This window comes from Catellatospora bangladeshensis (assembly GCF_016862575.1).
In the GTDB taxonomy this organism is placed as follows: Bacteria; Actinomycetota; Actinomycetes; order Mycobacteriales; family Micromonosporaceae; genus Catellatospora; species Catellatospora bangladeshensis.
The window spans coordinates 1-57671 of the sequence record NZ_BONF01000008.1; the positions used below are offsets into that span (position 1 = coordinate 1).

Sequence of the window (57671 nt, forward strand, 5' to 3'; positions counted from 1 at the left end):
CCCCCGGTTAGGGCGTGTCGTCCCCACAGTTCACGCAAGATCGGCGCAGCAGAAGGGGCGGGGCGGGGGGCGCTACGCGAGGTTGGCGGAGCGGGGGTAGGCGTCGGTGGGGTCGGTGATGACGTTGACGAGGTAGGGGACTCCGGCGGAGAAGGCGCGGGTCAGGGCGGCGGGGAGGTCTGTGGCGGTGGTGACGGTTTCGCCGCCGCCGCCGAGGGCCTTGACGACGTCGTCGTAGCGGAGGCCGGGTTGGAGGTCGGCGGCTACGTCGTAGCCGTACATGGCGCGCATGGGGTGCTTCTCCAGGCCCCAGATGCCGTTGTTGCCGACGATCATGACGACGGGCAGGTTCTGGCGGACCAGGGACTCGACGTCCATGAGGGAGAAGCCGGCCGCGCCGTCGCCCATGAGCACGCAGATCTGGCGGTCGGGGTAGGTGACGCGGGCGCCCATGGCGTAGCCCATGCCGGTGCCGAGGCAGCCGTACGGGCCGGGGTCGAGCCAGCTGCCGGGCACGGACGGCTCCAGGTAGCGCCCGGCGTAGGAGACGAAGTCGCCGCCGTCGCCGATGGTGACGGCGTCGGGTGCAAGCACCTTGCGCAGCTCGCCGTACACCCGGGCCGGTTTGATCAGCTCGCTGTCGGCCTGCATCTCCAGCTCGTGCTTGGCGGCCTGGGCCTGCTCGGCGGCGCGCAGCGTGGCGACCCAGTCGCTGTGGTCCCTGCGCTCGCCGGTGTGGTCGGCGAACGCGGTCAGGATGGTGCGCAGGTCGCCCGCGGGCGAGGCAGCGACGGTGACGTGTGCGGCGCGCTGGCTGGGCGCGTCGACCACGTGCACGACCTGGGCGGAGCCGAAGTCGCCGAAGCCGAGGCGGAAGTCCAGCGGGGTGCCGATCACGACGACCACGTCGGCGGCGTCGAGGGCCTTGCGGCGGGCCTTGGCGAAGGCGAGCGGGTGGCTCGGCGGCAGCGACCCGCGGCCCATGCCGTTGGCGAAGACGGGCACGGTGAGCGCCTCGGCGGCGGCGCGCAGGGCCGCGGTGGCGTCCCCGCCGTACACGTCGGACCCGGCGATGATGACGGGGCGCTCGGCGCCCGCGACGAGCCGGACGGCTCGCGCGACCTCGTCGGGGTCGGGCTCCAGCAGCGGCACCTGCGGGGCGGCGGCCTTGCTCTCGCCCGTACTGAACACGACCTCCAGCGGCAGGTCCAGGAAGGACGGGCCGCGGTGCGGGGTCAGCGCGTGCTCCAGGGCGGTGGTGACCGCGCCCGCGATGTCGTCGGTGGACCCGACGGTGGCGGCGTGCTTGGTGACCGGGGCGACGATCGGCAGGTGGTCGATCTCCTGCAGCGAGCCGGCGCCCCAGCGGAACTGCGGGGCCCGCCCGCCGAGCACCAGCACCGGCGCCGCGTTGAAGAAGGCGCTGGTCAGGCCGGATACGCCGTTGGTGACGCCGGGTCCGGCGGTGAGCACCGCGACGCCGGGGCGGCGCTGCAGCTTGGCCACCGCCTCGGCCGCGAACACCGCGGTCTGCTCGTGCCGCACGTCGTAGAGCGGGAATCCGTCCTGGTGTGCCGCGTCGTAGAGCGGGAAGACGTGTCCACCCGAGAGGGTGAACATCTCCTTCACTCCGGCGGCACGCAGTGCGGCCAGCGCGAGCTGGCCTCCGTGCCCCGCGACGACGTTGTCAGAGGTCTCAGCCATGCGCATTGTCCCTTCGTGTGCGGGGAGCGTACCCAGCACGCGCGGAAATATGAAGAGGACTCACAAACTCGGGACCCGGCCCGCCGCCGGGCCCCGAGCCGTCATACCGCTACCCGCCTCAGCGGCCGATGAACTTGGGCTTGCGCCGCTCCACGAACGCGGTCATGCCCTCGCGCCGGTCCTCGGTGGCGAACAGCGCCGCGAACAGCTGCGACTCCCAGGCCAGGCCGGACGCCAGGTCCTGGTCCAGGCCGCCGTCGATCGCCAGCTTGGCCGCGCGCAGCGCCTGCGCCGGGCCGTTCACGTACTCCGCGACCAGCGCCTTGGCCTGGTCGTACACCACGTCGGCGGCGCACACCCGGTCGGCCAGGCCGATCGTCAGCGCCTCGGCGGCGTCGACCATGCGCCCGGAGAAGATGATGTCCTTGGCCTTGGCCGGGCCGACCAGCCGCGCCAGCCGCTGCGTGCCGCCCGCGCCGGGGATGATGCCCAGCTTGATCTCGGGCTGGCCCAGCTTCGCGTCGTCGGCGACCACCCGCCAGTCACAGGCCAGCGCCAGCTCGCAGCCGCCGCCCAGGGCGTACCCGGTGATGGCCGCGACGACCGGCTTCGGGATGCGCGCGACGGCGTCGAAGGCGCTGCTCAGCGCACCGGCGCGGGCTGACATGTCCACGTACGACATGTCCGCCATCTCCTTGATGTCGGCGCCGGCCGCGAAGACCTTCGGCCCGCCGTAGACGACCACGGCGGCGATCCGGCTGTCGGCGGTCACCGCGTGCGCGGCGGCCCGCAGCTCCTCCTGGACCTGCACGTTGAGCGCGTTCATGGGCGGCCGTTCCAGCCGGATCGTGCCGATGCCGCCGTCCACTTCCACATTGACGAACTCGCCCACGCTGCCTCCTCGTCGAGTGCCTGATATGACGAGCTTATGCGGCTTGCGCCCATCGCCTACGGTGAGGGCCGGAGGCTGCGATGATCGTCTATTACCGCGATCCAGCGGTGGAGGTGACCTCCACCGCGATCCACATCCACGACCGCGTGTTCCGCCTCGACGATCTGGAATACGTCTGGCATCGCGAGATCACGGCGGACCCCCGGGCGATGCGCCGCCTCGCCGGGCGCGGCGCGCTGAACGCCGGGGTCGTGGTCGGCGCGGTGCTCGCGCTGCTCGGCGTGGTGTACCTGATCGCGGGCGCGGTCGGCGATCCCGATGCGGCCGGCAAGGTGCTGGTGCCGCTGGCCGTCGTGGTGGTGCTGGTGGGCCTGGCCGGGCCGGCGCTGGAATGGACCCTGCACCGGCTCGACCACAGCTACGACCAGGGCATCGCCATGCACGAGATCTGGGCGGTATGGCGCGGCCGCGAGGTGCTCCTGCTCCGCGTCACCGACGAGTCGCGCTTCGGCCGCATCTACCGCTCCATCCAGCGGGCCATGGAGGCACCGCGCTGACTCAGGGCCGCTCGACGATCTCGCGCCCCAGCGGCCACAGCGCCGCCGGCACCAGCTTGAAGTTCGCGATGCCGAACGGGATGCCGATCAGCGTGATGCACAGCGCGATGCCCGCGGTGATGTGGATCAGCGCCAGCCACCAGCCCGCCACGATCAGCCACACCACGTTCGCCAGCGTCGAGGCCAGGCCCGCGCTCGGCTTCTCCACGATGGTGTACCCGAACGGCCAGAGCGCGTAGCGGGCCAGCCGGAACGACGCCACCCCGAACGGGATCGTCACGATCAGGATGAAGCAGATGATCCCGGCCAGGCCGTACGCCAGGGCGAGCAGGAACCCGCTGCCGAAGATGAACCAGAGGATGTTCAGGATCGTGCGCATACCTACGATCCTGACCGGTCCCGGCAACCTCGGCAGCCGACCTGGCGATGAAATGTTGAAGTCAGCGGGCGCGGGCGGTGAAGCGGCCCTCGGTCGCGGTTACCTCCAGCGGCAGGCCGAACGTCGCCGAGAGGTTGTCCGAGGTGATCGTCTGCGGGATGGGGCCGGCCGCGACGATGCCGCCCTCGCGCAGCAGCAGCGCGTGCGTGAAGCTGGGCGGGATCTCCTCGACGTGGTGGGTGACCAGCACCAGCGCGGGCGCGTCGGGGTCGGCGGCCAGCTCGGAGAGCCGGGCCACCAGGTCCTCCCGGCCGCCCAGGTCCAGCCCGGCGGCCGGCTCGTCGAGCAGCAGCAGCTCCGGATCGGTCATCAGGGCGCGGGCGATCTGCGTGCGCTTGCGCTCGCCCTCGGACAGGGTGCCGTAGCGGCGCTCGGCCAGCCCGGCCATGCCCCACTCCTCCAGCAGCTCCTTGGCGCGGGCCTCGTCCATCGCGTCGTACGACTCCCGGAACCGGCCCACCACCGACCACGACGCGGTGACCACCACGTCGCGCACCAGCTCCTCGGCGGGCACCCGCTCGGCCAGCGCCGCCGTGGACAGGCCGATCCGGGTGCGCAGCTCCTGCATGTCGACCCGGCCGATACGCTCGCCGAGCACGTACACCGTGCCGCTGGTGGGGTGCGCCCGGCCCGCGGCCAGGTGCAGCAGGGTGGTCTTGCCGGCGCCGTTGGGGCCGAGCACCACCCAGCGCTCGTCCAGCTCCACCCGCCACGAGATGTCGCGCAGCAGGTGCTTGCCGTCGCGTACGACGTTGACGCCTTCGGCGGCGATCACCAGGTCGGGGTCGTCCGGCGCGACGGCCTGGTTGACCTCGGAAGCGGCATGGGCGGCACGGTGCAGTCCTGACACGCCGCTATCCAATCACGGCCGCCCCCGCGCGGGGGCGACCTGCCAGCCAGATCACATCGCGCGCGATCGGCGCCCCCACGCGTCCGCCCGGATCGCATAGGTTGGGCGGACACTGACCGACGGGGAGGCGCGGTGACCGCGGCGATCGAGATCAGCGGGCTGCACAAGACGTTCCGCACCATGCGGCGCGGCGAGCGGACCGCGCTCGACGGGTTCGACATGCTGGTCGAGAAGGGCCAGGTGCACGGCTTCCTCGGCCCCAACGGCTCGGGCAAGACGACCACCCTGCGCACGCTGCTCGGCCTGCTGCGCGCCGACGCGGGGCGGATGTCCATCCTCGGCGTGCCGAGCAGCCGGTTCGCCGACGTGGCGCACCGGGTCGGTGCGATCGTGGAGAGCCCGGCCTTCTTCAGCCCGTTCACCGGCCGCAAGACGCTGCGGCTGCTGGCCACCGCGGGCGGGATCCCGATGACCCGGGTCGACGAGGTGCTGACCACGGTGGGCCTGCGCGACCGTGCCGACGAGCCGGTCAAGGCGTACTCCCTCGGCATGCGCCAGCGGCTGGCCGTGGCGTCCGCCCTGCTCAAGCACCCGGAGCTGCTCATCCTGGACGAGCCCGCGAACGGGCTGGACCCCTCCGGCATCCACGCCATGCGCACGCTCATGAGCGACCTGGCCGCCAGTGGGGTCACCGTGCTGCTCTCCAGCCACCTGCTGTCCGAGATCGAGCAGGTGTGCGACTCGGTCACCATCATCGACCGGGGCCGCCGGGTCGCGCACGGCCCGGTCTCGGTGGTGCTGGCCGGCCACGACACCGGCGAGCACCTGGTGCGGGTGGCCGAGCCCGCCCGCGCGGCCTCGCTGCTGCGGGCCGCGGGCGCGACGGTACGCGACGCCGACGGCGCGCTCGTCGTGTCCGGCCTGGCCGGCCCGGCCGCGATCAGCGAGACGCTGGGCCGCGACGGGCTCTGGCTCACCGAGCTGACCCCGCTCACCCCCGACCTGGAGAGCGTGTTCCTCGACCTGACCGGCACCCGGCCGCACCCGGCCGACCCGCCGCAGATCGGCGTGCCCGCCGTACGCGACCCGCAGGACGGCGGCGTCATCGACCTCGACGTGAAGGAGGCGGTGTGAACCTGTTCCGCGCCGAGCTGAGCCGCCTGCTGGCCCGCCGGTTCAGCCACATCATGCTGATCGTGCTGGTGGCCGTCTTCGGGGTCACCGTCGCGACGGTGCTGTCCTCCACCCACTCCCCCGACGCGGGCACCTGGGCCGCGGCCGAGGACACCGCCTCCTCCCAGCGCAACAGCCTCATCCAGTGGCAGGCCAACTGCGAGACGGCCAAGATCAGAGGCACGGAGGAGGCGTCCGCGTTCCCCGAGGACTGCCGCACCCGCGACCCGAACGAGATCAAGGCGGGCGACTTCCTCTGGGGTGTCTTCGTGTTCACCCACGAGATCCGCGGCCTGACCGTTTTCCTCGCCGTCTACCTCAGCTTCTTCGGGTTCGTGCTCGCCGCGTCGTTCGTCGGGGCCGAGCTGAGCAGCGGCGGCATCACCAACCTGCTGCTGTGGCGGCCGCAGCGCTCGGCCGTGCTCGGCGCGAAGCTGGCCGCGGTGCTGACCTGCGTCACCGCGTTCGCAACCGGGTTCACCGTGCTCTATGTGGGCACGTTCTATCTGATAGCGGCGGGTGCGGGCTGGGTCGGCGAGACGCCCGCGACGTTCTGGGGCGAGCTGGTGACCATGTGCCTGCGCGGCGTCGCGCTGTCCGTCGCCGCGGCCGCGTGCGCGTTCGCGCTGGCCACCCTGGCCCGGCACACCGCGGCCGCGCTCGGCATCGTCGTCGGGTACTTCCTCATCTGGGAGGCCGGCGCGCGCATCGTCTTCGAGATCGTCGGCGCGCTGCCGTACGACCCGTACTTCCTGTCCACGTACCTGTCCGCGTTCGTGAACGGCGACGTGGAGTACTGGTCGGGCTACGACGGCTCCGGCGACCTGGTCATCACGCAGCTCAGCGGCGGCCTGGTCGTCGCCGGCCTGACCGCCGCCCTGATCGCGGCGGCCTTCGCCAACTTCCGCCGCCGCGACCTGGTCTGACCACCCCGCGCCCGGCTGACCGGGCGCCTCGGGCGGGATCGGACGGGTCAGTCGACCGTGGAGCCGAAGACCTCGTCGCGGACCGCGTCGAGGGCGGTGAGCAGGGCGCCCTGCAGGACGGGCTCGTCGGCGACGCCGGTGACGACGACGCGGGGGGCCACCGGGCTGATCGCGGCGACCTCGTGCTGCACCCGCTCGGCCAGCGGCGTGCCGCCCGCCGCGCCGACCTCGCCCGCGAGCACGACCAGCGGCGGGTCGAGCACGATGCAGGACGCGGCCACGCCCAGCGCGAGCCGCCGGGCGACCTCGTCGAGCACCGGGCCGCCCTTGGTGCCCGCGGCGATGGCGGCCTTGACGGCCTCGGCCGCGCTGGCGGCGCGGAAGCCGTGGTCGCGGGCCACCGCACGGACCGCGTCGGCCCCGGCGACCTGCTGGAACGCACCCTTGCCGCGGCGGCTGACCTCGCGCGGGATGTCCGCGCCGGGCACCGGCAGGTAGCCGATCTCACCGGCGGCGCCCGCGGTGCCCCGGTGCAGGCGGCCGCCGAGCATGACCGCGAGGCCGACGCCCTGCCCGATCCAGACCAGCAGGAAGTCGCCCACCTCGCGGGCGGCGCCGGCGTGCGCCTCGGCGACGGCGGCCAGGTTCACGTCGTTCTCGAACAGGATGGTGGTGTGCAGGTCGTCGCGCAGGGCGGCGGCGAGGCCGCGCTGCCAGCGGGGCAGGTTGAAGGCGAACACGATGTCGCCGGTGCTCGGGTCGACCAGGCCGGGCGTGCCCAGCACGATGCGGCGTACGTCCCGCAGGTCGGCCCCGGCCTGCTCGACCGCCTGGACCACGGCGTTGTGCACGACCCGCACCGGGTCGTCGCCGCCGCCGTTGAGGTCGGGCGTGGTGGACACCTCGACCCGGCCCACCACGGCCCCGGTGATGTCGGCGCAGGCGGCGATGACGTGCTCCGCGCCGACCTCGACCCCGACCACGTACGCGCTGTTCGGCGCGACGTTGTAGAGCTGCGCGTTCGGCCCGCGGCCACCGGCCTGCTCACCGACCCGGCGCACCAGGCCGCGCTCCTCCAGGCGCTCGACCAGCTGCGAGGCGGTGACCTTGGACAGGCCGGTCAGCTCGCCGAGCTGGGAGCGGGTGAGCGGGCCCCGGGCGAGCAGGAGTTCGAGCGCGGCCCGGTCGTTCAGCGCGCGGAGCAGCCGAGGCGTGCCGGGTTGGGAAACTGCGGCCATGGTGCGTCATCCTAGAGCTCGACATCCGCACAACCGGGTTCCGGCGCGCGCTGGTTTTTAGTAAAGTTTCTTATTAGATTGCTCTGGTCGAACAGTACGGCCGTAGCCTACGGCCTACACGCACAAAACCACTATGGATGGCAAGACCCGACACACTGGCCGAAGGGCCCATCACCATGTCGGCGCCGATCGGCGCCGAGGGGGAGGACACCGTGAGCACTGATCCCGGACTGCGCAGGCTGGCCCTGCGTACGCTGCTGGCCGCCTTCCCCGGCCACACCGCGCCCGGGTGGGCCGAAGACCTGCTGGGTGAGGGCCTGGCGGGATACACGCTGTTCGGGTTCAACATCGCCGACACCGAGCAGGTCGCCACGCTGACCGCGCAGCTGCGGGCCGCCCGCCGCGACACGATCATCGCCATCGACGAGGAGGGCGGCGACGTCACCCGGCTCGCCCACCGCACCGGCAGCCCGTACCCGGGCAACGCCGCACTGGGCGCGATCGGCGATCTCGACCTGACCCGGCGGGTGTACCACGCGATCGGCCGCGAGCTGGCCGATGTGGGCATCAACCTGGACCTCGCCCCCACCGTGGACGTCAACACCGCCACCGACAACCCGGTCATCGGCACCCGCTCGTTCGGCGCCGACCCGGTCCGGGTGGCCGCGCACGCCGCCGCGGCCGTGGTGGGCCTGCAGCAGGCCGGCGTGGCCGCCTGCGCCAAGCACTTCCCCGGGCACGGCGCCACCATCGCCGACTCCCACCTGGAGCTGCCCACCGTCGACGTGACGCCGCAGCTGCTGCGGGACCGCGAGCTGCCCCCGTTCGCGGCCGTGATCGCGGCCGGCACCAAGGCCATCATGACGGCGCACATCCGGGTGCCCGCGATCACCGGCGACGACCCGGCCACCTTCACCGAGGCGCTGCTCGTCGACGTGCTGCGCGGCGAGTACGGCTTCACCGGCACCGTCGTCACCGACGCGCTGGAGATGAAGGGCGCCTCGCGCAGCGCGGGCGGCATCGGCCCGGCCGCGGTCCGTGCCCTGCGCGCCGGGGCCGACCTGCTCTGCCTGGGCGCCGACATCGAGCTGGAGATCGTCGAGGAGGCCGCCGCGGCGATCGCGGGCGCGCTGGCCGACGGCACCCTATCCCTCGCCCGCGTCGAGCAGGCCGTCGCCCGCAACGAGGCGCTGGCCGCGTGGACCCACGGCATCGAGGACGTCGAGCTGAGCCCGCGCCTCGGGTACGACGCCGCGCGCCGGGCGGTGAGCGTCGAGGGCAGCCTGTCCGGGTTCGAGCACCCGTTCGTGGTACAGCTGCGGGCCGGGCACACCATCGCCGAGGGCGCCGTGCCGTGGGGCCTGTCCCCCCACCTGGACGGCACCCCGCAGCTGGCCGTCGCCGCCGACGAGACCAGCGCGAACGCCCTGATCGACGCCGCCGCCGGCCGCCCGATCGTGCTGGTCGGCCGCCACACCCACCGCAACCCGGCCGCCCGCTCGCTCGCCGAGCAGCTCGCCGCCGTGCACCCCCTCGCCGTCGTCGAGATGGGCTGGCCCGCCGGCTGGCGCCCCAACGGCGTCAAAGCCTTCGTCACCACCTACGGCGCCTCCCACGCCAACGGCCGCGCCGCCGCCGAAATCCTCGGCCTCGTCGCCTAACCCCCCAGGCCCCACCGCACTGCCCCGCGCCACGCCACCCAAGATCGCGTCGATCTTGCGCGAACTGTTAGGGATATGCCCGGAAGGGGCGTGTCGTCCCCACAGTTCGCGCAAGATCGGCGCGGGAGAGCGGGCGCGGCCCGGCGTGGACAGCCGGGCCGCGGGGTTGGTCAGGCTGCGGCGGCGGTGCGGACCAGGGTGCGGATCTGGCGGAGCAGGACCGACAGGGGGGCCAGGTCGGCCTTGGCGCCGTCGAGTTCCGCGATGGACTTTCGTGCCTGGGCGATGGCGTTGGCGTTGTGCTGCTCCCACTGGACGACGCGTTCCTCGGCGGTGCCCGAGGGGGCGGCGGCCAGGACCTCGGCGGTGAGGGCGGCCAGGGCGGCGTAGAGGTCGTAGCGGAGGGCCATTCTCGCCAGGGTCTGCCAGCGGTCGTCGCGCGGGAGCATCGAGATCTTGGTGAGCAGGTCGTCGATGTGGAAGCGCTCGGAGAGCACGAAGTACACGCCGGCCACCTCGTCGAGGTCACGGCCGGTGGCGGCGGCGACCTCGACGACGTCGAGCAGGCCGAAGCTGTAGAGCGTGCGGGCGCCCCGTTCGGCCAGGTCCTGGGGTGCGCCCAGGCCGGTCAGCTCCGCCTCGTGCTCGGCGATGCCGGCCCGCTCGGCGCCGACGAACATGTCCTTCATGCGCGGCATCAGGTCGGCCACGCCGGGCTTGAGCTTGGCGATCTCGCCGGGCACGTCCAGCGGGGCGCGCCGGTTCTGGATGAGCCAGCGCACCGCGCGGTCCATGAGCCGCCGGGCCTTGAGGTAGACGGCGGTCTGGGCGGCGGTCGGCACCACGTTGTCGGTCGCCTCGACGGCGGCCCACAGCGCGGGCAGGTCGAAGACCTCCCAGACGATCTCGAAGGCGCGCAGCACCTCGGCGGCGGGGGCGCCGGTCTCCTCCACCGCGCGGTGGATGAAGGTGATGCCGCCCCGGTTGACCGTCTCGTTGACCAGCACCGTGGTGACGATGTCGCGGCGCAGCCGGTGCTCGGCCATCTGCTGGGTCATCCCGCGCAGCGGCGTCGGGAAGTAGTCGGCCATCGTCTGCGCCGTCCACGCCTCGTCGGGCAGGTCGGACTGGACGATCTCCTCCTCCAGCACGATCTTGACGTACGCCATGAGCACCGCGAACTCGGGCGTGGACAGGCCCTCGCCGTTCTCGCCGCGGGCGGCCAGCTCCTCGTCGGTGGGCAGGCCCTCCAGCGCCCGGTCGAGCTTGCCGGCCCGCTCCAGCTCGGTGATGAGCCGCCGGTGCACGGGCAGCAGCGACAGCGTCTGCGCGCGGGCGTTGCCGAGCGTGGTGGCCTGGCCGTAGTTGTCCCGCAGCACCAGCTCGGCGACCTCGTCGGTCATGCTGGCCAGCAGCTCGTTGCGGGCCTCGAGGGTGAGGTCCGGGTCCGCCCCGAGCAGGATCTTGATGTTGACCTCGTGGTCGGAGCAGTCCACCCCGGCCGAGTTGTCGATGAAGTCGGTGAAGATCCGGCCGCCGTGGCCCTGGGCGCCCTTGCGGGCGTACTCGATGCGCCCGGCCTGGGTGAGACCGAGGTTGCCGCCCTCGCCGACCACACGCGCGCGCAGGTGCGCGCCGTTGACCCGGATGGCGTCGTTGGCCTTGTCCCCCACCTCGGCGTGCGACTCGGTGGTCGCCTTGACATAGGTGCCGATGCCGCCGTTCCACAGCAGGTCGACCGGGGCCAGCAGGATCGCCTTCATCAGCTCCGCCGGGCTCATCGCGGTCACCGTGTCGGCCAGCCCGAGGGCGGCGCGCACCTGCGGGGTGATCGGGATGGACTTGGCGGTACGCGGGAACACCCCGCCGCCCTCCGAGATCAGCGACGTGTCGTACTCCGCCCACGAGCTGCGCGGCAGGTCGAACATGCGCCGCCGCTCGGCGTAGGAGGACGCCGCGTCCGGGTCCGGGTCCAGGAACACGTGCCGGTGGTCGAACGCGGCGACCAGGCGGATGTGCTCGGACAGCAGCATGCCGTTGCCGAACACGTCGCCGGACATGTCACCGACGCCGACCACGGTGAAGTCCTGCGTCTGGGTGTCATGGCCCAGGTCGCGGAAGTGCCGCTTGACCGACTCCCACGCGCCGCGCGCCGTGATGCCCATCTTCTTGTGGTCGTAACCCGCCGAGCCGCCCGAGGCGAACGCGTCACCGAGCCAGAACCCGTACGACGCGGAGATCTCGTTGGCGATGTCGGAGAACGTCGCGGTGCCCTTGTCCGCGGCGACCACGAGGTACGGGTCGTCGCCGTCGTGGCGCACCACGTCGGCGGGCGGCACGACCTTGCCCGCGTCGAGGTTGTCGGTGATGTCGAGCAGCGCCGAGATGAACCGGCGGTAGCAGGCCACGCCCTCGGCCTGGTAGGCGTCCCGGTCGGCCGGGGACGGCGCCTGCTTGAGCACGAAGCCGCCCTTGGCGCCGACCGGCACGATCACCGCGTTCTTGACCATCTGTGCCTTGACCAGGCCCAGGATCTCGGTGCGGAAGTCGTCGCGCCGGTCCGACCAGCGCAGGCCGCCGCGCGCGACGGCGCCGAAGCGCAGGTGCACGCCCTCGAAGCGCGGCGAGTACACGAAGATCTCGAACTTGGGCCGGGGCGCGGGCAGGTCCGGGATGGCCTGCGGGTCCAGCTTGAACGCGATGTACGACTTGGGCCGCCCGTCGGCTGCCTTCTGGAAGAAGGAGGTGCGCAGCGTCGCCTGCATCAGGGTCAGGTAGTTGCGCAGGATGCGGTCCTGGTCGAGGCTCGCCACCTGCTCCAGCTGGCGGCCGATCGCCGAGATCAGCTCCTTGGCCTGGCTGCCGCGCTCGGCGTCGGACAGGTGCAGGCCCGGGTTGAACCGGGTCTCGAACAGCGCCACCAGCATCGCCGCGATCTGCGGGTACGCAGTGAAGGTGGACTCCATCGACTCCTGCGAGAAGACGGTGCCCGCCTGGCGCAGGTACTTGGCGTACGCGCGCAGGATGACGACCTGGCGCCAGGTCAGCCCGGCCCGCAGCACCAGCTCGTTGAAGCCGTCGACCTCGGCCTCGCTCCGCCACGCGGCGGCGAAGGCGTTCTCCACGTGCGCGCGCACCTCGGCCAGGTCCCGCGCCCCGGCGGGCAGCTGCAGGCCGAAGTCGTACACGAACACGGTCGCGTCGGGGCGGCGCACCTCGTACGGCCGCTCGTCGGTGACCCGCACGCCCAGCGAGTGCAGCACCGGCAGCACCGCCGACAGCAGCATCGGCTCGCCGTGCCGGTACACCTTGAAGCGCACGTCGTTGCCCGGTGTGGTGGCCTCGACCAGGCTGCCCGCGCCCGCGGTGAACTTGCGCCGGAACAGGTGCATCTCCAGCTGGCCGGGCTCCTCCAGCAGCTCCAGCTTGGCCAGGTCCTGCGCGGCCTCGTAGGGCAGGTGCCCGTCCTTGTAGGTCTCCGGCAGCGCGTCGACGTAGCGGGAGGCCAGCAGCCGGGCCTGCTCGTCGCCGACCTTGCGCTCCAGCACCAGCCGGAAGTCGTCGTCCCAGTTGCGGGTGGCGTCGCCCAGCATCTCGGCCAGCGCGTCGACGTCCACGTCGCCGGGCGGGTCGTTGGGGTCGGTGCGCACGATGAAGTGGATGCGGGCCAGGTTCGACTCGCTCACCCGGGTGGTGTAGTCGACGCCGACGCCGTTCAGCTCACGCAGCAGGATGTCCTGCATCGCCAGCCGGTGCGCGGTGGTGAACCGGTCCCGCGGCAGGTAGATCAGGCAGGAGATGAACCGGCCGTAGCCGTCCCGGCGCAGGAACAGCCGCAGCTGGCGGCGGCCCGCCATGCGCAGTACGCCGGTGACCGCGTGGTAGAGGTCCTCGGTGCTGATCTGGAACAGCTCGTCGCGCGGGTAGGTCTCCAGGATCTCCACGAGGTCCTTGCCGGAGTGGCTGCGCGCGGACAGGCCGGAGCGCTCCAGCACGCTGTCCACCTTGCGCCGGATCACCGGCAGGTCGCGCACGCTGGTGCGGTATGCCGCCGACGAGAACAGGCCCAGGAAGCGGCGCTCACCGTCGACGTTGCCGTCCGCGTCGAACGTCTTGAACCCGATGTAGTCCAGGTAGGCGGAGCGGTGCACGGTGGCCCGCGAGTTCGCCTTCGTGATGATCAGCAGGCGCTTCTCCAGCGCCTTGTGCTGCGCCTCCGGCGTCATCGAGGCGAGCGCCCGCACCGTGGAGCCGTCGTCGTCGCGCAGGATGCCGAGGCCCGTGCCGGGCACGGCCCGCATCAGGTCGGTGCCCTCGCCGTCACCGGGCACGTGGACCAGCTCGTACTCGCGATACCCGAGGAAGGTGAAGTGGTGGTCGGACAGCCACCGCAGCAGCTCCACCGAGTCGGTGATGTCACGGTCCGGCACGGGCAGCTCGGCCCCGGAGATCTCGTCGGCCAGCGCCAGCGCCTGGGCCCGCATGCGCGGCCAGTCCTCGACCGCCTTGCGTACGTCGCCCAGCACCCGCTCCAGGTCGGCGCGCAGGTGCTCCAGCTCTCCCTCGTCGCGGATGGCGCCGACCTCGATGCGCATCCAGCTCTCGATCAGGTCGCCGGGGATCGCGTCGTCGGGCTCCACGTCGGCGCAGACCTCGGTCAGCGTGCCCGCGTCGTCGCGGCGCACCACCATCACCGGGTGTACCAGCAGCTGCACGTCCTTGCGCGCGGACAGCGCCGCCGTGACGGAGTCCACCAGGAACGGCATGTCGTCGGTGACCACTTCCACGACGGTGTGGCGCGGTTGCTCCGACTGGGACAGGCGCAGCTTCAGCTCGCCCGGCTTGCGCTGCTGCGCCAGCTCACGGTGGGCGCGGGCCGCCTCGATCAGGCGGGCGGGGGTGAGGTCGACCAGCTCCTCGTCCGGGGCGAAGCGCCAGTAGCGCTGCACGAGCTGTGCCTCGGCCAGCCGGTCGTCAGCCAGGCTCGGACCGCCCGTCAGCAGCTCTGTCGGGCTGCCCCCGGCGGCCAGCGCGACCGCGGCCGCGATCAGGCGCTCGCCGTTGGGCAGCGGCTCGTCGAGCTCGCTGTCGTCGAGGTCGTCCGGCCGCGAGTGCGGCCGCCCCTCGACCCGGATGGTGTCACCGCTCGCCCCGGCTTCGACATCAGCGGAGGCACCGCCGTCGACTCGGCCGCCAGACTCCATGAGAAAGCACTCCCCTTCGCCCACCACGCTGTGGGTCGTTGGTGGGACGGGCCGTTGCAGGGGCCGTCCCGTCGTCAACCCCAGCCTAGCCAGCACCCGCGGCCAGGCACGCGTTCGGGGGCCACTGACACCGCGCCGGGCAGTCCGCTGTCGGACAGCACGGGTTCCCACGGGCAGGGCTCCTTACGGCACAATGCCCGCATGGCTCTGCGCGCGAACGTACGCCGTCCCAAGATTGTCCTCTCCCTGGTGGCAGCCTCGTTGCTGTTCCCGGCACTTGCCGCCTGTTCGAAGGACGACGGCCCAGAGCCGATGCTCGACGCCTTCCTGGCCGGCTGGAAGTCGGGCTCCTTCGCGAACGTGAGCTTCGTACGCGCCTCCGGCGAGCGGGTCGACGCCGCCGCCGTGGCCACCGAGCTGAAGGCGCTGGAGGGCCAGTTCAAGGACAAGCCCCCGGCGCTGGCCAAGCAGACCCCGCGGGTGGAGGACGCCCTGGCCTTCGCCGACGTCGCCGTGTCGCAGCCGGTCACCGACAAGGTCACCTGGAACTACACGACCAGCGTCCGGATGACCAAGGGCAAGGACGGCTGGCAGGTCATCTGGGAGCCGGCCGTGGTGCACCCGAAGCTGACCAAGGGCGACGAGCTGGAGGTCCGCCGGAAGTCGGCGAGCCGAGCCGGGGTGCTAGACGGCAAGGGCGACGAGATCGTCAAGCCGCGGCCGGTGACCGTCATCGGCGTGCAGCCCCGCGACGTCACCGACCTGGACAAGCTGGTCGCGGACCTGGCCGCGCTCTTCAAGACCGCCAAGATCGATGCTGGCACGAGCGACCTCGCGGCCCGGGTCAAGGCCGCCAAGCCGGAAGCCTTCGTCGAGATCATCACGCTGCGCCAGGAGGCGTTCTCGCCGATCGAGGCCGATTTCAGGGCCCTGCCCGGCACGGTGACCCGCGACGAGCAGTGGCTGCTCGCGCCGAGCCGCACCTTCGCCCGCGCGGTGCTGGGCACGGTCGGCCCGGTCACCAAGGAGATCATGGACAGCAAGCCCGGCGCGTACGCCGTCGGCGACCAGGCCGGTCTCGGCGGCCTCCAGCGCGCCTACGACGACCGGCTGCGCGGCGCTCCGGGGCTCAGCGTCGTGTCGACCCGTAAGGCGTCCGACGGCACGCGCCAGGACACCCCGCTCTACACCATCGAGGCCAAGGCCGGCGAGGCGCTCAAGACCACGCTTGACCCGGCCGTGCAGCTCGCCGCGGAGAAGGCGCTCGGCTCGGTCAAGCAGCGCAGCGCCATGGTCGCCATCCGGATCAGCGACGGCGCGCTGCTCGCCGTCGCCAACAGCGGCGACGACAACCTGGCCTTCACCGCGCAGGTCCCGCCGGGCTCCACGTTCAAGACCGTCTCGGCGTACGGGCTGCTCGACGCGGGCAAGGTGACCGCCAACCAGGTCGTGCCGTGCCCGAAGTTCTTCACCGTGGACGGCCGCCAGTTCAAGAACTCGAACTTCATGGAGCTGGGCAGCGTCCCGTTCCACACCGACTTCGCCAAGTCGTGCAACACCGCGTTCGCCTCGCTGGCCCCGCAGCTCGGCCCCGAGGGGCTGGCCGCCGCGGGCAGCGCGCTGGGCCTCGGCCAGGCCTGGGACCTCGGCTACCCCGCCTTCAGCGGCCGGGTGTCGGCGGGCGGCAGCCCCACCGAGCTGGCCGCGGCCGTCTTCGGCCAGGGCCAGACCATCGTCAGCCCCGTCGCCATGGCCGGCGTCGCCGCCGCCGTCGCCCGCGGCCAGTGGAAGCAGCCCGTGCTGCTGCTCGACCCCGCCCCCGCCAAGCCCGCCGCCGACGGCCCCGCCCTGAAGCAGACCACCCTCGACCCACTGCGCGCCATGATGCGCGAGGTCGTCACCGTGGGCACCGCCACCGCCCTCAAGGACGTCCCCGGCGGCCCCGTCTCCGGCAAGACCGGGACCGCCGAGTACGACGACAACCCCGCGCACACCCACGCCTGGTTCATCGGCTGGCAGGGCGACATCGCCGTCGCCGTCTTCGTCGAGAACGGCGTCAAGCCCAGCGAAACCGCAGTCCCCGTAACCGAGAAGTTCCTCCGCGCAATCCGCTGACCCCGCCCCCGCCCTCTCCTGCGGCGATCTTGCACGAACTGTGGGTACGACACGCTCATTCCGGGCGTAAGGTCAACCGTTCGTGCAAGATCGATTGGATCTTCGGCGGTCAGCGGGGCGCGGGCGGAGCCGATACGGTGTGGCGCCATGTGGCCGTTCCGCAAGAAGACCGTCGCCGTGCCCGAAGACGACCAGCCTGAGATCGTGTTCGACCCCTTCCTCGGCGACGCCGGAGCGCAGCGGCTGAGCGGGCTGCTCGGCGAGCGCGACTGGCCGGCCGCCCGCGCGATCATCGACAACGCCGACCCGGCGGCGTACGGGTTCTACGTCGGTATCGCCTCCTCCAAGCAGGGCCTGCAGGAGTGGATCGACGACGCGATCCGCACCGACCCCGATCCGGTCCTGCCGCTGCTGGTGAAGGGTCTCAAGGCGATCAGCTGGGCCTGGGAGGCGCGGGGCAGCGGCTACGCGAACACGGTCTCGGAGGAGGCCTGGAAGGTGACCCGCCAGCGGCTCACGCTGGCCGAGAACTGCCTCGACGAGGTCGTCGACCGCGACCCGAAGAACGTCGAGGCGCTCGCCGGCCTGCTCACCCTGGCCAACGCCCGCTCCAAGGGCCTGGACGAACTCACCCGCCGGTACGAGGCCGTGCTCGCGGTCGACCCGGTCCACACCGACGCCCACCGGGCGATGCTGCAGGCGCTGTGCCGCAAGTGGCACGGCAGCTCGGAGCTGATGTTCGCGTTCGCCCGGGAGAAGGCCGCCGCCCACCCCGGCACCGCCCTGCCCGGCCTGGTCGCCGCCGCCTACCTGGAGGAGTGGCTCGACCGGGATCGCGACTACGACTACCTGGAGGGTCCCGGCATCGGCGACGAGATCGCCGCGGCCGCCCACGCCTCGATCCTCCACCCGGACTTCCGCCCCGGCCCCGAGACTCCGCGGCTCTGGAACACGTTCGCCATGGCACTGTCCATGTCCGACCGCCTCACCGAGGCGGAGTACTGCTTCACCCGCATCGGCGACACCCTCGTCACCCGCCACCCCTGGAACTACATGGGCAAGCCCGGCCCCAAGTACCAGAAATGGCGCTCCTGGACCCAGGCCACCCTCGCCCCCTGACCCCCCCCGCCCCGTGCCGATCTTGCGTGAACTGTGGGTACGACACGCCCCTTCCGGGCGAAGTCATCACAGTTCGCGCAAGATCAACACGATCTTGCGGGCGGACAGCCGTTCATCGGGTGGGCCGGGCACCCGGGGCGGTCAGGCGGTGGCGGGATCCCGGCGGCGCAGCCAGACCAGGCCCAGCACGGGCAGCACGAGCGGCAGGTAGCCGTACCCCTCGCCGAAGCCGGACCAGACGGTGGCGTCGGGGAAGTCCTGCGGCTGGAGCACGCTGAGCGTGCCGACCGCGAGCACCCCGATGAGCTCGACGGTGAAGCAGACCTGAGCCAGCCGGCGCCCACCGGCGTCACCGCGCACCAGCCCGACGGTCGCCACGATGTAGAGCACCGCCGCCAGCGCGCTGAGCAGGTAGGAAACCGGCGCCTCACCGAACTTGAGCACGATCTGCACGGCCGCCCGGCAGGTCGCCGCGACCGCGAACAGCCCGTACACGAAGACCAGCACCCGGCCCAGCCCCGTGTTGACCGGCCTAGCCACCGAACACCTGCCCGATCCGCAGCACCAGCACCGGCACGATGAGCGCGGCCACCCCGACGATCAGGCTCCCGAACCGCGTCGGCTCCATCCGTCCCACGATCCACGCGCCCGCGGGCAGCAGCAGCATCGTCAGCGCATACCCGAGAAAGGTTGTGATCTCCACCGGCGTGTGACCGCCGATCCAGCTCACGATCGCCGCCCCGACCAGCACCACGGCCGCGACGCTGACCACGACCGTCCCGACGAACTGCACCCGGTCCGGCGCCCGGTTACGCGCCGCGGCGAGCAGCGCGAGAGCGGCCAGCAGCAGAGCGACGATCGTCGTCACGGTGGACAGCACAGCAGGCATGCGCGCAACCCTAACGCTGCCCCAACCAGCGCTCGCGCACCCCTCCACCCCTCGTTGCCCCCGCCACTGCCACACCCACCCCACCGGCGCACCCAGACCCGTCGATCATGAAGTTAGGGCAGCGACACGCCGTCGAACACGCCCCTAAGTTCATGATCAACGCAGCAGGGGCACCGGGCCGCGGGCTAGGCCACTGCGCGGGGGGTGGGGGTGGCCTTGCGGGGGGCGGGGACGCGGGGTTTGGGGGTGCGTTTGGGTGGGAGGAGGGGGGTTAGGCCGGTGGTGAGGGCGGCGACTAGTTCGGTGGCGTAGCGGCCGTCGGGGTCGTGGTCGGGGTCGAAGACGGTGAGCTCCATGCCGAGGCAGTCGGTGGTGTTGACCAGGCCTGCCAGAAGGAGTTCCAGCTCGGTGAGGGCGATGCCGCCCGCCTCGGGGGCGTCGACGGCGGGCATGACGGCGGGGTCGAGGACGTCCACGTCGACGTGCACCCAGAAGCCGGCGCAGTCGGCCAGGCGCTCGCGGGCCCACTGGGCGGTGCGGCGGGCGCCCTCGGCGCGCACGGCCGTGGCGGGGCGGACCGCGAACCCGGCGGCCTGGAGGTCGAGCCGGTACTCGTCGTGCTCGCGGATGCCGAGCACGACCACGTCGGTGTCGCGGAAGTAGGGGCGGCGGCCCTCGATGCCGGCCAGCTCGGTCTGGCCCCGGCCGGTGACCAGGGCGAGGTCCTCGCCCGCGGCGGCGCCGACGTACGGCGCGTTGCCCGGGTGCCGGAAGTCGGAGTGCCCGTCCACGAAGACCAGGCCGATCCGGCCGCCGACCTCCTCGCCGAGCCGGCGCATGGCCAGCGCCGAGCCCAGCAGGATGGAGCAGTCGCCGCCGAGCACCAGCGGGAACTCGCCGCCGTCCACGATCGCGCCGATCCGCTCCGCCAGCCGCACGCTGTACGAGTGGATCTGCGCGGCGTGCGCGACGCCGTCCCCGGGCCGCCAGTCGCCCGGGTCGTAGCGGGGTGGCGTCAGGCAGCCAGCGTCCCGCGCCTCAAGGCGGGTGAGCAGGCCCTTGTCCCGCAGCGCGCCGGGCGCCTTGGCGCAGCCGGGCACGGAGGTCTCGGTGGGCGGGCGCAGGCCCAGGTTCGACGGCGCGTCGAGTACCGCGATGCGGCGCATACACCTCTCCCCCGGGCCTCTATTCCGCTAGAACAATGCACTGGCCAGGGCGCGTCGCGCGGTCGCCACCGCGGGATCGTCCGGCCCGGCGACGGCGAACAGCGACACGAGGTGCTGCCGCACCGCCTCCCGATCGTCACCGTAGACGCGGCGCACCAGTTCCACCAGCCGCCGATACGCCTGCTCCGCCTGACCGGCCAGCACCTCGATGTCGGCCGCCTTCAACTGGGCGGCGACATCGTCGGGCGCGGCGTCGGCCGCGGCGACCGCGGCCTGCGGGTCCACCCCGGCCACCCGCTTGGCCAGCACCACGTGGGCCAGGCCCGCCTCGGCGGCGGCGTCCTTCGGCGAGTCCGAGAGGATCTTGCGGTATGCCCGCTCGGCCTCGTCCAGGTCACCCATGATCAGGGCCTCGTCGGCCGCCTCCAGGCGCGGGTCCTCGGGCACGGCCACCTCGACGCCACCGGCGCGCAGCACCGCGTCGAGCCACTGGCGCAGCTGCGCGGCGGGCACCGGCCCGGCGAACGCGTCGATCGGCTGCCCGCCGACCACGGCGTACACGGTGGGCACGCTCTGCACCCGGAACATGGCCGCCAGCCGGGGATCGGCCTGCACGTCCACCCGGGCGAGCACCCAGGAGCCGCCGTCGGCGGCGTTGAACTGCGCCAGCGCGTCGGCCAGCTGCTGCACCTCGGGGTAGCCCGGCGCCAGGAACGCCACCACCACGGGGGTGGTCATCGACCGCTGCAGCACCTCGTCCTGGACGTTGGCCTCGGTCACGTCCACCACGACGCCGCCCCCCGCGGGCGCACCGGGGAAACCGCCGCCGTTACCGGGGCCGCCGGCCTGGCTCGCCGCGGGCGCGGCCTGCTGCTGCGCGGCAGTCGACTGGGCCGCCTGGTTGCGGGCGGCCAGCGCGCCGAGGTCCACGGCGCCACGCGTGAAGATCGACTGTCCGGGTCGGAGATCGCTCATGGTTACCCAGTCTCCCACGCCCGTGACGAACCCCCCGCAAAGCTCCCCCCTGCCCCGTTGATCACGACGATCTTGCGCGAACTGTTACGACTTTGCCCCTTTTGGGCGTGTCGCCCCCACAGTCCACGCAAGATCGCCGCCATAGGTGTGGGTTAGAAGCGGGCTGGTTCGCGGTAGGTGCCCCATTCGTCGCGGAGGGCGTTGCAGATTTCGCCGAGGGTGGCTTCGGCGCGGCAGGCGTCGAGCATGGCGGGGACCATGTTGGCGCCGGTGCGGGCGACCTCGATCATCTTCTTGAGGGCGGCGTCGACGGTGGCCTGGTCGCGGTCGGTGCGGCGGGCCTGGAGGAGCTTGACCTGCTCGCGCTCCACCTCGTGGGAGACCCGCATGATCTCCAGGTCCTTGGCGATGGTGCCGGTGTGGCAGTTGACGCCGACGATGCGCTTGTCGCCCTCCTCCAGCGCGCGCTGGTAGGTGTAGGCCGAGTCGGCGATGGCGGAGGTGAACCAGCCGTCCTCGATGCCGCGCAGGATGCCGCTGGTGATGGTGCCGTCGGTGCCCCGCTCCTTGATGCGCTGGAAGATCGCCTCGGCCTCCGCCTCGATCTTGTCGGTCAGCGCCTCGACGTACCAGGAGCCGCCCAGCGGGTCGGCCACGTTGACCACACCGGTCTCCTCCATCAGCACCTGCTGGGTACGCAGCGCGATCTCGGCGGACTCGTCGGTGGGCAGGGCGAGGGTCTCGTCCAGGGCGTTGGTGTGCAGCGAGTTGGTGCCGCCGAGCACCGCCGACAGCGCCTCGACCGCGGTGCGCACCACGTTGTTGACCGGCTGCTGGGCGGTGAGCGAGACGCCCGCGGTCTGCGTGTGGAAGCGCAGCCACTGGGCCTTCTCGCTGGTGGCGCCATACACGTCGCGCATCCAGCGGGCCCAGATGCGGCGGGCGGCGCGGAACTTCGCGATCTCCTCGAAGAAGTCGATGTGCGCGTCGAAGAAGAAGCTCAGGCCGGGCGCGAACACGTTCACGTCCAGGCCGCGGGACAGGCCCAGCTCGACGTAGCCGAAGCCGTCTGCCAGCGTGTACGCCAGCTCCTGCGCGGCGGTCGCCCCGGCCTCGCGGATGTGGTAGCCGGACACCGACAGCGGCTTGTACTTCGGGATGTGGTGCGCGCAGTACTCCATCAGGTCGCCGATGAGGCGCAGGTGCGGTTCGGGGTCGAACAGCCACTCCTTCTGCGCGATGTACTCCTTGAAGATGTCGGTCTGCAGGGTGCCGTCGAGCTTGCTCAGGTCGGCGCCCTGGCGCTCAGCGGCGACCAGGTACATGCAGAACACCGGAACGGCCGGGCCGGAGATCGTCATCGAGGTGGTGACGTCCTGCAGCTTGATGCCGTCGAACAGCACGTCCATGTCGGCGGCCGAGTCGATCGCGACGCCGCAGTGGCCGACCTCGCCCAGCGAGCGGGCGTCGTCGGAGTCGCGGCCCATCAGGGTGGGCATGTCGAAGGCGACCGACAGGCCGCCGCCGCCCGCGCCGAGGATCAGCTTGTAGCGCTCGTTGGTCTGCACCGCGTTGCCGAACCCGGCGAACTGGCGGATGGTCCAGGTCCGGCCCCGGTAGCCGGTCGGGTAGAGGCCGCGGGTGAACGGGAACTCGCCCGGCCAGCCGATGTTCTCGAAGCCCGGGTAGTCGACGCCGGCGGGCGGGCCGTAGAGCGGCTCGACCTCGACGCCGCTGAGCGTGGTGAAGTCCGCGTGGCGCTTGTGCGCCTTGTCGTACCGCTGCTGCCAGCGTTCGCGGCCTGCGGCGATCTCGTTGGCGTCCACGTTTCCTCCCGGGTGGTGATACCTGGATCACAGGATTTCGAGCACAGCGTAGCCCGCAGCCCTGAACGATCGCTAAGCCCTGGGCTACCCGCCGGTCAACAAACAGTGAGTGACCTCTTTCACACCTGTGGATTCCTCGTTACCATCCGGTACACGAAATCTCTTCATGTAAGTGCGTCGACGGCAGGCTGAGCGATCGGCCAGCGGCGCCCGGCACCGGCCGGGCAACCCGTCCGGCAGCGCGTGGACCGGGCCGTCCGATGCGGAACAGCGGACCCGTCCCCCGTCCCCCGCCGAAGGGATCCACCCATGTCCCGACGCGCCAGCGGCCCGTATCCACGGGCCGGACGCTCCCTCGCCACAGCCGCCGCACTGGTCACGGCCGGTGCCTTCGCCCTCGTCGTGCCACCCGCGGTGCCCGCTGCGGCGGCCGTGCTCGCCCCGAACGACTACTGCCTCCAGGAGTGCTCGGACATCCTGCCGCCGGGCCAGAACGGCAACGCCACCCTCGTCGACATCCTCGGTCACCAGGCGTTCGGCACCCGGCCCGCGCACTCGGCCGACCAGCTCGACCGGTACGCCAACCTGGTCTACAACTACGCCGGGCTCACCGACGAGCAGATCCCGGCGTACTTCAACGACGCCTCGTTCGGGGTGCCCGCCGGGCAGGCCGAGCGCACCTACTCCCCCCGCTCCGACGTGACCATCGTGCGCGACAAGGCGACCGGCACGCCGCACGTCACCGGCACCACCCGCGCCGGGACCATGTACGGGGCCGGCTTCGCCGGCGCCGAGGACCGCCTGTTCACCATGGACCTGCTCCGGCACGTGGGCCGGGGCACGCTCACCCCGTTCGCCGGGGGCGCGGCGGGCAACCGCTCGCTGGAGCAGAGCGTCTGGCGCAACGCGCCCTACACCGAGGCCGACCTCCAGGCGCAGGTCGACGCACTGCGCACGATGGGCGCCCGGGGCGCGCAGCTCTACGACGACGTCAGCAACTACATCGCGGGCGTGAACGCGTACATCGCCCAGTGCATGGCCGACCGCGACTGCCCCGGCGAGTACGTGCTCACCGGCCACCTCGACGCGATCACCAACGAGGGCGGCCCGGTGAACTTCACCATGACCGACCTGATCGCCGTCGCGGGCGTGGTCGGCGGCCTGTTCGGCGGGGGCGGCGGCAAGGAGATGGAGTCCGCGCTGGTCCGGGTGGCCGCGCGGGCCCGCTACGGCGCCACCGAGGGCGACGCGGTGTGGAACGCGTTCCGCTCCCGCACCGACCCGGAGGCCGTGCTCACCGTGCACGACGGCACCAGCTTCCCGTACGGCGCGGCCGACGACGACGCGGCCGGGGTCGTACTGCCGGACGCGGGCTCGGCCGTGGTCGAGCCGGTCACGGCCAACCCGACCGGCTCGGCGAACAGCTCGGTCACCGCGAAGTCCGACATCGCCGCCGCGCTGGGCAGCCTCACCATCGGCCCGAACGGCAAGGGCATGTCGAATGCGGCGGTCGTCTCGGCGGCGCACTCGGCCGACGGGCACCCGATCGCCGTGTTCGGGCCGCAGACCGGCTACTTCTCCCCGCAACTGCTCATGGTGCAGGAGCTGCAGGGCCCCGGCATCAGCGCCCGCGGCGCCGCGTTCGCCGGGCTCAACCTCTACGTGCTGCTCGGACGCGGGCAGGACTACGCGTGGAGCGCCACCTCGGCCGCGCACGACATCACCGACACGTTCGCGCTGCCGCTGTGCACCACCGACGGCAGCACCCCCACCCTGAACAGCAACAAGTACCTCTACCGGGGCGTGTGCACGGCGATGGAGGAGCTGTCGCACACCAACGCCTGGACGCCGACCACGGCCGACGGCACCGCCGCGGGCTCGTACAAGCTGATCACGTACCGGACCAAGCTCGGCCTGGTCGCCTGGCGCGCGACGGTAGGCGGCGCCCCGCACGCCTTCACCCACCTGCGTTCCACCTACCGGCACGAGGCCGACTCGGCCATCGGCTTCCAGATGTTCAACGATCCCGCCGCGATGGGCACCCCGGCCGACTTCAAGGCCGCCGCCGCCAACGTCGGCTACTCCTTCAACTGGTTCTACGTGAACTCGACCGACACCGCCTACTTCATGGCCGGCAACAATCCCGTGCGGGCGGCGGGCCACAACCAGAATCTGCCGGTACGCGGCGACGCCGCCTACGAGTGGCAGGGCTACAACCCCGCCAACAACACCGCGGTGTACGCGCCGAACAGCACCCACCCGCAGTCGGTGAACCAGGACTACTACATCAGCTGGAACAACCGGCAGGCCAAGGATTTCGGGGCGGCCGACGGCGACTTCAGCTTCGGCTCGGTGCACCGCGGCGACCTGCTCGACGCCCCGCTCAAGGCCGCGCTCGCGAGCGGCCAGAAGTTCGACCGGGCGTCGCTGACCAGGCTCGTCGAGAACGCGGGCGTCACCGACCTGCGCGGCTGGAAGGTGCTCGACGACCTGCTCCGGGTCGTCGAGAGCCAGGCCGTCACCGATCCCACCCTGGCCGCGGCCGTCGGCAAGCTCAAGGCCTGGCAGCAGGCCGGGGCGCGGCGCGTGGAGACCTCGCCCGGCTCGAAGGTGTACGCCCACGCCGACGCGATCCGGATCTTCGACGCGTGGTGGCCGCTGCTGGTCAGCGGCCAGTTCCAGGCCGCGCTCGGCGACAACCTGTACGGCGCGCTGGTCGACGCGATGTCCATCAACGAGTCCCCGTCCGGCGGCCAGAACGGGCCCGGCTCCAGCCTGCCCGGCTCGCTCAACTCCGCGCAGGCCCACAAGGGCTCGTCCTTCCAGCACGGCTGGTGGGGGTACGTCGACAAGGACATCCGGGCCGTGCTCGGCGACCCGGTGTCGGGCGGCCTCGGCCGCGCGTACTGCGGCAACGGCGTGCTCAGCGCGTGCCGGACCATGCTGCTGTCGACCCTCGGGGCCGCGAACGGGCAGACGGCGAGCGCCGTCTACCCCGGCGACGACCACTGCGCCGCAGGTGACCAGTGGTGTGCGGACGCGATCCTGCAGTCCGCCCTCGGCGGCATCACCGCGCCGCTGACCGCCTGGCAGAACCGGCCGACGTACCAGCAGGTGGTGTCGTTCCAGGCCCGGCGTGGTCAGGACATCACCAACCTGGCGCAGGGGCGGCCGGTGTCGGCCAACGGCAGCCAGCTGTTCTACCCCGTCGGCAACGCCGTGGACGGCAACCCGCAGTCGCGGTGGAGCAGCAGCTACGCCGACAGCCGGTACCTCCAGGTGGACCTGGGCAGCGTCAGGTCCGTGGGCCGGGTGATCCTGCGCTGGGAGGCGGCGTACGGGCGCTCGTACCGCATCGACGTCTCCACCGACGGCACCAGCTGGACCACCGCCTTCGCCACCACCACGGGCAACGGCGGCGTCGACGTGGACGCCTTCACCCCCGTCAACGCCCGCTACGTCCGCATGCAGGGCGTGCAGCGCGCGACCTCCTACGGCTACTCCCTCTGGGAGATGGAGGTCTACTCCCGCTGACGCCACGCGGCTTGGTGATGATCGCGAGTTCGTGTCGATTTGTGGGCTCTGACCACAGGTTTCGACACGAACTCGCGATCTTGCCCTTCCGGGGTCAGCGCCGGAAAACCAGCCAGTCGACGTTGACGAAGTCGGCGGGCTGGCCGCTGGAGAAGGTGAGGTAGACGGTGTGGCGGCCGGTGACGGCGGTGACGTTGCCGGGCACCTCGCGGAAGCTGCTCCAGCCGCCGGTGTTGGCGATGGAGAAGCTGCCGATCGGCGCGTTGCTGGGGCTGTCGAGCCGGACCGAGACGGTGCCGCTCACGCCGCCCGCCGCGCCGGACGACACCCGGGCCAGGAAGTCCCGCGGCGACGTGGTGCCGAAGTCGACGTTGTCGTAGCGGGCCCAGTCCCCGTTGGCGATGTAGCCGATCTGGTCGCTGCCGGGCACGATCCCCGACTGCGCGTTGTACGACTCCGCCTGGATCGTGCTGTACGCGCTGCGCGTCCCGCTGCTCGACGTCGGCGCGGGCGAGCTCGGCGCGGCCGTCGGCGTGGTGCCGCCGCCGCCCTTGGTGTACACGGCCACGTAGTCGACCAGCATAGGCACCCCGGACTTCGTGCCGCTGGTCGGCGTCGAGTAGCCGGCCACGCCGTTCGGGAACGCGCCGCCCATCGCCACGTTGAGCAGGATGAAGTAGCCCTCGTGGCTGGTCATGTCCGACCAGTACGAGCCGACCTGGTTCTGCGTCACGGTGAAGAACTGCACGCCGTCGACGTACCAGCGCAGCACCTGCGGGCTCACGCTGGTGTCCCACTCGATGGCGTAGGTGTGGAAGTTGCCCTGGCAGTTGCTGTTCGGGCAGGCCCGGGTCGCGCCGAGGCCCTGGGTCTCGTTGCAGGGACCGCCGGGGTTGACGCCGCAGTGCAGCGTGCCCCAGACCTGGTTCATCCCGTTGACGTTCTCCATGATGTCCAGCTCGCCGATGCCGGGCCAGTTCCAGTAGTTGCCCCGGTAGGGCGAGCCCAGGGCCCAGAACGCGGGCCAGTAGCCCATGGCCGAGCTGCCGGTGACGTTCGGCATGGCGATGCGGCCCTCGATGCGCAGCACCCCGCCCGACGGCGGCTTGAAGTTGGTCCGCTTGGTCTCGATGCGGGCCGACGTCCACTGGCCGGAGCTGCTGCGGATCGGCGTGATGCGCAGGTTGCCCGAGCCGTCGAGGCTGATGTTCTGGGTGCTGGTGGTGTAGGTCTGGATCTCGCCGGTGCCGAAGTTGGCCGGGCCGTTGGGGTACTGCGTACCCGTCGTGAAGATCCAGTTGTTGGACGACGGCAGGCTGTTGGCCGAGCCGGTGAAGTCGTCGCTCCACTGCAGAGTCCAGCCCGAGGGCGTGCCGGGCAGGGCGGCGTTGGCGTCGACGGTCAGTGCGGTGGTGCCGGCCATGGTGAGCGCCACGGCACCGGCGACGAGCAGGTTCCGGCGGCGGTGCCGGGTGGGGGGTGCGGGGGTCACAGGGAACCTCCATCAACGAATCGCGGTACGCGGCAACCGGGCGGTTCGCCGCGTGAGAGCGCTCTCACGATTTCTATTGCGTTACGCCCCGACTGTCAATGGGTAGACGACCAGCAATGTTACCGGTCACCTTCTTAACAGATCGGCGCAGTGGCCCCGACGTCCGGCCATAGATGGAGAGCGCTCTCTCAGGCCAGGAAACGTTCACCGCCGAAGCCCTCGACGACAGACCCCGTCCCACCGGTCACGCCGCCGCTGTCCACCATCGATCATGAAGTTAGGGCAGCGACACGCCGCCGAACCCGCCCATAAGTTCATGATCGACGCGGTTCAGCGGTTCAGCGGTTCAGCGGTTCAGCCGGTCCAGCGGGGCTGTGGTGCGGGGGTGTAGGCGGTGGGTCAGAGTAGGTGCCAGTGGTCTAGTAGGAGGGTGAGGAGGAACTCGCCGGTGACGGCGATCGTCACGAAGGCGGCGACCGCGACGCCGGGAGGTAGTGGCGAGCGGTCGGCGAGAGGGGTCGTGCTGTAGAGGCTTACCACCACCGCTGCGAGCGGGATGCCGCCTAGGGCGCCGAACAGCAGCGCCCCGGCCGCGCCCATGCCCGCGCGGAACCACGACTGCTGGTACGCCAGGTCACCGACCAGCCGCACGTCGACGGAGGTGCCCGGGGCGATCGTCCCGCCCGCGTTCGACATGCCGACGGTGCGGGCGGGCGCCGAGCCGTCTGCGGGGGTGAACCATCCGTCGCAGTCCGTCCACTCCGTCGCGGTCTCCTGGTCGATGATCTCCGAGGCGCAGTGGGAGACGACGACGGTGCCGGGCACGCCGACCCAGCCCGTACGCGCCACGGAGTCCGCGCCGAGCTCCCGCACGAGCAGGGCGCCGAGCCACATCCAGCCCAGCGCGACGGCGGCGATGCACAGCCACCAGAACCCGAAGGACGCCTTCTCCCGAAGCACGGCGGCGCGACTCATGAGAGCGAAGCTACCTGCGCAGGGCAAGCGGGTGAAGGGTGCCGCGTCCTCAGCGGACGGGGGCGGTGGCGTGGCCGTCGACGAGGTGGAGTTCGGCGTCGCAGGCGGCGGCGGCCTGCGGGTCGTGGGTGGCGAAGACGACCGCCGCGCCCCGATCCGCCTCCGCGCGCAGCAGCGACAGCACCGTCTGGCGGTTGGCGGCGTCCAGCTCGCTGGTCACCTCGTCGGCCAGCAGCACGCTGCCGCGCAGGGCCAGGCCGCGGGCGATCGCCGTACGCTGCTGCTGCCCGCCGGACAGCTCCTCGACCAGCTGCTCGGCCTGGTTGGCCAGGCCCACCTGGGCCAGCGCGTCGGCGGTGAGGCGGCGGGCGTCGGCCGCGCGCATACCCGCCGACACCAGCGCCACCAGGATGTTCTCCGACGCGGTGAGGGTCGGGGCGAGGCCGTTGTGCTGCGGGATCAGCACGATGCCCTGAGTCACCGCCTGGTCACGGTCGCGCAGCGGAGCGCCGTCGAGGGTGACCTGGCCCTCGGCCGGGCGCAGCAACCCGGCCAGCGCCCACAGCAGGGTGGTCTTGCCCGCGCCGGACGCGCCGGTGACGGCCAGGATGCGGCCCGGCTGCGCGGCGATCGACACGTCGCGCAGCACCGCCCGGTCCTTGGTGTACGCCATGGTGATCCGCTCGGCGAGCAGCGTCCGGCTCATCAGGCCACCTCACGGGAGTAGTCGGGGACCGGCGCGGCGTGCCGGGCGTACACGGGCGCGTCGTCGCCCGGCTCGAACTCGTCGGCGGACAGCGGCGCCCCGGCCTGTGCGGCCGCGAGCAGCACGGTGCCGTCCGGGCGCGGGTGCACCCGGACCCGGGTGCCGGGCGGCAGCAGCGCCAGTACCTCCGGCGGCAGGTGCACCGAGCCGTCCCGGCCGACCACGGCGAACTCCTCGCCGAGGCTGCCCTCGCCGCCGACGCGGCCGTCGCGGATGGTGACCTGGCGGCCCATCCCGGCGCCGACCTGCGGGTCGTGGGTGACCACCACGACGGTGGTGCCGGACCGGCGCACCGACTCCAGCGACGCGATGACCTCGTCCCGGGCCACCGAGTCGAGCTGGCTGGTGGGCTCGTCGGCCAGCAGCAGGCCGGGCTTGTGCGCCAGCGCCACGGCCAGCGCGAGGCGCTGCCGCTCGCCGGGGGTCAGCTCGTGCGGGCGCTGACGCAGCCGGCCGCGTACGCCGAGCAGGCCGACCAGGGCGAGCACGTCGCGCGGGGCGGGCAGACCGGTGACGCCGTGGTTGCGGGCGGCGCGCTGGGCGAAGCGCACGTTCTGCTCGGCGGTCAGGTACGGCAGCAGGTTGCGCTCGGCGCCCTGCAGCACCACGCCGACCTCGGTGGCCCGCATCCTGGCCAGCTCGGCCTCGGTGGCCTTGGCCAGGTCGGTGTCGCCGACGGTGGCCCGCCCGGCGGCCGGGCGGATCAGGCCCGCGAGCAGCGAGAGCAGCGTCGACTTGCCGGAGCCGGACGGCCCCAGCAGCGCCACCGACTCGCCGGGTGCGATGTCCAGGTCCACCCCGCCGAGGGCGACCACGTCGTACCCCTCCAGCCGGTAGATGTAGACCAGGCCGCGACAGGTCACCGAGCCGTTCACCGGTTGCCTCCTCGGATGAGTTCGGGGGTGGCCCGCTTGACCATGCGCCCGCCGCGCAGCACCGCCAGCAGCAGCACCAGCAGCGCGCCCACGACGGCCAGCGGCAGCGCGTCCGGGGCCAGGCTCGGCACCAGCGCGCCGAGCACGTCCCCGGCCAGGCCGGGCGCGCCCGCCGTGCCGACGGTGACCAGCGGGATGCCGGGCAGCATCAGCGCGGCCGCGCCGACGCCGACCAGCAGGCCGACCAGGATCGGCAGGCCGAGCAGGGCGAGCCGTTCGCGGCGCAGGCCGCGGCGCAGCACGCCGGGGCGTACGCCGGTGACCCGCAGCGCGGCCAGCTCGGCGCGGCGCTCGCCGGCGCCCAGGCGGGTGCTGAGCGCCAGCACGCCCAGCGCGAGCAGCGCCGCGGCGATGCCGGCCAGCAGGTAGAGGCGCAGGCCGAGGGCGGGTGCGCGGCGGCCGAGCCGGTCCAGCTCGTCCGGCACGGTCTCGGTCCGCAGCACGCGTACGCCCGACGCGGCGAGCTTGGTCGCCAGGTCGGCCGGGGCGTCGGCGGCGGCCCACACCTCGTAGCGCAGGTCGGTCGCGTCTGCCAGGCTCTGCGTCACCGAGGCGGCGCGCACCGCGAGGTCAAGGTCGAACAGCAGGCCGTGCTCGCCCGCGCGGGGCAGCAGGTCCGCCTTCTCCAGTACGGCGAACGACTGCGGCGCCTCGGCGAAGCCGGGCAGGTCGAAGTGCTCGGGGTCGTCGCTGCTCGGCGCGGCGCCCGCCAGCACCACCGGCAGCTCCTGTGGCCCGTCCTGGTAGGAGATGAGCACGTCGCCCTGATCGGCCGAGCTGACGCTGACGGCGAGCTGCGTGCCGCCGGTGACCTTCACGGTGGCGTTCGGGGTGCGGTCGACCAGGAACTTCCAGGCCGTCGCGGTGCCGTAGCGCAGGGCCAGCGGCTGGCCGCCGGAGCGGAGCTCCTGGAGGGTCAGCGCGGTCTCGACGGGTCCGCTCTGGCCACCCTCCCGTCCCACGGCCAGGCCGACCAGGCGGCAGCCGCCGTCGGCGCAGCCGGTCACGGTGGCGGTGTAGTCCCGGGTGCCCTTGCGCAGCCGTTCGAACCACACCACCCGGGGCGGCTCGCCGGGGGTGGACACCAGCACGCCCAGCCGGGCGGGGGTCTCGCCGAGTTCGGCCACGGACACCCGGGCCGTCACCGATCCGGTGACCTCCGCGGGCTGCCCGGCGTCCGCGCGCAGGCGGCCGGCCAGCGTGGACAGGGCCGCGTCGTCGTGCCCGCGCCAGATCGCGACGGCGGGCAGCCGCTCCGACTGCACCCCGATCAGCTCGACGCGCTGGTTGTTGTAGAGCTCGTCGGCGCGGACCACGGCCATCGAGTGGTTCGTCGGGTCGGCCACGGCCAGCGCGTCGACCAGCGCCTGCGGGTGGGCGGCGGAGACGGCGTACACCGTGGGCGCGCCCACCGCGTCGTCGGCGCGCTGCGCGCGGGCGTCGGCGGCCACGTCCCACGCGGTGGCGGAGAAGGTCAGCAGCGCCACGGCCGCGGTCAGCACGGCGACGGTGCGGGCCGCGCCGGGGCGGCGGGACAGCTGCGCGGCGGACAGCATCGCGGGCAGCCTGCCGCGGCGCCGGGCCAGGCCGAGCCGGGCCCGCGACCACAGGTTCAGCAGCCGCCCGGCGAGCACGCCCGCGACGATCGCCAGCGCGGCCGGGGCGAGCAGGGCCAGCGGAGCGGAGCGGTCGCGCAGGGCGGCGGCCAGCGAGGCGATCGCCAGCGCGGCGGCCACGCCCTCCAGCACCCCGGCCCGCCAGGTGCCGCGCTGCGGGACCCGCCGCAGCAGGCCCAGCACACTGCGGCCGAGCGTGGCGCGGGCGGCCAGCCAGGCCGCGGCGCAGGCCAGCACCAGGCCGCCGACGGCCGCCGCGAACACCGGCCAGCGCGGCTCGACGTGCACCCCGTCGGCGAGCACGGTCCGGGCGGCCAGCTCGACCGCGCCCAGCCCGGCGGCCAGGCCGAGCGGCGCGCCCAGCACGATCAGGAACAGGGTCTCGCCGAGCCCGAAGCGGATGGTGCCGCCGCTGCCGTAGCCGCGCAGCCGGGCCAGCGCCAGCTCCGGGCCGCGCTCCTCGGTCAGCGCCGCGACCAGCATCAGCAGCACGACGAAGGCCAGCAGCACCAGCGGGACCGCGATGATCGGCACGGTCCGGGCGAGCGCGTCCTGGTCGCGCGCGGCGTCCTCGACGATGGCCGGCAGCGCCGTCTCGACCTGCAGCTCGGAGGCGTTCAGGGTCAGCCCGAGCGCGCCCAGCTCGCTGCGCAGCGCGCCCACGTCGTCGAGGCGGACCAGCTCCGGGCGCAGCGGGTACGCGATGGACAGGCTGACCGGCACGGCGTCGCCGAGCTGCACGTCGTCCTCGGCGCCGGCGAACACGGCGTCCAGCCGCGCCGCGCCCTCGCCGCCGGACTGGCCCTGCGCGAAGTAGCCGTTGTTGCCCCAGTGCGCCTCCTGCGGCGCGAGCGGGGTGTAGAGGCCCACGACCTCGTAGCTGCGGCCCGCGGTGGCGCCCTGCGCCGGGCGTACCGTGATCTTGTCGCCGACCTCGACGCCCGCCTCGGCCGCGGCGCGCTCGGAGAGCATCACCTGCTCGGCGTCGATGGCACAGTCGCCGGTGATCCGCAGGTGCGCGCAGGCGCCCTGGTGCCAGGCCAGCCGGGCGGCGAAACGAGCACCCCCGGTGGTGTTCAGCGACGTGTCGGTGCTGACCGCGCCGACGGGCCGGTCCAGCACGGCGGACAGCCGGGGCGACCGGGCCAGCGCCCCGCCGACGACGGCCTGCGTGTCACCGACCGGCTGGTGCGCCGCCTCGGCCGTGTCGGCGCTGCCGTCCGCGGTGACGGTGACCGCGGCGGCGGTGGCCGGGGCCGCGCTGAGCGCGTCGGTGAGCACCGACTGCTGCGCCGCGCGCCCGTACGCCGGAGCGAGCACCGCGGCGGCCGTGGCGAACGCCGCGAGCGACAGCACCACCAGCGACCGGCCGGAGCGGTGCCGGATGCCCCGCAGCATGACGGACCAACCGGCCACCGTCGCCTCCACGTGTAAGAGCCCTATGTGCCCCGACACCTTAGCGATTGGTCAGTCCGCCCGTGAAGCCGCTTCACCTATCGTTACCAGCCCGCTCCCCGCCCTCACCCCCCGCTGACGATCTTGCACGAACTGTGGGGACCACACGCCCCAAAGGGACGGATCACCAACACTTCGCGCAAGATCGACGGGATCTTGGCGGCGGCAGGGGTGGAGCGCCCGGTCAGACGAGGTCGTCGAGGAGCTGGGTGGCGGCGGTGTGGGGGTCGAGGGTGCCGGTGACGACCTTGTCGGCGAGGGCGGCGAGGCCGGCGCCGGGGAGGTCGGCGAAGCGGGCGCGCAGCTGGCCCAGGGCGATCGCCTCGATCTCGGCGGCGGCGCGGCGGCGGCGGCGCTCGGTGAGCTGACCGGTGTCGGTCAGCCAGGTGCGGTGCTCCTCGATCGCGGCGACGATGCCGTCGATGCCCTCGGCCTTCGCGGCGACGGCCTTGACCACGCGGGGGCGCCAGTCGCCGGGGCCGCGGTCCGCGCCGCCGAGCGCGATCATGCCCTGGATGTCGCGGTGGGTTGCCTCGACGCCGTCCCGGTCGGCCTTGTTGATGACGAAGATGTCGGCGATCTCCAGGATGCCGGCCTTGACGGCCTGGATCGCGTCACCCATGCCGGGCGCGAGCAGCACCAGCGTCGTGTCGGCCAGCGAGGCGATCTCGACCTCGGCCTGCCCCACGCCGACGGTCTCCACGAGCACCACGTCGAACCCGACCCCGGCCAGTACGCGTACCGCCGCCGGGGTGGCCGCCGAGAGCCCGCCGAGGTGGCCCCGGCTGGACATGGAGCGGATGTAGACGCCGGGATCCGTCGCGTGATCCTGCATGCGCACCCGGTCGCCCAGGATCGCGCCGCCGGTGTACGGGCTCGACGGGTCGACGGCGAGCACCGCGACCCGCTGGCCCGCCGCGCGGAAGGCGCGGACCAGCTCGTTCGTGGTGGTCGACTTGCCCACGCCGGGCGAGCCGGTCAGGCCCACCACCATCGCGGCGCCCGCGCTCGGCGCGAGCGTCGACGCGATCTCCGGCAGCGCCGCCGAACCCGACTCGACCAGCGTGATCAGCCGCGCCACCGCCCTGGCCTCACCGCCGCGGGCCCGCTCGATCAGGTCCTGCACCGGGGACGGGGACGACACACTCGGCTCGGTCATGGGCCAACCATTTCGCAGAAGCTCGAAGGGATCAAGGAATGGCCGCGCCGCCCGGACGAGTGCCGGGCGGCGCACCTATATACAAGGTCAGGCCGGGACCTTGAGGATCAGGGCGTCGCCCTGGCCGCCGCCGCCGCAGAGCGCAGCCGCGCCGGTGCCGCCGCCGCGGCGCTTCAGCTCCAGGGCGAGGGTCAGCGCCAGGCGCGCGCCGGACATGCCGATCGGGTGGCCGAGCGCGATGGCGCCGCCGTTGACGTTCACGATCTCCGGGGAGATGCCCAGCTCACGGGTGGACTGGATGCCGACCGCGGCGAACGCCTCGTTGATCTCGACCAGGTCGAGGTCGGCGGCGGTCAGGCCCTCCTTGGCCAGCGCCTGCTTGATGGCGTTGGACGGCTGGGCGTGCAGCGAGTTGTCCGGGCCGGCCACATTGCCGTGCGCGCCGATCTCGGCGAGCCAGGTCAGGCCCAGCTCCTGCGCCTTGGCCTTGCTCATGACGACGACCGCGGCGGCGCCGTCGGAGATCGGCGAGGAGGAGCCGGCGGTGATGGTGCCGTCCTTGGCGAACGCCGGGCGCAGCTTGCCGAGCGTCTGCGCGGTGGTGTCGGGGCGTACGCCCTCGTCCTCGCTGATCACGATCGGGTCGCCCTTGCGGGCCGGGATGGTGACCGGGGCGATCTCCTCGGCGAAGCGGCCGTCCTTGATCGCGGCGGCGGCGCGCTGGTGCGACGCGGCGGCGAAGGCGTCCTGCTCCTCGCGGGTGATCTCGTAGCGGCCGTTGTGGCGCTCGGTCGACTCGCCCATGGAGCAGGCGTCCCAGGCGTCGGACAGGCCGTCGTGCGCCATGTGGTCCTTGACCGTGACGTCGCCGTACTTGTAGCCGGTGCGCTGGCCGACGAGCAGGTGCGGGGCGTTGGTCATGGACTCCATGCCGCCGGCCACCACGATGTCGAACTCGCCGGCGCGGATGAGCTGGTCGGCCAGCGCGATCGCGTCGAGGCCGGACAGGCAGACCTTGTTGATGGTGAGCGCGGGGACGCTCATCGGGACGCCGGCGCCGACGGCGGCCTGGCGGGCGGTGATCTGGCCGCCGCCGGCCTGCAGCACCTGGCCCATGATCACGTACTGGACCTGGTCGGGGGCGATCCCGGCGCGCTCCAGGGCGGCCTTGATGGCGACCGTGCCGAGCTGCGTCGCGGACAGGTCCTTGAGGTTGCCGAGCAGGCGGCCCATCGGGGTGCGCGCTCCGCTCACGATCACAGAAGTCATGGTGGTACCCCTCCGAGTGGCCTGGTTCACGTATCGCCTTAACGATGGTTCGGTCAGACTAACCGCATGAGCGAACCAGCATCCCTGTCGACCTCATCACAGGACACTTCGTCACACTTCGTCGGCCTGCTGCGCATCGACCACGTCGGGATCGCCGTGCCGGATCTCGACGCCGCCATCGCCTTCTACGAAGGTACGTTCGGCATGACGTGCACGCACACCGAGACCAACGAGGAGCAGGGCGTCCGCGAGGCGATGCTCCAGGTCGGGCCGGATCCGGCGGGCGGCGCCGTGCAGCTGCTCGCGCCGCTGCGGGCGGACTCGCCCATCGGGAGGTTCCTGGAGCGGTCCGGGCCGGGCATGCAGCAGATGGCGTACACCGTCGCCGACATCGACGCGACCTGCGCGGCCCTGCGCGAGCGCGGCGTGCGGCTGCTCTACGACGCCCCGAAGCGCGGCACCGCGAACTCCCGGATCAACTTCGTGCACCCGAAGGACGCGGGTGGCGTCCTGGTGGAGCTGGTCGAGCCCGGAACGGGCCACTGAGCCGTCGTCGCAGGCCGCGCGGCCTGTACGGCTGAATGATCGTTAAGCCCGGCGTGGACTTTTTCACACATCGGTTCCCGCGAAAGCTACCGACCAGTAACGTCCGGCCCAGCTGAGCCGTACATGTGTGCCCGACCACATGGCGGCTCATCGGAGGGCCCGCCAAGGATGGCCCGCAGACCCGGAACAGCCGCCCGCAGCCGGCAAGGCGCGGGACGTAGCGGTTCCCTCACCACGGAGGTGGCGCCGTGCAAGACATCCTCGACGTGATCATGGAAGCGGAGGGCGCGGCCGATCCCGCCGCGCTCCTGCGGAGCCTGGCCGACGTGCCGGTGCCCGCCGCCTACCGGGGCATGGTGGTCCGCGAGGAGGACACCGCCATGTTCGACGGGCTGGCCACCCGCGACAAGGACCCGCGCAAGGCGCTCCACCTGCAGGAGGTGCCCGTCCCGGAGCTGGGTCCGGGCGAGGCGCTGATCGCGGTCATGGCCAGTGCGGTCAACTACAACACCGTGTGGACGTCCATTTTCGAGCCGCTGCCGACGTTCGGCTTCCTGAAGAAGTACGGACGGTTGTCCGCGCTGACGAAGCGCCACGACCTGCCGTACCACGTGGTCGGTTCGGACGCGGCGGGCGTGGTGCTGCGCACCGGCGCGGGCGTGACGAAATGGCAGGCCGGGGACCAGGTCGTGGCGCACTGCCTCAACGTCGAGCTGGAGGACGCGACCGGCCACGACGACACGATGATGGACCCGCAGCAGCGCATCTGGGGCTTCGAGACCAACTTCGGCGGCCTGGCCGAGCTGGCCATCGTCAAGGCCAACCAGCTGATGCCCAAGCCCGCGCACCTGACCTGGGAGGAGGCGGCCAGCCCGGGGCTGGTCAACTCCACGGCGTACCGGCAGCTCGTCTCGCACCACGGGGCCAACATGAAGCAGGGCGACGTGGTGCTGATCTGGGGCGCCAGCGGCGGTCTGGGCTCGTACGCGACGCAGATGGCGCTGAACGGCGGCGCGATCCCGGTGTGCGTGGTGTCCTCTCCGGAGAAGGCGGAGATCTGCCGGCGCATGGGCGCTGAGCTGGTCATCGACCGCGCGGCGGAGGGCTACCGGTTCTGGTCCGATGAGCACACTCAGGATCCGGGCGAGTGGAAGCGGTTCGGCGCGCGCATCCGCGAGCTGACCGGCGGCGACGACCCGGACATCGTGTTCGAGCACCCGGGCCGGGAGACGTTCGGCGCCAGCGTGTACGTGGCCAAGAAGGGCGGCACGATCGTCACCTGCGCCTCGACCAGCGGCTACGAGCACCAGTACGACAACCGCTACCTGTGGATGTCGCTCAAGCGCATCGTGGGCAGCCACTTCGCGAACTACCGCGAGGCGTGGGAGGCCAACCGCCTGATCGACCTTGGACGGATCCACCCGACGCTGTCCAAGACGTTCCCGATGGAGCAGACCGGCCAGGCGGCGTACGAGGTGCACCGCAACGCGCACCAGGGCAAGGTCGGCGTGCTGTGCCTGGCGCCCGAGGAGGGCCTCGGTGTGCGCGATCAGGAGAAGCGGGCCCGGCATCTGACGGCGATCAACCGCTTCCGCGGAGTGTGACCCAAAGCTCACCCTTGGTGAGGTCGCGGATGGCGGAGGCGCAACGGCGCGCCTTCGCCATCCGGCATTTCCGACGAATTGGACTTTTGTTTTCTGGTGCGGATCTTCCAGCCGTAAATCGACCCATACTCCGAGGGCGAAAGTACGCCCGGTCCCTTGCGCGACACCCAGGGTCATCTGCGAGTATGTGCCAATGTCCCAGCAGCCCTCCTCCGTCGCGTTCTTCGATGGCGCGAACACCCAACAAGACTTCACAGTCGTCCTGCGTGGTTTCGACCGCGAACAGGTAAACGCGTTTGTCGGCCGTCTGAACGCTCAGCTTGCCCAGTCGGAGCAGGCACGTGCGGAGGCCGAGCAGCGCATGAACGACGCCCAGCGTCGTCTGCGCCAGGCTGAGCAGCGGCTCAACTCGGTGGAGCAGAAGCTCACCGACACGAGCAAGCAGCTGGAAGAGAACAGCCGCCCCACCCTGTCCGGTCTCGGCACGCGCGTGGAGCAGATCCTGCGCCTCGCCGAGGAGCAGGCCAACGACCACCGCGGCGAGTCCAAGCGTGAGTCGGAGGGCATCCTCTCCGCCGCCCGCCTGGAGGCCCGCGAGATCACCGACAAGGCGCGCGCCGAGGCCGCCGCCATGAAGGCGACCGCCGAGCGCGAGGCCGGCAACCTGCGCACCGCCGTCGAGCGGGAGGCCGCCGAGGTCCGGGTCCAGGCCCGCCGCGAGGCCGACACGCTGCGCGCGGACGCCGACCGCGAGACCAAGCAGCTGCGCACCGCCACCTCGCACGAGGTCGCCGAGCTGAAGGCCACCGTCGAGCGCGAGGTCGCTACGCTGCGCGCCACCGCCGAGCGGGAGATCACCCAGCTGCGCGCCAAGGCCGCCCGCGAGGCGGAGGAGAAGCGCGCCGAGGCCTCCAAGATGCTGGCCGACGCCCGGGACAAGCGCGACAAGGACCTGCAGGCCCTCCAGCTCGAGCTGGCCGAGCGCCGCGAGAAGTCCGAGCGCGAGGAGTCGCAGCGCCACTCCGCCGCCGTCGCCGCCACGCAGAAGCTGGTCGGCGAGGCCGAGGAGCGCGCCCGCGCCGCCGAGGACCGGGCCAAGGAGATCGAGCAGCGCGCCGAGGCCCGCCGCGTCGAGTCCGAGCGCACCGCGACCGAGACCACGGAGAAGGCCCGCGCCGCCGCCGAGAAGGCCGTCAACGAGGCCAAGGCCGAGGCGCACCGCCTGGTGACCGAGGCGCGCAACGAGGCGGAGCTGACCACCACCGCCGCGCGGCGCGAGGTCGAGGACCTCACCCGCCAGAAGAACGCCGTCACCGCCCAGCTCGGCCAGATGCTGTCCGGCCTGGCCGGCATCGTCCCCGGCGTGGGCGCCCCGGCGGCCGCTCCGGCGGAGGAGAAGCCGAAGGCCGAGAAGGCCGAATAACGATCCGACCCGGATTCGATCACGCCGCGCCCGGCAGCCGTCGGACGCGGCGTGACTCTTTATGTGAAGATGGACCGCATGTCGCACGGCGGAGACCTGTTCGCGCTCGGTGAGGGCGTCGCATCCGAACCCAGCTTCGACATAGCCCTGCGGGGCTATGACAAGAAGCAGGTTGACCGTTACGTAACGCAGGTCGAATCGGACCTGTCCACCCTCGCCGCCGAGCGAGATCAGGCCTTCTCGCAGGTGCAGGCGCTCGCCGGCCAGGTGCAGCAGCTGCAGCTGGAGCTGTCCGACGCCGCCCGCCGCGCCGTGCCGTCCCGCGTCTCGTTCCGCCACCTCGGGGCCCGCGTGGAGCAGATCCTCTCGCTGGCCGAGGACCAGGCCGAGGCGCTGCGTGAGGGTGCCCAGCAGGAGATCGCCGACCAGCGCGCCGAGGCCGAGCGGCTGCTCGCCGACGCCCGTGAGCGCGCGGCGACCGCCAGCCGCGACTTCGACCTCGCGCTGGCCCAGCGCCGCAACGAGGAGCGCAAGGAGGAGGAGCGCCGCCGCGCCGAGCTCGGCGACGAGACCCAGCGGCTGCGCACCGAGGCCCGCGAGCTGCTCACACATACCCAGACCGAGGCGCAGGCGCTGCGCACCGCCGCCGCGCAGGAGGCCGCGTCGCGCCGGATGCAGGCCGAGAAGGAGATCGCCACGGCCCGCACCGAGGCCGAGCAGTACGCCGCCACCCACCGCGCTCAGGCCGAGCAGCAGCTCGCCGCGGCTCAGGCCGAGGCCGAGCAGCGCAAGCTGGCCGCCCTGGCCGACGCCGCCCAGGCGGTCGCCGCAGCCCGTGCCGAGGCGGAGCAGCTGCTCGCCGCGGCCCGCGTCGAGGCCGAGCGGCAGGTGGCCGAGGCCGCCGCCGCGGCGACCCAGCGCACCGACGAGGCCGAGAAGCAGGTCGCCCTGGCCAAGGGCCGCGCCGCTGCCGAGCAGGCCGCCCTGGAGAACACCCAGCAGCAGTACGCCGAGGGCCAGTCCCGGCTGGACGCCATGCGCACCGACATCACGCAGATCGAGCGGCGCCTGGCCGAGCTGAAGCAGCAGCTGCACGGCGAGCTGGAGCGGCTGTCCAAGGCGCAGCGCGAGGCGGAGGAGGCCGAGCGCCGCCGCGCCGAGGCCGTCCGCGCCGCCGACGAGGCGGGCAAGCCCGCGGCGGTCCCGGCCGCGCCCGTCGACGAGGAGAAGACGCAGACCATCGCCATGCCCGCCCCCGTGCCGCCGACCCAGCCCACGGCCCCGCACGGCGCGCTGGCCCAGTCGGGCGCGGCTCACCCGGCTCAGCCTGCCGCCGCTCCGGCGGCCCCGGCCGGTGCGAACGGCACGGCTCCGGCGCAGCAGGCCGGCGACGAGCCGACGATCATGCTCGGCGGCAACGAGCCGACGATCAGCCTGACCGGCGACAGCGCCGAGGCCAAGTAGTCAGCCGAACGGCCGGCGACCCAGGGGATGCATCCGCATCATCCCGGGTTGCCGGCCGTTTCGCGTTCCGTCCGCCCGGCGGGTCAGCGCGGCTTGTCGGCGAAGGCGGCGACGGTGCGGTCCGCGTACGCGCTGGCGTCGCCGTACTCCATCGGGCCGTCCCAGTCCTTGGGGAGCGGGACGGGGACCTGGGGGGCGACCCGCCGCACGATCTCGTCCAGCACCGTCTCGGCGTCGCCGACCCACAGGTGCTTCGCGCCGGGCACGCCCACCACCTCGGCGTGCGGGATCGCCGCGAAGCGCTCCTTGGCCTCGGCCGGGCGCAGGTAGTCGTCGTGCTCCGGCACCAGCGCGGTCACGGGGCGGCCGGCGTCGGCCCATACCGCCAGATCCTCGGGTTTGCTGTAGCGCAGCGGCGGGGACAGCAGGATCGCGCCGGAGATCGCCGGGTCGCAGCCGTACTTGAGCGCCAGGTCGGTGCCGAAGGACCAGCCGACCAGCCACCGGTTCGGCAGCTCGTGGAACTCGGCGTACTCGATCGCGGCGGCGACGTCGAAGCGCTCGCCCACCGCGTTGTCGAAGGCGCCCTCGCTGGTGCCCCGCACGCTGCTGGTGCCCCGGCTGTTGAACCGCAGCACCGCGAACCCGGCCAGCGCGGGCAGCCGCCAGGCGGCCTTGCGGTAGACGTGGCTGTCCATCATGCCGCCGTGCGTGGGCAGCGGGTGCAGGCAGATCAGGGTGGCGACCGGGTCGCGGTCGGCCGGCAGGGCCAGCTCCCCGACCAGCGTCAGCCCGTCGGCGGTCTGCAGTTCGATGTCCTCGCGGCGGGCGGGCAGGATCGAGTTGGCACGGATCGCGGTCACGCCTACAGTCTGCCCGCGCGAGACCCCGCGGAACCCCCCACCGTCGCGGTCGTCACATCCCCGCGCTCACCCGTAACGGGGCGCGTTGCGGGACCGTTCGACGTTTGGTTTGCGCTGGTGACGGCCCCGCCAGCAGTTCGTGTGCCAGTGCCGCCGGTCACCGGCGTCGCCCCAGCCCTCCGACGGCCACGCCACCACGTGCGGCACCCCCGGCCGGATCTCCTGGTGGCACCCCGGGCACCGGTACGTCTTGTCGGACGTCTCGCCGCTCAGATGCCGGACGGTGAACTCACCGTCCGGATCGTCGCGCACGTACTCGATCCCGCGCCGGGACATGGCCTCGTCGAGATCGCGCTCGGGGCGATCCCTGTGGTTCCGACGCGGACTCATGTCCTCAACAGTACGGCGTGGCTCAGCGGTGGGTGTGGTCGCGGAAGCCCCGGCCGGTCTTGCGGCCGAGGTAACCGGCGGTGACCAGGTGCTCCAGCAGCGGCGCCGGGGAGAAGCCCGGCTCACGCAGCTCCAGGTACAGCTCGCGCTGGATGGCCAGCGACACGTCCAGGCCGACCACGTCGAGCAGCTCGAACGGGCCCATGGGGTAGCCGCAGCCGAGCTTCATGGCGGCGTCGATGTCGTCGGCACTGGAGTAGCTGGCCTCCAGCATCTTCACCGCGTCGTTCAGGTACGGGAAGAGCAGCGCGTTGACGATGAAGCCGGCCCGGTCTGCGCAGCCCACGGCGGTCTTGCCCAGGCTGGACACGACGGCGTTCGCGGTGTCCAGGACGGCCTGGCTGGTGCGGATGGTGCTGACCACCTCGACCAGCGGCATCACCTGGGCGGGGTTGAAGAAGTGCAGGCCGACCACGTCGGCGGGACGGTGGGTGGCCATGGCGCACTCGACCACCGGCAGGCTGGAGGTGGTGGTGGCCAGCACGGTGCCGGGCTTGCAGATCTCGTCGAGGCTGGCGAACAGGGCCTTCTTGACGCTCAGCTCCTCCACCACGGCCTCGACGACCAGGTCCACGTCGGCGAGGTGGTCGAGGTTGGTGGACCAGGTGATCCGGCCGACGGCAGCGTCGCGCTCGGCCTCGGTGAGCTTGCCGCGCACCACGCCCTTGTTGAGCGAGGTCTTCACGGACTCGCAGACCTTCGCGGACTTCTCCGCGCCGCGGGTCACGCTGAGCACCTCGTACCCGGCCTTGGCGAACACCTCGATGATGCCGGTGGCCATGGTGCCGGAGCCGACCACGCCGACGGTGCCCACCGGGCGAGCACCCGCGGCCCGCTCACCGGCGGCCGGGGTCAGCTCGTCGGCGACCACGACGGGCGAGCCCGCCTTCTCGTACGTGTAGAAGCCGCGGCCGGACTTGCGGCCCAGCAGGCCCGCGGTGACCATCTGCTTGAGCAGCGGCGCGGGCGCGTGGCGGCGGTCGCGGCCACCGCGGCGGTACATCGTGTCGAGGATCTCGTACGCTGTGTCGAGGCCGATCAGGTCCATCAGCGCGAGCGGGCCCATGGGCAGGCCGCAGCCCTGCTTCATGGCCGCGTCGATGTCCTCGCGGGTGGCGTAGTGGTTCTCGAACATGGTCACGGCGTGGTTCAGGTAGCCGAACAGCAGCGCGTTGGCGATGAAGCCGGCCCGGTCGCTGATGGTGACGTCGACCTTGCCGAGGCGGGCGCACAGCGCCTCCACGTCGGCGACGACCTCGGGCGCGGTCACCACGGTCCGGATGATCTCGACGAGCTTCATCACCGGTGCGGGGTTGAAGAAGTGGACGCCGATCACCTGGTTGGGCCGGTGCGTGGCGACCGAGATCTCGGTGACCGACAGCGAGCTGGTGTTGGTCGCGAGGATGGTGTGCGGCGGGCAGACCTTGTCCAGCTCGGCGAAGATCGCCTGCTTGAGGTCCAGGTGCTCGGGCACCGCCTCGATCACGAAGTCGACGCTGTGCAGGGCGGCCAGGCCGACCTGGAAGTCGACCCGCGCGTGCAGCGCGTCCCGGTCGGACTCGGACAGCTTGCCCTTGGCCACCGCGCGGTCGGTGGAGCCGGTGAGGTTCGCCCGGCCGCGCTCCAGCGCACCCTCGCTGATCTCGACGGCCACCACGTTCAGGCCGTTGCGCGCGAACACCTCGACGATGCCGGCGCCCATGGTGCCGAGGCCGACCACACCCACCGTGTTGATCTCGCGAGCCACAGTGCCCATCCCATCTCCCGAACGATCGCTAAGGTTACTCGGGAGTCTGCCACGGGGCCTGCGATCGCACATCGTGTGGCCGAAGTGAACATAGCCACTCGTGAGCCTACGGGACGGGGTCAGGCGCCGTCCCGGATCGCGGCGGCGACGGCCGCGGCGCCCGCGCCGCCGATGGTGATCGTGTAGTGGTTGACGTCGGGGATGTCACGCTCCACCGTGCCCGGCAGCCACTCGGCCGCCCGGCCCGGGGTGTAGAGCGGGGCGTCGGGCTGGTTGAACATGCCGCGCGGGGCGCGCAGGAACAGCGCCGGGCGCGGCAGCGCCGCCGGTGACATGCCCGGCAGCGCGTACAGGTCCTGGCCGTCGCGCACCGCCGCCTCCATCCGGCACGCCGACCGCAGCTCCGGCTCCTGACCCACCAGGTCGTACGCGATGTACGCGTCCGCGCCCTCGGGCCACGGGTCGAAGGACGGGTGCGCCCGCCACAGCGCCGCGTGCTCGGCCCGGCTCGGGAACGTCATGTCCAGCCGCGCGAACACGGCGCCGACGGTGTCCGCGATCGCCTTCTCCAGCACCTCCGGCCCGGCGGCCGGGTCAACGCCCGGCGGCAGCGTCAGCGGCGCGCCGCCGTCGACCAGGATCAGGCGCTCCACCAGCTCCGGGTAACGGCGCGCGGTCTCGGCGGCGACGAAGCCGCCCATGGAGTGCCCGGCCAGCGGGACGGGGCCGTCGGCGTACGCCCGGATCACCGCGGCGACGTCCGCGGCGTGCTCGGCCATGCCGTAGGGGCCGGGCAGCTCGCGGCTGCCGCCGCGCCCGCGCAGGTCCACCGCGACGAGCCGGTGATCGCGGCCCAGCTCCTGCGCGACCAGCGTCCAGGCGACGTGCGACGAGGTGATGCCGTGCACGGCCACCACGACCGGCCCGGACTCACCCCACACGCCGACGCGCAGCTCACCGCCGCGCACCGGGACGCTTTCCAGCCGGAACGCCACCTCGGACTTCCCGCCCATCGCCATCCTCCCAACTCGCGCCACCAGCGCATGAACTGCGCGACCGCTCGCCCGTGCGGCGGATGCTGCCACATCGTGCGCGCCGAAGCAGTGGCTGCGGGCCACATAACCGGACCGCTGGGCGGTAATCGCGTTGCCCCGGGACCGTCCGGATCGGGACCATGCTCGGCATGTCGACTCTCAAGGTCACCGCGGAACGGCTGGTGATCCACCCGCACCCCAACGCCGACGCGCTCGAGCTCGCCGAGGTGGGACGGCTGCGCGCCGTGGTCGCCAAGGGCGCGTACCGCACCGGCGACCACGCCGTCTACCTGCCCGAAGGCTCCGTGCTGCCGGAGCCGCTCATCGCCGAGCTGGGCCTCACCGGCCGCCTCTCGGGCGCGAACAAGGACCGCATCACCGCGGTACGCCTGCGCGGCGAGCTGTCCCAGGGCATCGTCTGCCGCCCGAAGGCGCTGGCCGACGTGGACCTCACCGCGGCGGCCGCCGCCGGGACGGACTTCGCCGAGCTGCTCGGCGTGGTCAAGTGGGTGCCGCCGGTGCCGGTGCACCTGGCCGGCGACATGGCGCCCGCGCCCGACCTGCTGCCCTGGCTGGAGGTGGAGAACATCCGCCGCTACCCGGACCTGTTCGTCCCGGGCGAGCAGGTGATCGCCACCGAGAAGATCCACGGCTCGGCCACGCTGATGACGCTGCTGGCCGCCACCGGCGAGGTGTACGCGTCCTCCAAGGGCTTCGGCAAGCAGCGCCTGGCCATCAAGGAGGCGCCGCACAACCTCTACTGGCGCGCGATCCGCACCTACGGCGTGCCCGGCTTCGCGGCGGCGGTCGCCGAGGCGTTCGGCGCGAGCCGGGTGGGCGTGTTCGGCGAGGTGTTCGGCCGCGGCGTGCAGGACCTGCCGTACGGCGCCAACGCGGGCGTGCGGCCCGGTTACGCCGTGTTCGACGTCGCCGTGGACGCCGGGGACGGCGTGCGCTGGCTGGGGCTGGACGAGTACGCCCCGCTCGCGCAGGCGCACGGGGTGCCGCTGGTGCCGGTGCTGTTCCGGGGCGCGTACGACGAGGCGGCGCTGACCGCGCTCGCCGAGGGCGTCGAGACGGTGTCCGGCACCGGCGCTAACCTGCGCGAGGGCCTGGTGGTCCGGACGGCGCCGGAGCGCTACAGCGGCGTGACCGGCGGCCGTGCCATCGGCAAGCTGGTCTCCCCCGCGTACCTGACCCGCAAGGGCGGCACCGAGTACGAGTGATCGGCCGCTGTTGATGTCACCGGTCAGCCTCAGCCGTTCGTACAATTAAACGCAAGGTTGACCGGTTACATTAGCGATCAAGCATGCTTGAGCAGGCACGATTCGGGCACTCGACCGTAGGCTGTGGCAGCGGCCGAGGAGGGGCGATGACATCGACAGCGGAACGGCAGGCGACCAACGTGGACAGTGGCCACTTCGATCCGCTGACCGATCTCGACGGTATGTGGACCGTCGATCTGGCAGCGCGCTACCTCCCCATCCCCGGCATGCCCCTGACGAAGTACGAGTGCTGGGACGGGCATCTCTTCATGACTCCATACGAGAGTGTGCAGAACTCATACGGCGAGGCGGAACTGATCGGCCAGCTGAGGCCCGGCGCACGCGCCACCGGCTACTTCGTCTGCGGGCCGGTGAACCTCATGCTCGGCCTGCCGGGACGCTGGATCCAGCCCGACGTGACGGTGCTGGACGGTCCGGTGCGAGGCACCTGGGTGTCCAGCGAGCACGCCGTACTGGTGGCGGAGTTCGTGTCGCCTGGCAGCATCCGCCGCGACCGCATCGACAAGCCCGCCCGCTGCGCTGAGGCGGGCATCCCCTGGTACATGACCGTCGACCTGGACGAGGAGCGCGGGCGGGCCGCGGTCGAGCTGTTCGAGCTCAAGGACGGCCGATACCACCGAGCCGCGCTGAACCACGCCGGGAGCCGGTTCGAGATGAGCGACCCGTTCCAGGCTGGATTCGATCCGATCGAGCTGTTGATGCGCTGAACGCACTAATCTGGTGCTCGTGCGCTATGTGGTGATCACCGGGGTGTCCCGCGGCCTGGGCGAGGCCCTGGTCAACCAGTTCGAGACCGATCCGGAGACGGTCGTCGTCGCGCTCGGGCGCACGTTCAGCGACGCCCAGCGCATCGCCGCCGGGCCGCGCCTGATCCTGCGGCACTGCGACCTGGCCGAGCCCGCGAGCATGCCGCACGCCGCCGAGCTGAGCGAAACGCTCGCCGACGCGGACGAGGTGATCCTGATCCACAACGCGGCCGTGGTCGACCCGATCGGGCGGATCGGCGATCTGGCGGTAGACGATCTCGCCACGGCCGTGGCGGTGAACCTGACCGCGCCCATCCTGCTGACGAACTCGCTGCTGGCCGCCCTGCCGGACACCGCACGCGAGGTGCTGGTGATGTTCGTGTCGTCGGGCGCGGCCCACCGGATCATCGACGGCTGGTCGGCGTACTCGGCTACCAAGCGGGGAGCCGAGGAGTTCTTCGCCCACCTGGCGGAGCAGTACGCCGACGACCCCCGGGTGCGCGTCGAGGTGGTCAATCCGGGTGTGATGGACACGGGCATGCAGGAGACCATCCGGTCCGCCGACTTCGCCGGGCGGCAGCGCTTCCTGGACCTGTTCGAGAACGACGAGCTGCCCGACCCGTCGGCGGTGGCCGCCCGGCTGGTCGAGGAGCACGTCACCCGACCCGCCTGACCGGCAAGGACCGGCCGCGAAGATGTTTCGGATTACTCACGGGTAGGCCTAGACTGCGGCCGTGACCACCACCGCTTCCCTGCCGCCCGGCGCCAGCGTCGTCGAGGACGGCGAGCTGATCTCGACGAATCCCGCCACCGGCGACGAGGTGGCGCGCCTGCCCGTCGCCTCCGCCGCGGACGTCAAGGCCGCCGTCGAGCGTGCCCGCGCGGCCGCCGCCTGGTGGGCCGGGCTGGGCTGGCGTGAGCGCCGCCGCCGCCTGCTGGCCTGGCGCAGCCTGCTGGTCAACCGGATCGAGGAGCTGGCCGAGCTGATCCACCGCGAGGGCGGCAAGCCGGTCGACGAGGCACTGCTGGAGGTCGTGGTCTCGGTAGACCACGCCGCCTGGGCCGCCAAGCACGCGCGCAAGGTGCTCGGCCCGCGCCGGGTGCGCGGCTCGCTGCTACAGCCGGAGTACGCGGCACACCTGGAGTACCAGCCGTACGGCGTCATCGGCGTGATCGGCCCGTGGAACTTCCCGATCTTCACCCCGTTCGGCTCGATCGCGTACGCGCTGGCCGCGGGCAACGCCGTGGTCTTCAAGCCCAGCGAGTACACCCCCGCCATCGGCCAGTTCTACGTGGACGCCTTCGCGCAGATCGTGCCGGAGCACCCGGTGCTGCAGATCGTGCACGGCACCGGCGAGGTCGGCGCGGCGCTGTGCCGCTCCGGCGTGGACAAGCTGGCCTTCACCGGCTCCGGGCGCACCGGCGCGAAGGTGATGGCCGCCTGCGCCGAGTCGCTGACCCCGGTGCTGATCGAGTGCGGCGGCAAGGACGCGCTGATCGTGGCCGAGGACGCCGACCTGGACGCCGCGGCCGAGGCGGCGGCGTGGGGCGCCAACTTCAACGCGGGCCAGGCCTGCGTCGGCATCGAGCGGGCGTACGTGCACGAGCGGGTGTACGACGCGTTCGTCGCGAAGCTGGTGGCCCGCACCGAGCAGCTCACGGTCGGCGAGCAGGTCGGCCCGATCACCATGCCCGGCCAGCGCGACATCATCGCCCGGCACATCGAGGACGCGCTGAGCAGCGGCGGCCGCGCCCTGGTCGGCGGGCCGGACTCGGTGCGCGGCGCGTACGTCAAGCCGACGGTGCTGGTGGACGTGCCGGAGAGTTCGGCGGCGGTGCGCGAGGAGACCTTCGGCCCGACGATCACCGTCACCAAGGTGGCGAACGTCGCGGAGGCGGTCGCCCTGGCCAACGACACCGAGTACGGCCTGGGCTCGGCGGTGTTCTCCAAGCGTCAGGGCATGGCCATCGCGCGCCGCCTGCGCACCGGCATGACCGCGGTGAACTCGGCGTTCTCCTTCGCGGTGCTGCCCACGCTGCCCTTCGGCGGCGTCGGCGCATCCGGCTTCGGCCGCATCCACGGCGAAGACGGCCTGCGCGAGTTCACCCGCGCCAAGGCCATCGCCCGCCGCCGCCTGCCCAGCATCCCCGCCCTGCTCACCTTCGACCGCAAACCCGGCGGCGTAAAACTCGCCCTGACCATCGTCAAGCTGCTCCACGGCCGCTCCCGCTGACCCGGGGCCTGCGGCCCCAAGATCGCGTCGATCTTGCGCGAACTGTTAGGGATTCGTCCCTTTAGTGCGTGTCGCACCCACAGTTCACGCAAGATCGACGCACTAGGTAGGGCGCGTCAGAAGAGGGTGAGTTCGTCTTTCTTGGTGCCGCGGAGGCGGTCGTAGTCGACTACGACGCAGCGGATTCCGCGGTCCTCGGCGAGGACGCGGGCCTGAGGCTTGATCTCCTGGGCGGCGAAGACGCCCGCCACCGGCGCGAGCAGGGGGTCGCGGTTGAGCAGCTCCAGGTAACGCGTGAGCTGCTCCACGCCGTCGATCTCGCCGCGGCGTTTGATCTCGACGGCCACGTGGGCGCCGGCGGCGTCGCGGCAGAGCAGGTCGACGGGGCCGATGGCGGTCATGTATTCGCGGCGGACCAGGCACCAGCCCTCGCCGAAGGTGTGGGGGGCGGCGGCGAGCAGCTCCTGGAGGTGGGCTTCGACGCCGTCCTTCTGGAGGCCGGGGTCGGGGCCGAACACGTGCGAGGTGTCCTCGAAGACCTCTTCGAGCTGGATGCGCAGCTCCTCGCCCGCCTTGTTGACCACGCGCCACACGCCGGGGGACTCCTCCAGGCGGCAGGGCGGGCTCATCCAGTTCAGCGGCTTGTACGCCCGGTCGTCGGCGTGGATCGAGACCGAGCCGTCCGCCTTCACGATGAGCAGGCGCTTGGCGGACGGGAGGTGGGAGGAGAGCCGGCCGACGTAATCGACGGTGCACCGGGCGATGACGAGACGCACCGAAACAGCCTAAGGGACGCGTTCGTGACGTAGCGTTCGCATACCCTGGCGCGGACCGGGCATGCTGGGATCGTGCTCGAACTACTGACCGGCACGGGGCTGGCCACCGCGGCGGGGCTCAACGCCTACATCCCGCTGCTGGTGATCGGCCTGCTGGACCGGTACACGAATCTGATCAACCTGCCTTCCGCCTGGTCGTGGCTGGGCAACGGCTGGGTGCTGATGATCCTGGCCGTGCTCCTGGCGATCGAGTTCGTGGCGGACAAGGTGCCGGCGGTCGACAGCATCAACGACGTGGTGCAGACGGTGGTCCGGCCGACCGCGGGCGGCATGGCGTTCGCCGCCGGGTCCGGCTCGGAGACGGTGACCGTGGCCGACCCGGGCACCCTGTGGACCGAGAAGCTGTGGATCCCGATCGTGATCGGCCTGCTCATCGCGCTCACGGTGCACGGCGTCAAGGCGACCGCGCGGCCCGTGCTGAACGTGGCCACGGTCGGCATGGCGGCGCCGGTGGTGTCGACGGTGGAGGACGGCGCCAGCGCCGGGCTCTCCGTGGTGGCGATCATCATCCCGTTCCTGGTGGTGCTGTTCCTGATCGGCTTCGTGTGGTGGGCGATGTCCATGTCACGGCGGCGGAGGCGGCGGCGCCGGGCGGTAGGTGCGCTTTCCGAAAAGTAGCCTCGCGCGCAGGCGTGGCGAAAGGGACGGAAACGGGCGAAAACGTCATACTTCGCGGAGGTAATCCCAACAGATCCCCCGTGGAGGTGCCGTGGCCAGCGTCGCCGAGGTCAAGGCTGCGATCGATGCGGCCATGCTGCATGTGCAGGAAGGCCAGGACGCGGTCCGTTCCGCCAACGACCGGCTCGGCGAGGCGCAGCTCAGCCTCGCCACCGCGGTGGAGGGTTCCGGGCACGAGGCCGTGACGGCCGCGCAGGCCGCGCTCGCCCAGGCCGCCTCGGAGCTCGAGGAGTGTCTGACGGCGACGCTGCACGCGGTCGAGCAGGCCGAGACCTACGTCGCGACGCTGTGAGCCGGTGAGCCTGTCATGAGCGAGCGAATCATGCTGCCCGACACGTCCCGGGGGATGGCGTCATGAGCCTGGTCCAGGATCTGGCCGACCAGCTGCGCGTGGCCCGCGAGGAGCTGCCGCTGCCCCAGGTGTCCGCCGCCGCCGAGCGGCTGCGCACCGCCACCGGCCTGCTGGCCTGGGTGCTGCACCACAGCGCCACGCCGATCAGCGTGCCCGACCTGAGCCGCGCGGTGGAGCGGCTGGACCACGCCGCCGCTGCGCTGCGGGTGGCCCAGGACCGGCTCGACGAGTACGCGCTCGCGCTGGGCATGCCCGTCGACGCGCACGGCCGCGCCGACGAGTCCTGGCCCTCCGCGGTCCCGGCGCAGGCGGTGCGGGGCGAGGTCGCCGGGTCCGGCGACTGCCGCCTGGCCGACTGGTGGGGCGAGCGCGTCGCCCTGGTCACCGGTGAGGACTTCTCCGCCGCCACGCTGACCGCCGACCGGGCCGACGCCGCGCAGTCCAGCGTCGAGCTGCTGCGCCGCTGCGTGGTCGCGGCGCACGACGGCGACCGCCGCCGGCTGCACCGCCACCTCGCCGCCGCCGGGCCCGCCGTCGGGCTGGGCCTGTCGGCCGTCGCCCCGGCGCTGCTGCGCCAGCTCGCGATGGACCTGGTCGGCTACCCGCCGCGGCTGGAGGACCTGGCGCGGGTACGCCGGGCCGCGCTCCCGCTGCCCGCCGAGCTGCTGCCCCAGCTGCCCACCGAGGCGGCCGAGGAGATCGTCGCGCGGATCTGCCACACCCGTCCGCAGCGCACGGCCGACCGGAGCCCGGTGCACCCGGTCGACTCCGCCACCGCCGCCGCGCTGCTGGTCGCCGCGCTGCTGCGGGCCAACGGCCGCACCGCCGACGAGCTGGCCCAGGTCATCGAGGCCGAGCGGGCCGCCGCCGGGGCGGCCCAGCAGCGCGCCGCCGAGCGGGCCGAGGTCAACCGGGCCGCGCTGCGCATCACCGACAGCGGCCGCCGCCGCTCCGCCGTCGACGAGCTGGGCCGGGTGCCCCGGCCCGCGGCCCGCCGTCGCAGCGGTGGCTGAGCAGGACGCCGCGACCCCGCCGACCAGCCGAGGGATCGTCGCGGCGGTACGCAGGGAACTGGCCGCGGCGCGGCACGCCGCGCGGTCCATGCAGGCAGCAACGGCCGCGGCGCGGGTCGCCGCGGTCACCCAGCTCGACGCGGTACGCCGCTCGGCGCCCAAGCGCCGCGCCGAGCTGGACGCGGCCCGCGACGCCGCGCTCGCCGACGCGCGGGCGCGCTGGGAACGCGAGGGCGCCAAGCTCACCGCCGCGCTGTCCGGGCTGGCCGAGGCCGCCGCGCCGGGCACCGCGGGCAGCCCGTGGGCGCAGTGGCGCCCCGGCATGAAGCCCGACCAGCAGGCCGGGCTCGCCCCGGGGCTGCTGCGCATCGGCACGCTGTCGCACGCCGCCGAACGCACCGTGCCGGCGCTGGTCCCGCTGCTGGACACGGCGCACCTGGCCGTGTCCGGCGACGCCACCGGCACCGCCGACGGGCTGATCGGGGCGGTGCTGCTGCGCGCGCTGGCCAGCGTGCCGCCCGGCGCGGTGCGGATCAGCGTGTACGACCCGGGCCAGCTCGGCGGCGCGCTCGCCGGGCTCGCCCCGCTGTCCCCCGCCGGGCTGATCTCCTTCCTCGGGCCGGGCGGTCTCGCGCCGCTGCTGGACGACCTCGCCGAGCAGATCCGGCGGATCAACGAGAACGTGCTCGGCGGCGTGTACCTGAGCGTCGCCGAGCTGGCCGCCGAGACCGGACGCCGCCCGGAGCCGTGGCGGGTGGCGGTGCTGCTGGCCGACCCGAACGGCGCCGAGCTGACCAGGGCCGAGCGGGCCCAGCTGGACCGGGTGGCCCGGACCGGCGTCGCGGCGGGCGTACACCTGATCAGCCGCGGCATCGAGCTGACCGGCGACGGGGTGGAGACGATCACCGTCCGGTCCGACGGCACCGCCCGGACCAGCCTCACCGGCGAGCTGCCGGTGCGCCTCGACCCGGCCCCGGCGCAGCCGCTGCTCACCGGCGTCTGCCGGGCCCTGGCCGAGCAGGCCACCGCCGGGCCGCCGCCGGTGCCGTTCGCGGCGCTGCTGCCCGACGAGATCTGGCAGCAGTCCTCGGCCGACGCGCTGCGCGCGCCCATCGGCGAGGGCACCGACGGGCGGCTGGTCGAGCTGGTGCTCGGCGACGACCCGCCGCACGCCCTGATCGGCGGCCCGTCCGGCTCCGGCAAGACGAACCTGCTCTACTGCTGGCTGGCCGCGCTGGCCACCCGCTACTCCCCCGGCGAGCTGTCGCTCTACCTGCTCGACTTCAAGGAGGGCGTGTCGTTCGCCCGGTTCGCGCCGGGCACCCGCGACCCGAGCTGGCTGCCGCACGTCCGCCTGGTCGGGGTGAACGTCAACAGCGACCGCGAGTTCGGCCTGGCGCTGCTGCGCCATCTCGCCGAGGAGCTGAAGCGCCGGGCCGCCGCGGCCAAGCAGCACGAGGCGGCCAAGCTCGCTGAGCTGCGCGCCGAGGACCCGGCCGGGAACTGGCCGCGCATCGTCGCCGTCATCGACGAGTTCCAGGTGCTGCTGGGCGCCCGCGACGCGGTCACCACCGAGGCGGTCGACCTGCTGGAGGACCTGGCCCGCCGGGGCCGCTCGCAGGGCATCCACCTGGTGCTGGCCAGCCAGGACGTGTCCGGCATCGAGGCGCTGTGGGGCCGCTCCGGGCTCGTCGCGCAGTTCACGCTGCGTATCGCGCTGCCCAAGGCGCGCCGCATCCTGTCCGACGTGAACCTCGCCGCCGAGCTGATCCCCCGCTGCCACGCCGTCGTCAACGCCGACTCCGGCGTGCCCGCGGCCAACACCATCGTGCGGCTGCCCGACGCGGGCGACCGCGCCACCTGGGTGGGCCTGCAGGAGCAGCTGTGGTCGGCCCGGCCCGAGGGCGGCGAGCCACCCCGGCTCTTCGACGGCGACGCCCGGCCGCTGTTCCCGCTGCTGCCGCCCCCGCCCGCGCCGGAGCTGCCCGCCTCGGTCGGCGCGGTGGCGCTGCTCGGCGAGACCATCGACGTCACCGGCCGCCCGGCCACGCTGCGGCTGAACCGCGCCCCGGGGCGCAACCTCGCGGTGCTCGGCACCCGCGCCGACGAGGCGTGCGCGGTGCTGCTCGCGGCCGGCCACGCGCTGGGCAGCCAGCACGCCCCCGGCACGGCCCGCTTCAGCGTGCTGTGCCTGGACTCCGACGCGGCCACCGCGGCCAAGTCGCTGCACGCGGCGCTGAGCGCCCGCCACCGCTGCGACTGGCACACCGCCGAAACCGTCACCGCCCTGCTTGCCGACCTGGCCGCGGAATGCGCCGAGCCCGGCTCGCCAGCCGGAGCGGCTGCGCCGCAGGGCAGTCCCGCGACGGCCGGCGGCTCAGTGCCGCACAGCGGCGCCGGGGCGCAGGGCGATGGCCGAGTGCAGGGCGCAGGCGGACGTGATCAGGTGCACTACGTGTTCGGGTTCGCCATGGACGCGGTCGCCGGGCGGCTCGCCGCCAAGCCGGGGCCGGGGCTGCCCAGCGGCCACGAGCACCTGCGCACCGTGCTGGCCCGGGGGCCGGAACGGCGTACCCACCTGCTCTGCTGGTGGCGCACGGTGGCGCGGCTGCGCGACGATCTCGGCGGCCCCGGGGCCCGCTTCGACGCGATCGGGGCCTGGGTGGCGCTGGACGTGCACGGACCCGAGCTGGCGGCGCTCTACCCGCAGCCCGGCGGGCCCGCCTGGCATCCGCGGACCGGCCGGGCACTGCACTTCGACCGCGCCGTGCAGCACAAGGCGCAGATCATCATCCCGTACGAGGTGGCGCCGTGACCACAACGCCCGCGACCCGCTACCGGGCGCTCGTCGCCGACCTGGTCACCGCGTCCCGGCGGCACGAGACCGCGCTGACCGCCGCCGGCAGCTCCCATGCCGACGGCACCGCGACCATCGACCACGACCTGGTCGCCGCCGACGACGCGGTGATCGCCGCGACGGCGCGGGCCGCGCACGCCCAGCGGCTGGTCGCGCAGACCGACCTGGCGGCGGGCGCGCTGTGGGACGAGCTGAAGCAGATCCGCGGCCGCCGGGGCCGCCGCCTGGGCCCGGTGCCCGGACCGGTGCCGCTGGCCGACCAGCCGCCGACGCCGTCCCCCGACCCGATCGCGCTGCTGGAGGCCGCCGCCGCGCGGATCGACCGGGCCCGGCACGGCGGCGAGAAGCTGCCGCCGCTGATCCTGCCGGCGCTGTTCGCGCTCGGCGCCGCCTGCGCCGCGGTGGTCGCCGTGCTCGCGGTCTTCCTCCAGGGTCACGGCCCGCTCGGCCTGCTGGCCGGCTGGCTCGCCCTGCTCGGCGCCCCGCTGTCCGGCCTGCTCCCCGCCCGCGAACTGGCCGACCAGCGCTACGGCGCCCGCCTCGACCCCGGCGCCATCGGCCTGATCATCCTCGCCGGCATGCTCGCCACCGCCACGGTCACCCTCTCCTAACCCCGCCCCGCCCCGCCGGGCCGGGCCACGCCGGGCCTCGCTTGATCATCCGACTTGCCTGGCAGATGGGCGTATCTTGACGCGCCATTCGCCCATCTGCCTGGCAAGTCGAGCGATCTTGGCAGGGGCTACGGCAGGGCGCGGGAGGTGCGGACGACGGTGACCAACTCGGACATGATGTCGGTGAGGGCGAAGTCCTTGGGGGTGAAGACGCGGGCGACGCCCGCGGCGCGGAGGACTTCGGCGTCGGGCTCGGGGATGATGCCGCCGACGACGACCGGGAGGTCGGACAGGCCCGCCTCGGCCAGGCCGCGCAGGACGGCGGGCACCGCGTTGAGGTGCGAGCCGGACAGCACGGACAGACCCACCAGGTCGACGTCCTCCTGCACGGCGGCGGCCACGATCTGCGCGGGCGTCAGCCGGATGCCCTGGTAGACGACCTCGAACCCGGCGTCGCGGGCGCGTACGGCGATCTGCTCGGCGCCGTTGGAGTGCCCGTCGAGGCCCGGCTTGCCGACCAGCAGGCGCAGCGCCGGGCGGCCCAGCTCGCGGGCCGTGGCGTGCACTCGCTCGCGGACCTGGGCCAGCGACCCGTCCCCGCCGCCGGAGACGCCGCTGCTCAGGCCGGTGGGCGCGCGGTACTCGCCGAAGACCTCGCGCAGCACGCCCGCCCACTCGCCGGTGGTGACCCCGGCCCGGACGCACTCCAGGGTGGCAGGCATCAGGTTGCGGGTGCCCGCGGCGTCGGCACGCAGCCGGTCGAGGGCCTCGGCGGCGGCCTCGGCGTCTCGCTCGGCCCGCCAGCGCTGCACGGCCTCGACGGCGGCCTTCTCCACGGCCGGGTCGACCTGCTCGATCGCCTGCGCCCCGGCCGCGGTGAGCGGGGACGGCTCGGTCTCGGTGAAGCGGTTGACGCCGACGATGACGTCCTGCCCGGTCTCGATCCGCTGGCGGCGCTGGGCCAGCGAGGCGACCAGCGCGCTCTTGAGGTGACCGCTCTCCACCGCGGCGACCGCGCCGCCCAGGTCGAGCACCTCGGCGAGCTGCCGCCGCGCCCCGTCGGCGATCTCGTCCACCAGCGCCTCGACCACATGCGACCCGGCGAACAGGTCGGGGTATTCCAGCAGGTCCGACTCGTACGCGAGCACCTGCTGCAGCCGCAGCGACCACTGCTGGTCCCAGGGGCGGGGCAGGCCCAGCGCCTCGTTCCAGGCGGGCAGCTGGACGGCGCGGGCGCGGGCGTCGCGGGACATGGTGACGCCGAGCATCTCCAGCACGATGCGGGCGATGTTGTTCTCCGGCTGCGGCTCGGTCAGCCCCAGCGAGTTGACCTGCACGCCGTAGCGCAGGCGGCGCTGCCTGGCGTCGGTGACGCCGTACCGCTCACGGGTGATCTCGTCCCAGAGCCGGCTGAAGGCCCGCATCTTCGCCATCTCCTCGACGAAGCGCACGCCGGAGTTGACGAAGAAGGAGACGCGCTGCACCACGTCGCCCATGCGCTCGGGCGCGACCTGGCCGCCGTCGCGCACCCGGTCCAGCACGGCGACGGCGGTGGCCAGCGCGAAGCCGACCTCCTGCACGGGCGTCGCCCCGGCCTCCTGGAGGTGGTACGAGCAGATGTTCACCGGATTCCAGGACGGCGCGTTGGCCACCGTCCAGGCGACCACGTCGGTGGTCAGGCGCAGCGACGGGCCGGGCGGGAAGATGTACGTCCCGCGCGACAGGTACTCCTTGATGATGTCGTTCTGCGTGGTCCCGGCCAGCGACTCCGGGGACGCGCCCTGCTCGCCGGCGACGGTGACGTAGAGGGCGAGCAGCCACATCGCCGTGGCGTTGATGGTCATGCTGGTGTTGGCGGCGGCGAGGTCGATGCCGTCGAACAGCTCGCGGGCGTCGCCGAGGTGCGCCACCGGCACGCCGACCCGGCCCACCTCGCCCGCGGCGAGCTCGTGGTCGGGGTCGTAGCCGGTCTGCGTGGGCAGGTCGAAGGCG

At 72.8% G+C, this 57671-nt stretch carries 43 protein-coding genes and 1 pseudogene (1 of these 44 running past the window's edge); 20 read left to right on the forward strand and 24 right to left on the reverse strand.

Annotated features, from left to right (window positions below; genetic code table 11):
• Positions 1-72: 72 nt before the first annotated feature.
• Positions 73-1704, reverse strand: coding sequence for an acetolactate synthase (locus Cba03nite_RS05170; protein WP_203742484.1), 1632 nt, complete (start codon positions 1702-1704; stop codon positions 73-75).
• 118 nt (positions 1705-1822) lie between these two features.
• Positions 1823-2596, reverse strand: a complete 774-nt coding sequence (locus Cba03nite_RS05175) for an enoyl-CoA hydratase-related protein (RefSeq protein WP_203742486.1) — start codon at positions 2594-2596, stop codon at positions 1823-1825.
• An 80-nt stretch (positions 2597-2676) separates the two neighbouring features.
• On the opposite strand from Cba03nite_RS05175, the gene Cba03nite_RS05180 reads away from it, so the two are divergent.
• Positions 2677-3153, forward strand: coding sequence for a DUF6232 family protein (locus Cba03nite_RS05180; RefSeq protein ID WP_203742488.1), 477 nt, complete (start codon positions 2677-2679; stop codon positions 3151-3153).
• 1 nt (position 3154) lies between these two features.
• On the opposite strand, the gene Cba03nite_RS05185 is transcribed toward Cba03nite_RS05180, so the two are convergent.
• Both Cba03nite_RS05185 and Cba03nite_RS05190 read right to left on the reverse strand, forming a co-directional pair.
• The gene (locus Cba03nite_RS05185) at positions 3155-3532 is read right to left on the reverse strand and encodes a YccF domain-containing protein (protein WP_203742490.1); all 378 of its coding nucleotides are present in this window, start codon (positions 3530-3532) and stop codon (positions 3155-3157) included.
• Positions 3533-3593: 61 nt separating this feature from the next.
• Entirely contained in the window at positions 3594-4433 is an 840-nt protein-coding gene (locus Cba03nite_RS05190; protein WP_203743246.1) for an ABC transporter ATP-binding protein, read from the reverse strand.
• A gap of 141 nt (positions 4434-4574) precedes the next feature.
• Between Cba03nite_RS05190 and Cba03nite_RS05195 the strand changes: the two genes are divergently transcribed.
• On the forward strand, positions 4575-5576 hold the full coding sequence (locus Cba03nite_RS05195; RefSeq protein WP_203742499.1) for an ATP-binding cassette domain-containing protein: 1002 nt from the start codon (positions 4575-4577) through the stop codon (positions 5574-5576).
• Complete coding sequence (locus Cba03nite_RS05200; RefSeq protein ID WP_203742501.1) at positions 5573-6541, forward strand: DUF2705 family protein; 969 nt, start codon at positions 5573-5575, stop codon at positions 6539-6541. The genes Cba03nite_RS05195 and Cba03nite_RS05200 overlap by 4 nt, the downstream gene beginning before the upstream one ends.
• 47 nt (positions 6542-6588) lie before the next feature.
• Here Cba03nite_RS05200 and Cba03nite_RS05205 read toward each other — a convergent pair whose 3' ends face one another.
• Positions 6589-7779, reverse strand: coding sequence for an ROK family transcriptional regulator (locus Cba03nite_RS05205; protein ID WP_203742503.1), 1191 nt, complete (start codon positions 7777-7779; stop codon positions 6589-6591).
• A 212-nt stretch (positions 7780-7991) separates the two neighbouring features.
• Between Cba03nite_RS05205 and Cba03nite_RS05210 the strand changes: the two genes are divergently transcribed.
• The gene (locus tag Cba03nite_RS05210; RefSeq protein ID WP_203742504.1) at positions 7992-9440 is read left to right on the forward strand and encodes a glycoside hydrolase family 3 N-terminal domain-containing protein; all 1449 of its coding nucleotides are present in this window, start codon (positions 7992-7994) and stop codon (positions 9438-9440) included.
• 170 nt (positions 9441-9610) lie between these two features.
• On the opposite strand, the gene Cba03nite_RS05215 is transcribed toward Cba03nite_RS05210, so the two are convergent.
• Positions 9611-14644, reverse strand: coding sequence for an NAD-glutamate dehydrogenase (locus tag Cba03nite_RS05215; RefSeq protein ID WP_203742506.1), 5034 nt, complete (start codon positions 14642-14644; stop codon positions 9611-9613).
• Between the two features lie 201 nt (positions 14645-14845).
• Here Cba03nite_RS05215 and Cba03nite_RS05220 point away from each other — a divergent pair, with 201 nt between their 5' ends.
• Together Cba03nite_RS05220 and Cba03nite_RS05225 are read left to right on the forward strand one after the other, a co-directional pair.
• Positions 14846-16759, forward strand: a complete 1914-nt coding sequence (locus Cba03nite_RS05220; RefSeq protein ID WP_203742508.1) for a penicillin-binding transpeptidase domain-containing protein — start codon at positions 14846-14848, stop codon at positions 16757-16759.
• 147 nt (positions 16760-16906) lie between these two features.
• Entirely contained in the window at positions 16907-17878 is a 972-nt protein-coding gene (locus Cba03nite_RS05225) for a hypothetical protein (protein WP_203742510.1), read from the forward strand.
• Positions 17879-18019: 141 nt separating this feature from the next.
• Here Cba03nite_RS05225 and Cba03nite_RS05230 read toward each other — a convergent pair whose 3' ends face one another.
• The 5 genes and pseudogenes from Cba03nite_RS05230 to icmA form a co-directional block, all read right to left on the reverse strand.
• On the reverse strand, positions 18020-18418 hold the full coding sequence (locus Cba03nite_RS05230; protein ID WP_203742512.1) for a hypothetical protein: 399 nt from the start codon (positions 18416-18418) through the stop codon (positions 18020-18022).
• Positions 18411-18767, reverse strand: coding sequence for a hypothetical protein (locus Cba03nite_RS05235; RefSeq protein ID WP_203742514.1), 357 nt, complete (start codon positions 18765-18767; stop codon positions 18411-18413). Before Cba03nite_RS05235 ends, Cba03nite_RS05230 begins: the two co-directional genes overlap by 8 nt.
• A gap of 200 nt (positions 18768-18967) precedes the next feature.
• Positions 18968-19933: pseudogene (locus tag Cba03nite_RS05240) on the reverse strand (arginase family protein); the annotation flags it as partial.
• A 27-nt stretch (positions 19934-19960) separates the two neighbouring features.
• The gene (locus tag Cba03nite_RS05245; RefSeq protein ID WP_203742518.1) at positions 19961-20908 is read right to left on the reverse strand and encodes a tetratricopeptide repeat protein; all 948 of its coding nucleotides are present in this window, start codon (positions 20906-20908) and stop codon (positions 19961-19963) included.
• A 152-nt stretch (positions 20909-21060) separates the two neighbouring features.
• Positions 21061-22734, reverse strand: a complete 1674-nt coding sequence (gene icmA, locus Cba03nite_RS05250) for a coenzyme B12-dependent isobutyryl-CoA mutase large subunit (RefSeq protein ID WP_203742520.1) — start codon at positions 22732-22734, stop codon at positions 21061-21063.
• 309 nt (positions 22735-23043) lie between these two features.
• Between icmA and Cba03nite_RS05255 the strand changes: the two genes are divergently transcribed.
• Positions 23044-26268 carry a penicillin acylase family protein gene (locus Cba03nite_RS05255; RefSeq protein ID WP_203742529.1) on the forward strand — a complete coding sequence of 1075 codons (3225 nt, stop codon included), beginning with the start codon at positions 23044-23046 and terminating at the stop codon, positions 26266-26268.
• A 94-nt stretch (positions 26269-26362) separates the two neighbouring features.
• Here Cba03nite_RS05255 and Cba03nite_RS05260 read toward each other — a convergent pair whose 3' ends face one another.
• The 7 genes from Cba03nite_RS05260 to Cba03nite_RS05290 form a co-directional block, all read right to left on the reverse strand.
• A complete protein-coding gene (locus tag Cba03nite_RS05260) occupies positions 26363-27760 on the reverse strand; it encodes a carbohydrate-binding protein (protein ID WP_346112120.1) in 1398 nt (465 codons plus the stop codon).
• Positions 27761-28159: 399 nt separating this feature from the next.
• The gene (locus tag Cba03nite_RS05265; protein WP_203742531.1) at positions 28160-28735 is read right to left on the reverse strand and encodes a hypothetical protein; all 576 of its coding nucleotides are present in this window, start codon (positions 28733-28735) and stop codon (positions 28160-28162) included.
• Between the two features lie 49 nt (positions 28736-28784).
• A complete protein-coding gene (locus Cba03nite_RS05270) occupies positions 28785-29441 on the reverse strand; it encodes an ABC transporter ATP-binding protein (protein WP_203742541.1) in 657 nt (218 codons plus the stop codon).
• Positions 29441-30376: an ABC transporter ATP-binding protein gene (locus Cba03nite_RS05275; RefSeq protein ID WP_203742543.1), complete on the reverse strand. Its 936-nt coding sequence runs from the start codon at positions 30374-30376 to the stop codon at positions 29441-29443. Before Cba03nite_RS05275 ends, Cba03nite_RS05270 begins: the two co-directional genes overlap by 1 nt.
• On the reverse strand, positions 30373-33468 hold the full coding sequence (locus tag Cba03nite_RS05280; RefSeq protein WP_203742545.1) for an FtsX-like permease family protein: 3096 nt from the start codon (positions 33466-33468) through the stop codon (positions 30373-30375). The genes Cba03nite_RS05275 and Cba03nite_RS05280 overlap by 4 nt, the downstream gene beginning before the upstream one ends.
• Before the next feature lie 223 nt (positions 33469-33691).
• Entirely contained in the window at positions 33692-34666 is a 975-nt protein-coding gene (meaB, locus tag Cba03nite_RS05285; protein WP_203742547.1) for a methylmalonyl Co-A mutase-associated GTPase MeaB, read from the reverse strand.
• 87 nt (positions 34667-34753) lie between these two features.
• Complete coding sequence (locus Cba03nite_RS05290; RefSeq protein WP_203742549.1) at positions 34754-35935, reverse strand: acetyl-CoA C-acetyltransferase; 1182 nt, start codon at positions 35933-35935, stop codon at positions 34754-34756.
• 66 nt (positions 35936-36001) lie between these two features.
• Between Cba03nite_RS05290 and mce the strand changes: the two genes are divergently transcribed.
• From mce to Cba03nite_RS05310, 4 genes are all read left to right on the forward strand, one after another.
• Positions 36002-36481 carry a methylmalonyl-CoA epimerase gene (mce, locus tag Cba03nite_RS05295; protein ID WP_203742551.1) on the forward strand — a complete coding sequence of 160 codons (480 nt, stop codon included), beginning with the start codon at positions 36002-36004 and terminating at the stop codon, positions 36479-36481.
• A 248-nt stretch (positions 36482-36729) separates the two neighbouring features.
• The gene (ccrA, locus tag Cba03nite_RS05300) at positions 36730-38085 is read left to right on the forward strand and encodes a crotonyl-CoA carboxylase/reductase (RefSeq protein WP_239125484.1); all 1356 of its coding nucleotides are present in this window, start codon (positions 36730-36732) and stop codon (positions 38083-38085) included.
• A gap of 193 nt (positions 38086-38278) precedes the next feature.
• The gene (locus Cba03nite_RS05305) at positions 38279-39508 is read left to right on the forward strand and encodes a coiled-coil domain-containing protein (protein ID WP_203742553.1); all 1230 of its coding nucleotides are present in this window, start codon (positions 38279-38281) and stop codon (positions 39506-39508) included.
• Positions 39509-39586: 78 nt separating this feature from the next.
• Complete coding sequence (locus tag Cba03nite_RS05310; protein WP_203742555.1) at positions 39587-40972, forward strand: hypothetical protein; 1386 nt, start codon at positions 39587-39589, stop codon at positions 40970-40972.
• An 83-nt stretch (positions 40973-41055) separates the two neighbouring features.
• Here the strand turns inward: Cba03nite_RS05310 and Cba03nite_RS05315 are convergent, their stop codons facing one another.
• From Cba03nite_RS05315 to Cba03nite_RS05330, 4 genes are all read right to left on the reverse strand, one after another.
• Positions 41056-41835 (reverse strand): alpha/beta hydrolase, encoded by a 780-nt coding sequence (locus Cba03nite_RS05315; RefSeq protein ID WP_203742557.1) that lies wholly within the window; start codon positions 41833-41835, stop codon positions 41056-41058.
• 66 nt (positions 41836-41901) lie between these two features.
• Entirely contained in the window at positions 41902-42225 is a 324-nt protein-coding gene (locus tag Cba03nite_RS05320) for an Rv1322 family protein (RefSeq protein ID WP_203742559.1), read from the reverse strand.
• Between the two features lie 22 nt (positions 42226-42247).
• Positions 42248-44041: a 3-hydroxyacyl-CoA dehydrogenase family protein gene (locus Cba03nite_RS05325; protein ID WP_373315729.1), complete on the reverse strand. Its 1794-nt coding sequence runs from the start codon at positions 44039-44041 to the stop codon at positions 42248-42250.
• Between the two features lie 110 nt (positions 44042-44151).
• Positions 44152-45045 carry an alpha/beta fold hydrolase gene (locus tag Cba03nite_RS05330; protein WP_203742561.1) on the reverse strand — a complete coding sequence of 298 codons (894 nt, stop codon included), beginning with the start codon at positions 45043-45045 and terminating at the stop codon, positions 44152-44154.
• A gap of 170 nt (positions 45046-45215) precedes the next feature.
• Between Cba03nite_RS05330 and Cba03nite_RS05335 the strand changes: the two genes are divergently transcribed.
• The 4 genes from Cba03nite_RS05335 (at position 45216) to Cba03nite_RS05350 (ending at position 49332) form a co-directional block, all read left to right on the forward strand.
• Positions 45216-46292 carry an RNA ligase (ATP) gene (locus Cba03nite_RS05335; RefSeq protein WP_203742563.1) on the forward strand — a complete coding sequence of 359 codons (1077 nt, stop codon included), beginning with the start codon at positions 45216-45218 and terminating at the stop codon, positions 46290-46292.
• A 146-nt stretch (positions 46293-46438) separates the two neighbouring features.
• Positions 46439-47059: a Uma2 family endonuclease gene (locus tag Cba03nite_RS05340; RefSeq protein WP_203742565.1), complete on the forward strand. Its 621-nt coding sequence runs from the start codon at positions 46439-46441 to the stop codon at positions 47057-47059.
• Positions 47060-47078: 19 nt separating this feature from the next.
• Positions 47079-47771 carry an SDR family NAD(P)-dependent oxidoreductase gene (locus Cba03nite_RS05345; protein WP_203742567.1) on the forward strand — a complete coding sequence of 231 codons (693 nt, stop codon included), beginning with the start codon at positions 47079-47081 and terminating at the stop codon, positions 47769-47771.
• A gap of 61 nt (positions 47772-47832) precedes the next feature.
• Positions 47833-49332, forward strand: a complete 1500-nt coding sequence (locus Cba03nite_RS05350; protein WP_239125485.1) for an aldehyde dehydrogenase family protein — start codon at positions 47833-47835, stop codon at positions 49330-49332.
• Positions 49333-49448: 116 nt separating this feature from the next.
• Here Cba03nite_RS05350 and nucS read toward each other — a convergent pair whose 3' ends face one another.
• Positions 49449-50108 (reverse strand): endonuclease NucS, encoded by a 660-nt coding sequence (gene nucS / locus Cba03nite_RS05355; RefSeq protein WP_203742569.1) that lies wholly within the window; start codon positions 50106-50108, stop codon positions 49449-49451.
• Positions 50109-50180: 72 nt separating this feature from the next.
• Here nucS and Cba03nite_RS05360 point away from each other — a divergent pair, with 72 nt between their 5' ends.
• The 5 genes from Cba03nite_RS05360 (at position 50181) to Cba03nite_RS05380 (ending at position 55679) form a co-directional block, all read left to right on the forward strand.
• Complete coding sequence (locus Cba03nite_RS05360; protein ID WP_203742571.1) at positions 50181-50786, forward strand: DUF4126 domain-containing protein; 606 nt, start codon at positions 50181-50183, stop codon at positions 50784-50786.
• A gap of 91 nt (positions 50787-50877) precedes the next feature.
• Positions 50878-51138, forward strand: a complete 261-nt coding sequence (locus Cba03nite_RS05365; RefSeq protein ID WP_203742573.1) for a hypothetical protein — start codon at positions 50878-50880, stop codon at positions 51136-51138.
• A gap of 62 nt (positions 51139-51200) precedes the next feature.
• Entirely contained in the window at positions 51201-52211 is a 1011-nt protein-coding gene (locus tag Cba03nite_RS05370; protein WP_203742575.1) for a hypothetical protein, read from the forward strand.
• A gap of 88 nt (positions 52212-52299) precedes the next feature.
• Positions 52300-55026: an FtsK/SpoIIIE domain-containing protein gene (locus tag Cba03nite_RS05375; protein WP_203743256.1), complete on the forward strand. Its 2727-nt coding sequence runs from the start codon at positions 52300-52302 to the stop codon at positions 55024-55026.
• Positions 55023-55679 (forward strand): hypothetical protein, encoded by a 657-nt coding sequence (locus Cba03nite_RS05380; RefSeq protein WP_203742583.1) that lies wholly within the window; start codon positions 55023-55025, stop codon positions 55677-55679. The genes Cba03nite_RS05375 and Cba03nite_RS05380 overlap by 4 nt, the downstream gene beginning before the upstream one ends.
• A 128-nt stretch (positions 55680-55807) precedes the next feature.
• Here the strand turns inward: Cba03nite_RS05380 and Cba03nite_RS05385 are convergent, their stop codons facing one another.
• Positions 55808-57671 carry the 3' portion of an ethylmalonyl-CoA mutase gene (locus tag Cba03nite_RS05385; RefSeq protein WP_203742585.1) on the reverse strand. 131 nt of this gene lie beyond the right edge of the window, so the window shows 1864 of its 1995 coding nt (coding positions 132-1995); the start codon falls outside the window, past its right edge; it ends in the stop codon at positions 55808-55810.

Coding starts and splice junctions, on each gene's coding strand:
- Cba03nite_RS05170 (WP_203742484.1), bottom strand. CDS start 1,704: ATGGCTGAGACCTCTGACAACGTCGTCGCGGGGCACGGAGGCCAGCTC.
- Cba03nite_RS05180 (WP_203742488.1), top strand. CDS start 2,677: ATGATCGTCTATTACCGCGATCCAGCGGTGGAGGTGACCTCCACCGCG.
- Cba03nite_RS05185 (WP_203742490.1), bottom strand. CDS start 3,532: ATGCGCACGATCCTGAACATCCTCTGGTTCATCTTCGGCAGCGGGTTC.
- Cba03nite_RS05205 (WP_203742503.1), bottom strand. CDS start 7,779: ATGGCCGCAGTTTCCCAACCCGGCACGCCTCGGCTGCTCCGCGCGCTG.
- Cba03nite_RS05215 (WP_203742506.1), bottom strand. CDS start 14,644: ATGGAGTCTGGCGGCCGAGTCGACGGCGGTGCCTCCGCTGATGTCGAA.
- Cba03nite_RS05220 (WP_203742508.1), top strand. CDS start 14,846: ATGGCTCTGCGCGCGAACGTACGCCGTCCCAAGATTGTCCTCTCCCTG.
- Cba03nite_RS05225 (WP_203742510.1), top strand. CDS start 16,907: ATGTGGCCGTTCCGCAAGAAGACCGTCGCCGTGCCCGAAGACGACCAG.
- Cba03nite_RS05235 (WP_203742514.1), bottom strand. CDS start 18,767: ATGCCTGCTGTGCTGTCCACCGTGACGACGATCGTCGCTCTGCTGCTG.
- Cba03nite_RS05245 (WP_203742518.1), bottom strand. CDS start 20,908: ATGAGCGATCTCCGACCCGGACAGTCGATCTTCACGCGTGGCGCCGTG.
- Cba03nite_RS05255 (WP_203742529.1), top strand. CDS start 23,044: ATGTCCCGACGCGCCAGCGGCCCGTATCCACGGGCCGGACGCTCCCTC.
- Cba03nite_RS05265 (WP_203742531.1), bottom strand. CDS start 28,735: ATGAGTCGCGCCGCCGTGCTTCGGGAGAAGGCGTCCTTCGGGTTCTGG.
- Cba03nite_RS05270 (WP_203742541.1), bottom strand. CDS start 29,441: ATGAGCCGGACGCTGCTCGCCGAGCGGATCACCATGGCGTACACCAAG.
- meaB (WP_203742547.1), bottom strand. CDS start 34,666: ATGACCGAGCCGAGTGTGTCGTCCCCGTCCCCGGTGCAGGACCTGATC.
- Cba03nite_RS05290 (WP_203742549.1), bottom strand. CDS start 35,935: ATGACTTCTGTGATCGTGAGCGGAGCGCGCACCCCGATGGGCCGCCTG.
- mce (WP_203742551.1), top strand. CDS start 36,002: ATGAGCGAACCAGCATCCCTGTCGACCTCATCACAGGACACTTCGTCA.
- Cba03nite_RS05305 (WP_203742553.1), top strand. CDS start 38,279: ATGTCCCAGCAGCCCTCCTCCGTCGCGTTCTTCGATGGCGCGAACACC.
- Cba03nite_RS05310 (WP_203742555.1), top strand. CDS start 39,587: ATGTCGCACGGCGGAGACCTGTTCGCGCTCGGTGAGGGCGTCGCATCC.
- Cba03nite_RS05320 (WP_203742559.1), bottom strand. CDS start 42,225: ATGAGTCCGCGTCGGAACCACAGGGATCGCCCCGAGCGCGATCTCGAC.
- Cba03nite_RS05325 (WP_373315729.1), bottom strand. CDS start 44,041: ATGGGCACTGTGGCTCGCGAGATCAACACGGTGGGTGTGGTCGGCCTC.
- Cba03nite_RS05330 (WP_203742561.1), bottom strand. CDS start 45,045: ATGGGCGGGAAGTCCGAGGTGGCGTTCCGGCTGGAAAGCGTCCCGGTG.
- Cba03nite_RS05335 (WP_203742563.1), top strand. CDS start 45,216: ATGTCGACTCTCAAGGTCACCGCGGAACGGCTGGTGATCCACCCGCAC.
- Cba03nite_RS05340 (WP_203742565.1), top strand. CDS start 46,439: ATGACATCGACAGCGGAACGGCAGGCGACCAACGTGGACAGTGGCCAC.
- Cba03nite_RS05370 (WP_203742575.1), top strand. CDS start 51,201: ATGAGCCTGGTCCAGGATCTGGCCGACCAGCTGCGCGTGGCCCGCGAG.
- Cba03nite_RS05375 (WP_203743256.1), top strand. CDS start 52,300: ATGCAGGCAGCAACGGCCGCGGCGCGGGTCGCCGCGGTCACCCAGCTC.